Here is a 57,147-nt window from a genome sequence, read left to right on the forward strand (position 1 = left end):
CTCTCCCGCCCGCACGGCGTCCGCGGATGCACCAGTACCTCCTCGGCCCCGGCGGCGACGGCCGCGCGTGCCGACTCCGCCAGCGCCTCCGGCGACAGCGGTACGGCCGGGCCGTCCGCGGCACTCCGCGACCCGTTCAACGACACGGACAGCGACACGGAGCGTGGTACTGGCGACGACACGGGCGGCGGCCCCGGCACCTTCACGCGGCTCCCGCAGCCGGCGTGTCCAACATCATCGGGGTGTCCACCAGGGCCGGTCTGGGCACCACGATCCCGCAGCCCGCGCACACCGGCCCGTCCCAGGCCAGGGCACCCGCCCAGGGGCCGACCGGACCCACCTCCGGCCAGTGCAGCTCGGTGTCCCCGCACACCGGGCACGCCGTCCCCGGCGCCGACTCCAGCGCCCGTACCAGCCGCCGCAGCACCTCGCCGAGCGCTCCTTCCGGCCGAACCCCCGGATCGGCGCACCGCACCACCGCGTCCCCGCTGCCGCCCCAGGCCCACTCCGGCCGGCGCAGCCCGTGATGCTTCTCCCGCCGCCGGCGTTCCGCGAACTGGCGCTCGTACTCCAGCCAGACCGCCCGCGCGTCCTCCAGCTCCTCCAGCGCGGCGACCAGCCGCAACGGATCGGCGCCCCGGTCCTCCGGGGCGATCCCGTGCCGGTCGCACAGATGCCACCATGTGGCCCGGTGCCCGTAGGGCGCGAAACGCTCCAGACAGCGGCGCAGGGAATGGCGCCGCAAGGCCCGGTCATTGCGCGCGTCGCGCACCTGGTACGCCAGACTCCGGAAACCCGCCATCACACCATCACCTCCGCCGATGTGCCCAACATGCCCGGTCGGAGGCGGGCGCATGCGGGGGCGGTCGGGGCGTGTGGGTGGCACATGGCCAGAACTCAGCGCCCCATGCGCCCCGCGTCCACCACCAGCCGGGCCAGTTCCTCGTGGCAGATGTCGCTGTGCGCCCCCGACGGGGCACCACCGCGCCGCACCACGGAGCCCGCGTCCACACTGACGCAACCGGTCGTGGGGACCCCCTCGCGCAGGGCCGTGTCGAGGGTCAGCCGGGGCGCGCCCGGAACCGCCTGGATACCGTCGTGCCCGATGGCGCCCCAGCGCTCGTCGAAACCCAGAAGTCCGGCCGAATCCCCTGCCATCCGGGAGGCCAGCGGGTAGAAGATCTTGAGGGCGGAGTCGTGGGGGGAGTGACAGGCGACCACCGGCCCGTCGACCCGGCGCTGGAGGCCGCGCAGGGCGCCGCCGGTGCCCTTGTCGTGCGGCAGTCGGTCGGCGAACGCGTAGTGGGAGAAGGCTCCTTGGAGCAGGGTCACGGATTTCACGTAGCGGGCCCGGTCCGGCACCGCACGTAGGGAGAAGGAGACGACGCGCGCCCCGAAGCTGTGTCCGATCAGATGGAACCGCAGGGCCGGGCGCGCGGCCGCCAGCTGGGCCAGTACGGGGCCGAGGCCGCGCTCGCCCACCACACCCGCCCGCTTCTTCATCTTGTAGTACGCGGCCTGTCGTAGCAGTTCCTTGGCGCCGCCCCACAGGTCGCGCATTCCGCCGCCGACCGTGAGCCCCAAACCCTCGGGGCCTCCCGCGACCGCGGGCACGCCCGTATCCGGCGAGCCCGTACCAGGCGCGCCCGCCCTGGCCAGAGCGACGGAGAGGGCGCGGCACACCTCCAGCACATCGTCCGTGAAGATCGCGGGTACCGACGGCGCGACCGGCTCGGGGACCGCGTCCACGCCCGCCAACTCGCGGATCAGGGCGCCGAACTCGATGAATGCGGCCGCCGACTCCGGTCGCTCCGCCAGCAGTTCCGCCACCCGGTCCAGCTCCGCCCGTCGCTCCGGCCAGAACTCCCCGAGCGCCCGGCGGGTGAGCGGGTCCAGGGCGCCGCCGAGGTCCGGTTCCGCGAGGGCGGCGAGGGTGTCGAAGTCCGGTATCGGCTCGTCGGAGAACCGCATCGAGGGCCATACGACACCCACGTAGCCCAGCCGCACCCCTGACCCCACCAGCCCCTCGAAGGGCGCGAAGAACCGGTCGTAGAGGCGCGTCGCCGTGGACCGGTCGCTGTTCCAGCCATGGGCGAAGACCAGCAGGTCGGTCGCCTCCATCCGGGACACCGTGCCCTGCGTGACCCGGTCGACGTCCCCTTCGGAGTCGAAGGTCAGCTCCGCGTACGGCCGGACCCCGACCCCGATCCCGCCCACGACCCCGGTCCCGAATCCGAATCCGCCACCGACATTCGCCATGACGCCCCCCTTCACGCCGTGCCTCCGGTGCAGTCAGCATCCTGCTGCGGCGCCCGCCCGGCCAGCCCCCCGACGCGGTCGGATCACGGATACAGCAGGTACTTCTCGCGCACCGCCCCGAAACGCGCCAGCCCCGCCGCCCAGTCGCCCACGACCTCGTCCACGTCCGCCCCCGCGTCCACCAGCGTCCGCACCCGGTCCGAGCCGGTCAGTCGGTCGATCCAGTGGTCCGCGCGCCAGCCGAAGCCGCTCCACACCCGGCGCGCCGTGATCAACAGTCCGATCCCGGCCCGTACCGGGTCGAAGGCCTGGCGGTCGTGCACGATCAGCCGGACCCCGCCGCACACCTTCCCCACGTGCTTGGAGAAGGTCGGAGTGAAGTAGGCCTCCCGGAACCACACCCCCGGCAGCCCCAGCCGGTTCGCCGCCTCCGCCCACCGTCGGTCGATCCCCTCCGCGCCGATCACCTCGAAGGGGGTGGTCGTCCCGCGCCCCTCCGAGAGGTTCGTCCCCTCGAACAGGCAGGTACCGGCGTACGCGAGGGCCGTGTCCGGGGTCGGCATGTTCGGGCTCGGCGGCACCCAGGGCAGCCCGGTCTCCCCGAAGAACGACTCCCGGCTCCACCCGGACATCGCCACCGTCCGCAGCTCGACCGGTCGGTCCGTCAGGAACTCGCCGTTGAAGAGCCGGGCCAGTTCGGCCGCCGTCATCCCGTGCGCCAGGGCGATCGGCTCCCGGCCGACGAAGCTCGCGTACGGCCGCTCCAGCACGGGCCCCGCGGCCCGCCGGCCACCCACCGGATTGGGCCGGTCCAGCACCACCACCGCCTTGCCGGCGAGCGCGGCCGCGCGCATGCAGTCGTAGAGGGTCCAGATGTAGGTGTAGAAGCGCGCCCCGACGTCCTGGATGTCGAAGACGACGGTGTCGATCCCGGCCGTCGTGAACACGTCCGCGAGCTTCTGCCCGCTCTTGTCGTACGTGTCGTACACCGGCAGCCCGGTCGCCGGGTCCCGGGAGACCCCCTCCGAGTCACCGGCCTGGGCGGTCCCTCGGAAGCCGTGCTCGGGGCCGAACACCGCCACCAGATCGACCCGTTCGTCCGCGTGCAGCACGTCGACCAGGTGCCGGGCGTCGGCGGTGATCCCGGTCGGGTTGGTGACCACGCCGACCTTCCGTCCGGCCAGGCCGGCGTACCCGTCCGCGGCGAGCCGCTCGAATCCGGTACGCACCCGACCGCCCACCGCGGTGGCCGCGCCCGCGGCGGTGACCCCGCCCGTCGCGGTGGCCGCGCCCGCTCCGCCCGCCCCGCCCGCCCCCAGCGCGCCGGCCGATCCGATGGCCCCCGCCAGCCCCAGCACCCCGCGTCGCGACAGTGTCATCCGACCACGCTAGAGCTCACGCCCCTTTCCTCCTGACATACCGACCGGTTAGTCTGCCCGCCATCCGGCATCCGGCCGCACGAGAGGTGGACCCCGTGAGCGCGTACCAGGACCAGCGAGTCGTCGTCACCGGCGCGGGCGGCGGCATCGGCGCCGCCCTCGCCCACCGCTTCGCGGCCGAGGGCGCCACGGTCGTCGTCAACGACCTCGACCCGGCCAAGGCCGCGGCGGTGGCGGCCGCCATCGGCGACCGCGCGATCCCCGTGCCGGGCGACGCCTCGGCGATCGTGGCCGAGGCCCGCGAGGCCCTCGGGGGGACGGTCGACATCTACTGCGCCAACGCCGGACTCGCCTCGGGCGGCGACGCCTTCGCCGACGAATCCGTCTGGGAAGCGGCCTGGGACACCAACGTCATGGCCCACGTCCGCGCCGCCAGGGCGCTGCTGCCGGACTGGCTGGAGCGGGAGAGCGGCCGCTTCGTGTCCACCGTCTCGGCCGCCGGGCTCCTGACCATGATCGGAGCGGCCCCGTACAGTGTCACCAAGCACGGTGCGCTCGCCTTCGCCGAATGGCTCTCACTGACCTACCGCCACCGCGGGGTCCAGGTCCACGCCATCTGCCCGCAAGGGGTGCGCACCGACATGCTGACCGCCGCGGGCTCGGCGGGCGAACTCGTCCTCGCGCCGACCGCGATCGAGCCGGAAGCGGTCGCGGACGCGCTGTTCGACGGCATGGAGAAAGGCCGGTTCTTGATCCTCCCGCACCGCGAGGTCGCCGATTTCTACGCCGCTCGCGCCACCGAGCCGGACCGCTGGCTGAGCGGCATGAACCACCTCCAGCAGAAATGGGAGACCCGGTGACCGCATCCCGGTACGCCGCCAAGCCGTGGCTCGGGCTGCTCTCCGCGGCCCAGCGGGCGCCCGTCGCACCACCGCCCACGGTGCTCCACGCCTTCCGCGAGGCCGTCGCCCGGGCCCCCGAGCGCACCGCCGTCGCCTACTTCGACGGCCGGATCGGCTACGCGGAGGCCGACGCGCTCTCCGACGCCGTCGCCGGCCACCTCGCGGCGCGCGGCGTCCGCCGCGGGGACCGGGTCGCGGTCATGCTGCAGAACACCCCGCACTTCGTGCTCGCCGTCCTTGCGGCGTGGAAGGCCGGGGCCGTCGTCGTCCCGCTCAACCCCATGTACAAGTCCGGCGAGGTCGGGCACATCCTGCGCGACTCGGGTACCGCCGCACTGGTCTGCGACGGCGGCGCCTGGTCCGCGTACCTGCGCGAGGCGGCGCGGGACAGTGCCGTGCGGACCGTGCTGACCTCCTCGGACCGTGACTTCCAGACGCGCGACGACCCACGCGTCCTCGGCCGGGCACCGGCCCCGACACCGGCTTCGGCCGCAGCGTCCGTCCGGCCCTTCGTGCCCGCCCAGGCGCACGCGCCGGACCGGGAGTCCGAGGCCGGCCCGGGCACCGGCGGTCCCGCCGCTGGGCCCACCGTCGCCGACCTCCTCACCGTGGCCCGCGGCAGGCGCCCCGCGCCGGACGGCCCACCCCTCACCGCCGCCGACACCGCCCTCATCAGCTACACCTCCGGCACCAGCGGCATCCCCAAGGGCGCGATGAACCCGCACGGCGCGCTCACCTACAACGCCGTCCGGCAGGTCACCTCCCACCCCCTGCCCGAGGGCGCCACGTACTTCGCCCTCGCGCCCCTCTTCCACATCACCGGCATGGTCTGCGAGCTCGCCGCCTGCTTCGCCAACGCCGGCACCCTGGTCCTCGCCCACCGCTTCGACGCCGGCGCCGTCCTCGACGCCTTCCTCGAACACCGCCCGGCCTACACCGTCGGCCCGGCCACCGCCTTCATGGCCCTCGCCGCCCACCCCGGTGTCACCCCGGACCACTTCGCCTCGTTCCAGGTGATCTCCTCCGGCGGCGCCCCGCTCCCGCCCGCGCTCGTCGAGCGCCTGCGCACCGCCTTCGGCTTCTACCTCCGCAACGGCTACGGCCTCACCGAGTGCACCGCCCCCTGCGCCAGCGTGCCCGCGCACCTCGAAGCCCCGGTCGACCCCGCCTCCGGCACCCTCTCCGTGGGCCTGCCCGGCGCCGACACCGTGGTCCGCATCCTCGACGAGCGGGGAGCCGAGGTGCCCTTCGGCGAGACCGGCGAGATAGCCGTCCGCGGGCCCCAGGTGGTACCCGGCTACTGGGGGCTGCCCGCGGAGTCCGCCCAGGCCTTCCCCGGCGGCGAACTACGCACCGGCGACGTCGGATTCATGGACCCCGACGGCTGGCTCTACGTCGTCGACCGCAAGAAGGACATGATCAACGCCTCCGGCTTCAAGGTCTGGCCACGGGAGGTCGAGGACGTGCTCTACACCCACCCCGCCGTCCGCGAGGCCGCGGTGGTCGGCGTCCCCGACGCCTACCGCGGGGAGAGCGTGAAGGCGTACGTGAGCCTGCGCCCCGGCACCTCGGTGGAGCCGGCGGAGCTCGCCGCCTACTGCGCCGAGCGCATCGCCGCGTACAAATACCCGCGCCAGGTCGAGATCCTGCCTGTTCTTCCGAAGACGACCAGTGGCAAGATCCTGCGACGGGAACTGCGCGATCGCGGCTGAAAACAGTCGGACGGTCGTACAGCTGGTCGCGGTGACCAGGCAGGAACGAGGAAGGGAAGGTCAGCGCCATGGCGGCACGGACCACGGAACCCGCAGGCACGCACGAGGCCCCGGTACCGCAGCGGCTGCTGGCCGTCGCCACCCGGCTCTTCGCCGAGCGCGGCTACGACCGCACCTCGGTCCAGGAGATCGTCGAGGCGGCCGGTGTCACGAAGGGCGCGCTCTACCACTACTTCGGGTCCAAGGACGACCTGCTGCACGAGGTGTACGCGCGGATGCTGCGGCTCCAGCAGCAGCGCCTGGACGCGGTGGCCGATTCCGACGCGCCCGTCGAGGAACGGCTGCGTGCCGCGGCCGCCGACGTGGTCGTCACGACCATCGAGAACCTCGACGACGCGATGATCTTCTTCCGGTCGATGCACCAGCTCAGCCCGGAGAAGTCCAAGCAGGTACGGGCGGAGCGCCGGCGCTACCACGAGCGCTTCCGGGCGCTGGTCGAGGAGGGCCAGCGGACGGGTGTGTTCTCCGACGCGACCCCCGCCGACCTGGTGGTGGACTACCACTTCGGTTCCGTCCACCACCTGTCCACCTGGTACCGCGCGGACGGCCCGCTCACCCCGCAGCAGGTCGCCGGTCACCTCGCCGACCTCCTGATGCGCGCCCTGCGCCCCTAGAGGCCGTCCGGCCCCGGTGCGTGATCTCCTGCGGACCCGGAGAGAAGTCCGGCCACGCGACGAGGAGGTGGTCCCCCGGATCGAGGACCACCTCCCAGGCGAGCGGTTCGAACCACCCGCGCACCGTGCCCGGGGGTCCGCCCGCCGGCGGACCCCCGGGCACGTCGACTACTCGGCCAGCTTCAGCAGCTTGTTGGCCGTGCCCGCGGACGGGTTGGTGACCGCACCGGACGTGGCCGCCCCCGTCAGCGCCGCGGCCGTCTGCGCCGGAGTCGCGGACGGGTGCCCCGCCAGGTAGACCGCCGCCGCGCCGGCCGCGTGCGGGGCCGCCATGGACGTGCCGGAGATGGTCTTCGTACCCGTGTCGCTGTCGTTCCAGGTGGACGTGATGTCCGAGCCCGGCGCGTACAGGTCCACCACGGAGCCGAAGTTCGAGAACGAGGACTGCTCGTCGTCGATCGTGCTCGACGCCACCGTGATCGCCTCGGTCACCCGGGACGGCGAGCCCTGACCGGCGTCGGCCGACTCGTTGCCCGCCGCCACGGTGAAGGTGACGCCCGAGGCGACGGCCCGGCGCACCGCCTCGTCGAGGGCCTCGTCGGCGCCGCCGCCCAGGCTCATGTTGGCCACCGAAGCGCCCTTGTGGTTCTGCGTGACCCAGTCGATGCCCGCGACGACCTGCTCGGTGCTGCCGGAGCCGTTGTCGTCCAGCACCCGCACCGCGACGATCTTCGCCTTCTTGGCGACGCCGTGCGAGGTGCCCGCGATGGTGCCGGCCACGTGCGTGCCGTGGCCGTTGCCGTCGTCGGCGCTGTCGTCGTTGTCCACCGCGTCGAAGCCCGACGTCGCACGGCCGCCGAAGTCCTTGTGGGTGGTGCGCACGCCGGTGTCGATGACGTACGCCGTCACGCCCTCGCCGCCACCGTCGGGGTACGTGTACTTCTTGTCGCCCGCCTGAGCGGTCTGGTCGATCCGGTCCAACCCCCAGGAGGGCGGGTTGGTCTGGGTGGCGTTGATGGTGAACTTCTTGTTCTGCACGACCTTGCCGACGGCCGGGTCGGCGGCGAGCCGCTTCGCCTCCGTCTCGCTCATGCCCGTGGTCGAGAATCCGTTGACCCCGGAGCTGTAGGAGCGCTTCAGCTCACCCCCGTACTTGCGGGCGAGCTGTTCCTTGTTCGCGGATGCGTCGAGTATGACGACGTAACTTCCGCTGATCGCGCCGGGCGCGCCGAGGCCGTAGACCGTGCCTTCGGCCGGTGTCGCCGCTCCCGCGAGGGGGGTGGCGAGCAGGGCCACCGCGGCCGCCGTGGCCGCTCCGGTGCCGACTGCCGCGTACCGGAAACCGCGCGAGCGCTTGTGAGTTGCCATCTGGAGGGTTCTCCTCGTGTTGACGTTGGGGGCGTCAGACCTTCTGGAGAACCCTCTTCCGATTGACAGGCGCAAATCAAGAACGCTTTGGGGTTCCGGGGTTGTTCAACAAGGTTTCTTAAAGGGTCCCCCGCACCGCCTTCACCTCGCACACAGGTTCGCGGGAACTCCCGCACGATTTCCACACGTTCACGGGCGACCGGCCGCGTACCCCTTCAACTCCCGCCGCGCCAAAGACCGCTGGTGTACCTCGTCCGGTCCGTCGGCCAGTCGCAAAGTCCTTGCCGCCGCCCACAGTTCGGCCAACGGGAAGTCCTGGCTCACCCCACCCGCGCCGTGCAACTGCACCGCGTCGTCCAGGATCCGCACCACCGCCCGAGGCGTCGCGATCTTGATGGCCTGGATCTCGGTGTGCGCGCCCCGGTTGCCGACGGTGTCCATCAGCCAGGCCGTCTTCAGCACCAGCAGCCGCAGCTGCTCCACCGTCACCCGGGCGTCGGCGATCCAGTTCTGCACGACGCCCTGGGCGGCCAGCGGCTTGCCGAAGGCGGTACGTTCCACCGCGCGCCGGCACATCAGCTCGATGGCCCGCTCCGCCATGCCGATCAGCCGCATGCAGTGGTGGATGCGGCCCGGACCGAGCCGGGCCTGGGCGATGGCGAAGCCGGTGCCCTCCTCGCCGATCAGGTTCGCCGCCGGGACCCGGGCCCCGTCGAAGACCACTTCGGCGTGGCCGCCGTGGTCGTGGTCCTCGTACCCGTACACCGTCATCGCCCGGCGCACCTCGACCCCGGGGGTGTCGCGCGGCACCAGGATCATCGACTGCTGACGGCGCGGATCGGCGCCTTCCGGGTCGGTCTTGCCCATCACGATGAAGACCTTGCAGTCCGGGTTCATCGCCCCGGAGATGAACCACTTGCGGCCGGTGACCACGTACGCGTCGCCGCCCGCCGAGCGCTCGATCCGCGTCTCGACGTTCGTGGCGTCCGAGGAGGCCACCTCGGGCTCGGTCATCGCGAAGGCGGACCGGATCTCCCCGGCCAGCAGCGGTTCCAGCCACTGCTTGCGCTGCTCCTCGTTCCCGAACTGGGCGAGCAGCTCCATGTTCCCGGTGTCCGGGGCCGCGCAGTTGGTGGCCATCGGCGCCAGGTGCGGGCTGCGGCCGGTGATCTCGGCGAGCGGCGCGTACTGGAGGTTGGTGAGCCCCGCGCCGTGCTCGGCACTGGGGAGGAAGAGGTTCCACAGGCCTTGGCGGCGCGCCTCGGTCTTCAGTTCACCGAAGACGGCGGGGGTGTCCCAGGGCGAGGCCAGCCGTGCGCGCTGCTCGGCGGCGACGGGCTCCGCCGGGTAGACGTACTCCTCCATGAACGCGAGCAGCCGCTCGCGGAGTTCCTCGGTCCGGGCGTCGAATGCGAAATCCATGGGTGCGTGCCTCAGCCTTCCTGGCGGTCCTGGCGGTCCTGGAGAGTGGTCAGTCCGTGCTCGATGAAGACCGGGACCAGCTCGCCGATCCGGTCGAAGCCCTCCCCGACGGTCTGCCCCAGCGTGTAGCGGTAGTGGATGCCTTCGAGGATCACGGCGAGCTTGAACCAGGCGAAGGCCGTGTACCAGGCGATGGCCCCGGTGTCCCGGCCCGAGCGGGCGGCGTACCGCTCGACCAGCTCGGCCGGCGTCGGATGGCCCGGCGCCCCGCTCGTCGTGCTGACCGGCGACCCGGTCAGGCCCAGGTCCGAGCTGTACATCACCAGCAGCCCGAGGTCGGTCAGCGGATCCCCGAGCGTGGACATCTCCCAGTCCAGCACCGCCCGGACGGTGTCGACGCCGGACGGGGATCCGCCGATCAGGACGTTGTCGAGCCGGAAGTCCCCGTGCACCACGGTCGGGGCGGGGGAGACGGGGAGCGAGCGGCCGAGCGCGGCGTGCAGCTCGTCGATGCCCGCGAGCTCACGCCCCCGGGAGGCGTCGAGCTGCTTGCCCCAGCGGCGCAGCTGCCGGTCCAGGAAGCCCTCGGGCCGGCCGAAGTCACCCAGCCCCACCGCCTCCGGGTCCACCGCGTGCAGGTCCACCAGGGTGTCCACCAGGCCGAGTACCGCCCGCCGGGTCCGCTCCGGGCCGAGCGCGGCGAGCTGCTCGGCCGTCCGGTACGGCACCCCGTCCACGAACTCCATGACGTAGAACGGCGCCCCGAGCACGGTCTCGTCCTCGCACAGGAGCACCGGTTCGGGCACCGGCACGGCGGTGCCGTGCAGTGCCTCGATGACCCGGTGTTCGCGCCGCATGTCGTGCGCGGTGGCCAGTACGTGGCCCAGCGGCGGCCGGCGGACCACCCAGCGGGCGGTCCCGTCCGTGATCTCGTAGGTGAGATTGGACCGGCCGCCCTCGATGAGCCGGCCGCGCAGCGGGCCGGTCACGAGTCCGGGCCGGGCCCGGTCGAGATGACCGCGCAGCCGCTCCAGGTCCAGGCCGCGCGGGTCGGCCGGGGCTGAGGTCATGGTGCGCACCTCCGTGCGAGTCGACGAGGGATGGAGCGACGGCGCGTCGAGCACCGTCGCGAGCCATCATGCCGACCAGTCGGTATGTCGTCCAGAGCGCGGGCGGAAAGAAACTCTCCGCCCGGCGGGATCCGTCGGTGTCAGGCGTGACAGAGGATCGGTGTTCCGCCGTTCATCACGGTCATGTCCGTCAGGACCGCGAGGATGTCCAGCGGTGCGCCCTCCGGCCGGCCGGCCAGTTCCGCGTAGGCCCGGTGCACGTTCGCCACCAGTCGCTCGCTCTCCCGCCAGGCGCCGAACTCGCCGAGATCGGCCTGTCGGGCCACCTCCAGCGGGGACAGCCCCTTCGTCAGGCCCTCCCGGGCGAGCTCGTCCACGTACCGCAGGTAGCGCTCGGTGGCGTCGTAGGCGGACGGGTCGGTCAGGGGTCCGTGGCCCGGTACGACGGTCTCCGCGTCCAGCGACCGCAGCAGCTCCAGCGCCCGCAGCGAGCCGGCGAGGGAGCCCATCGCGAGGAACGGGGTCCCCCCGGCGAAGATCAGGTCGCCGGTGAACACCACCCGCTGCTCGGGCAGCCACACGACCGAGTCCCCTGTGGTGTGCGCGACGCCCGGGTGGATCACCCGCACCGGCGTATCGCCGACGTGCACGGTCGCCCGGTCGCTGTAGGTGAGATCCGGCGGGACGATGTCGATCGCGCCGAAGTCCGTGGCCGGCCAGATCAGCTCCAGCTGGTGCCCGGCCGCGAGCTGCTCGGACCGTGCGTGGTCGTGCCCGAGGACCAGCGCTTCGGGGGTGAAGACGCCGTTGCCGTACGTGTGGTCGCCGTGGTGGTGGGTGTTGACCACGGTGCGGGGGAGCGGTACCCCGGCCGCCACGATCGCGGCGCGCAGGGCGAGGGCGCGCCGCTCGGTGGCGGCGGTGTCGACGAGCAGGGTCCGACCCCCGTCGGTCACGAATCCGGCGTTGTTGAGGCACCAGCCGCCGTCCGGCTGGACGTAGGCGTACACCCCCGGCGCGGGCTGGACGAGGTACGGCTCTTCGACGGGCATCTGCGCTCTCCCCGGGTCGCTGTGACGAACGGTCGGCATCCTGCCGGCCGTCGCCGCCCCGGGGGAGGGTGGGTCCGCTCAGTGGTCGTCGTAGTGTCCGTCGTGCTTCGCGTGCCGGTGCCCGTCGTGCAGGTAGTCCACGTGATCGCCGTGCCGGACGGTCTCGTGTCCGCAGTCCGCGCCGTGCGCGTGGGTGTGGTCGTCATGCATGGTGTGTCCGTTGGGCTCGCATTCGTCCCAGTGCCCCGAGTGCTCCCGGTGCAGATGGCCGTCGTGGGCGTAGTCGACGTGGTCGCCGTGCGAGACCGCCTGGTGCCCGCAGTCCGCGCCGTGCGTGTGCTGGTGGGTGGGGTGTTCGTGGTGCAGGGTCGTCATGGCGCAGAGGCTAGTGCGCATTGTCGGATATCGCCCGTTGTGTCGCAGTGGCGCGGTGAAGCGCGATCATCACACCGGCCGGCGGCTCAGAGGATCACCGTCACCGCGAAGGCCGCCAGCGCCACCGTGCACGCCACCACCGCCAGGGCCGCCCGCGGCGCGAGCTGCCGTGGCCGGTCGGCCGCCAGGGCCCGGATCCGCCGGTGGGCCACCCCCAGGAACGCCAGCCAGATCAGCGCGATGGCCGCCGCCCCGGCCAGCTCCAGCGGCGCGCCCGAACCGCGCAACGTCTGCCGCAGCGCCAGCACCGCCACCACCGATGAGGCCAGCGTCGTACGCCGCCACGCGAGCCGGGTCCGCTCGGGCTGCAGCCCCGCGTCGCGGTCCGTGCCCGAGGTGCTCACCGCCCGGACGTCCAGCCCAGCAGCACGACCACCACCATCGCCACCGCCACCAGCCCCACGCCCAGGCTCAGCAGCACCGGGAAGCGCGACAGCGGCAGGTCCTCGCCCCGCCGCATCGCCCGCTCGCACCGCACCCAGTGGTTCACCGCCCGCAGCGCGCAGGCCGCACCCACCGCGAGCAGCGTGAGGGCCATCCCGACCCGCACTCCCCAGCGCAGGTCCGGCAGGAACTGGTCGACGGCGAAACCGCCGCCCACCAGGGCCAGAGAGGTCCGGATCCAGGCGAGGAAGGTCCGTTCGTTGGCCAGCGAGAAGCGGTAGTCCGGGGTCTCGCCCTCGTCCCTCAGCAGCGAGGGTGCGAACCAGAGGCGCACGTCCTTGACGAAGTCGATCACCCGACAAATCTACAAGCGGGATTCCCGATGCGCGCGCAGCCGCCGGTACGCCTCCAGGCCGTCCGGCACCCAGGCCCACGCCCCGTCGTCCACCCGCCGGTCCAGCTCCTCCTGCGTGAGGTACGTGTGCCAGTCGACCTCCGAGGCCTGCGGGGCCACGGGCAGCTCGCACCGCACCTCGTACACGTACGACCACCAGGCCCCGCCCGGACCCTCGTACAGGAACTTGAACAGCGGCGTCGGCTGCTCCAGACCCCGCACCCCCAGCTCCTCCTCGGCCTCGCGCAGCGCGGCCTGTCCGTAGCTCTCGCCGGTGCCCAGCACCCCGCCCACGAACATGTCGTAGTGCGAGGGAAAGACCAGCTTCGAGGCGGTCCGCCGGTGGACGAAGATCCGCCCCTGCGCGTCCCTGGCCTGCACGAACGCACAGCGGTGCAGCAGCCCCCGGGCATACACCTCGCCCCGCGGGGCCCGCCCCACGACCCGGTCCTCCCGGTCCACCACGTCCAGCACTTCCTCAGCGGCACTCATACAGGTCATCCAACCACCGCTGTTGACTGGTTACCGCTCCGTAGCCAAGGATCTGCCCCACCACCGACGGAGGACGGGTAACCGCATGACGTACGACGCAGACGTGATCGTGATCGGAGCCGGGCTCGCGGGTCTCGTGGCCACCGCCGAGCTCGTCGACGCGGGCCGCAAGGTCATCCTGCTCGACCAGGAGCCGGAGCGGTCCATCGGCGGCCAGGCGCACTGGTCCTTCGGCGGGCTGTTCTTCGTGGACTCGCCCGAGCAGCGCCGGATGCGGATCAAGGACAGCCACGCCCTCGCCCTCCAGGACTGGCTGGGCACCGCCGGGTTCGACCGCGAGGAGGACGCCTGGCCGCGCCGCTGGGCCGAGGCCTACGTCGACTTCGCGGCCGGCGAGAAGCGCTCCTGGCTGCACGCCCAGGGCGTCCGCTTCTTCCCGGTGGTCGGCTGGGCCGAGCGCGGCGGATACGACGCCAACGGTCACGGGAACTCCGTCCCCCGCTTCCACATCACCTGGGGCACCGGTCCCGGCCTGGTGGAGCCCTTCGAGCGCCGGGTCCGGGCCGGTGCGGCCCGCGGCCTGGTCCGGTTCGCGTTCCGCCACCGGGTCACCGGGCTCTCGGCCACGGCCGGCGCGGTGGACACCGTGACGGGCGAGATCCTGGAACCCTCCGACGCCGTACGGGGCTCCGCCAGCAGCCGCGAGGTCACCGGGACGTTCTCCCTGCGGGCCCAAGCCGTGATCGTCACCAGCGGCGGGATCGGCGGCAACCACGACCTCGTCCGCGCGCAGTGGCCCGCCCGGCTCGGCACCCCGCCGCAGCGGCTGCTCTCCGGGGTCCCGGCGCACGTCGACGGTCTGATGCTCGGCATCGCGGAGCGGGCGGGCGCCAGCCACATCAACAAGGACCGGATGTGGCACTACACCGAGGGCATCCAGAACTGGGACCCGATCTGGGCCAAGCACGGCATCCGCATCCTGCCCGGCCCCTCCCCGCTGTGGCTGGACGCGACGGGCAAGCGGCTGCCCGTGCCGCTCTTCCCGGGCTTCGACACCCTCGGCACCCTCGACCACATCATGAAGACCGGCCACGACCACACCTGGTTCGTGCTCAACGAGCGCATCATCGGCAAGGAGTTCGCCCTCTCCGGCTCCGAGCAGAACCCGGACCTCACGGGGAAGTCCGTCCGTGACGTCTTCACCCGCGCGCGCCAGGCCGTACCGGCCCCGGTCCGGGCCTTCATGGACAACGGCGCCGACTTCGTCGTCGAGCGGGACCTGTCCGCCCTGGTCCGCGGGATGAACGCGGTCACGAAGGAGGACCTCCTCGACGAGGCCACCGTCCGCGGCGAGATCGTGGCCCGCGACCGGGAGATCGCCAACCCCTTCACCAAGGACCTCCAGGTCACCGCCATCCACGGCGCCCGCAGGTACCTCGGCGACAAGCTGATCCGTACGGCCGCCCCGCACCGGATCCTGGACCCCAAGGCCGGGCCGCTGATCGCGGTACGGCTGTCGATCCTGACCCGCAAGTCCCTGGGCGGCCTGGAGACCGACCTCTCCTCGCGCGTCCTGACCGCTTCCGGCGAACCGCTCCCGGGCGTCTACGCGGCGGGCGAGGCGGCCGGATTCGGCGGCGGCGGTGTGCACGGCTACCGGGCCCTGGAAGGCACCTTCCTCGGCGGGTGCATCTTCTCGGGCCGGGCGGCGGGCCGCGCCGCGGCGCAGGCGGTCGGCTGAGTCCGGCTCCGGCCCGGGCCCCCGCCGAAGCCGCGCCGGGGGCCTCAGGCGAGCCGCTCGGTGACCCGGAACCGTTCCGCGATGACGAGGGTGTCGTCATCGACCGTGAACCCCGGGTCGCCGATCACCGTACGCACCGGTTCGCTGTGCCAGAACTCCTCGTGTGCCGTACGCCATTCGGCCACCGACGTGTACCCCTCGCCCTCGTCGAGCGCGTGCCCCAGTCCCACGTCGGCGAGCCTCAGCACCTCCACGGCCGTGACCTCCACCACGGCCACCCCGTGCTCGGCGGAGTCGACGAGCAGGGACCGCGCGCCGGGCTCCGGCAGCGGCTCCTGCTCGGCCTCGTACTCCGCGAGCAGGCCGGTGGTGCTGGTCTTCGCCCCGCTCAGCACGGCCGCGACCAGCTGGTCCCGCAGGGGGCCGGGGAACCCCAGCAGGTACGGCGGAAGATCGTCATATGCAGTCATAGGGGCACCCTATGGTGCCGACCGCGGCCTGCCGGAACGAATATCGACCACCCAACTGGCACGACCTCCACAGCAGTTGAAACCCGCCACGCAGTGGACCGGACCTTGACTCGGAGCTGCGCGTACCGCTTTGCTGTGCGTGATCACCAGAGTGCTCAACGGAGTTCCGACCGGATTCCGCACGTACGTCGCAGACCCGAACCGGCACCACCACCGTTGCTCGTCGTTCCACCGCAATGCTCCGGAGCCCCCACGGGGCTCCACCGGCACGATCTCCGGATCTCACGGCCCGACCGCGCGCGTGCGCCCTACGCGCGGGGGAGGCCGCCGCCGACCCGATCCCCGTCCACCCCGCGTCCTGGAGGGAAACCCGCGGATGTCCCCGCCTCCGCCGCCCCTCGGCCGCGCCCGCAAGCGGGACGCCCAGCTCTTCGACCCGGCCCTGTGCGACGCCGAACTCGTCGACGTACGGTCCCAGTTCACCCAGGGACGCTGGGCCCGGGCCCGTGCCCTCCTCGTCGGCACCGGCGACGACTGGGACCGCCGCGGCCACCGCGTCGTCGTCCTCGCGCAGACCCCGGCGGCCACCGCCTGGGCCCGCGAGTGGCTGCTCGCCGAACCGGAGAGCGCCGACGCCGCCACGCTCCTCGCCTGCGCCGCCGTCTTCGCCGCCCTGCGTCAGAAGGGCAGCCCGACCGCGGCCGAGGAGGCCTGCCGCCGGGCCGCCGCCCTGTTCCCGGCGGACCCGACCCCCTGGCTCGGGCTGCTCCTCCTCTCCCGCGCCTTCGGCGGCGACGAGGAGTTCAGCCGTCACTTCGACCAGGTCCGGGCCCGCCACCGTGAGCACCACCACGCCCACCACCTGATGGTCGCCAAACTGGCCGAGCGCGCCCTCGGCTCCGGCCAGGACCCGCTCCACGAGGTCTACGACTTCGCGTCCTGGGCCGCCGAGGAGTCCCCGGCCGACTCCCCGCTCGCCGTGCTCCCCGTCGTCGCGCACGCCGAGCGGTACCGGGTGCTGGCCGCCACGCACGGACACTCGCCCGAGTCGGCGGCCGCCCACTGGGCGGGCCGCCGCGCCCGCCAGGTGCTGCGCGCCGCCTTCGACTGGTGGCTGGAGTGGGAGCGCGACGACCACCCCCGCAACCGCGTCGACCTCAACTTCCTCGCCCACGCCAAACTCTGCGAGGGCCGCCCCGCCGAGGCCGCCGCCCTGTTCCACCGCATCGGCAGCCATGCCACCCGCGCCCCCTGGTCCTATCCGGACCGGGACCCGCAGAAGGCCTTCCTCGCCGCCCGCGGCATCGCCCTCGGCACCGCCTGACCGCGCCGCCCGAGAACGCCCCACGGACGCCCCCCCCGAGTACCCATCCCCGAGCACCACGCCCCCGAAAGGACGCCGCCATGCCGACGGGCAGATCCTCCACGCTCCAGGACCCGGCCGAGATCCGCACGTACAAGGGCCAGGACCGGGCCCTGCGCGCCGACCGCCTCGGTACCGCCGGTCTGCTCCTGTCCGTGCTCGCCGCCAGCGCGCCCCTGATGGTCGTCGCAGGTGTCATGCCCACGACCTTCGGGGTCATGGGCATCGTCGGCCAGCCCTTGCTCTTCGTCATCCTCGGCGCCGTCCTCGCGCTCTTCAGCGTCGGCTACGCCGAGATGAGCCGCCACGTCCACAACGCCGGCGCCTTCTACGCGTACATCGCCCGCGGCCTCGGCCCCACCGCCGGCGCGGGCGCCTCCCTCGTCGCCCTCGTCGCGTACAGCGCCATGCAGGTCGGCGTCTTCGGCATCCTCGGCTTCGAGATATCCGGCCTCTTCGCCACCTACCTCGACATCGAACTCGCCTGGTGGATACCGGCCCTGCTCGCCGTCGCCGTCACGGGCGCACTCGGCTGGCTCAAGATCGACCTGAACGCCAAGGTCCTCGGGGTCCTCCTCCTCGTCGAGTGCGTCCTCGTCGTCGTCTTCGACGTCGCCGCCATCGCCGAGCCGGCCGCCGAAGGCCTCTCGCTCCGCGCCTTCAACCCCGAGACCCTCGGCGGAGCCGGCTTCGGCACCGCCCTGTGCTTCTGCATCGCCGCCTTCGTCGGCTTCGAGCAGTCCCCGGTCTACGCCGAGGAGACCAGCAAGCCGCACATCGTCGTCTCCCGCGTGATGTTCCTCGCCGTCGGCTTCGTCGCCCTCTTCTTCGCCGTCAGCGCCTGGGCCCTCACCGTCGCCACCGGCCCCTCCGAGGTCGTCAAGACCTCCGCCGAGGCCGGCCCCACCCTGCTCTTCCAGCTCACCGAGAGCCGCCTGGGCACCACCTTCACCGACGTCCTGCACGTCCTCTTCGTGACCGGCATGTTCGCGGCCATGCTCAGCTTCCACAACGTGGTCGCCCGCTACGCCTTCGCCATGGGCCGCGAGGGCCTGCTCCCGGCCACCTTCGGGCGCACCAACGCCGGCACCGGCGCCCCCGCCACCGGCTCCCTGCTGCAGACCGGGGTCGCCGCCCTGGTCGTGATCGCCTTCGCGCTCACCGAGGACAAGGCACCCGCCGACCCCACCCTCGCGGTGCAGCCGCCCGACCCCACCACCCCCGTCCTGCACCTGTTCACCTGGATGGGCAGCGTCGGCGCCCTCGGCGTGACCCTTCTCATGGCCGCCGCCTCCTTCGCCGTCATCGCCTTCTTCGTCCGCCGCGGCACCGCGGGCGCCCAGGTCTGGCGCCTCGTCGCGGCCGGCACCGCCGGTCTCGCCCTGCTCGCCATCGCCGTCTACACCGTCAAGGACTTCGGCGTCCTGGTCGGCGCCGAGAAGGGCTCCGCGCTCAGCTGGGTGCTGCCCGGCATCATCGGCGCCGCCGTCGTGATCGGCCTGGCCTACGGAGCCGTGCTGCGCCGCACCCGACCCGAGACGCACGCCCGGATCGGCCTCGGGAACGAGGCCTTCCGCCTCGACCAGGCGGCCGAGGACACCCCGGGCGCCTGACCTCGGATTCCAGCCCCTGCGAAGCCCCCGACACCCGTTTCCATGGTCGTCGGGGGCTTCTGCGTGCAGGGGGTGCTTTTGGAGGGGAGTGGAGCCTCATGGTCTCCTGTTGCGACCAAACCACCCGGATCGCAGCACAGGGGACACCACCCAGCTCCCCTGCGCGGCGGCCCGGGTCTGCCTTGTCCCATCCACGAAGGCGAAGTCCCACATGAGTGACCTGAGTGACCGCACCTTGACCGAGGCACCCGCCCCGGCGCCGACCCGCCATGTCGACGCCGGTGACGAGGGCTACAGCAAGGACCTCAAGTCCCGCCACATCAACATGATCGCGATCGGCGGGGCCATAGGCACCGGCCTCTTCCTCGGCGCGGGCGGCCGCCTCGCCGGCGCCGGCCCCTCCCTCGCGATCGCCTACGCGGTCTGCGGAGTCTTCGCCTTCTTCGTCGTCCGGGCACTCGGCGAGCTCGTCCTCTACCGCCCCTCCTCCGGAGCCTTCGTCTCCTACGCCCGTGAATTCATGGGGGAGAAGGGCGCCTACACGGCCGGCTGGCTGTACTTCCTCAACTGGTCCACGACCACCGTCGCCGACATCACGGCCGCCGCGACCTACGCCCACTTCTGGTCGCTGTTCACCGACGTCCCCCAGTGGGTCCTCGCCTTCATCGCCCTCGCCATCGTCCTCACCGCCAACCTGATCTCGGTGAAGTACTTCGGCGAGATGGAGTTCTGGTTCTCGCTCGTCAAGGTCGCCGCCCTCGTCGTCTTCCTGATCGTCGGCATCTGGCTCGTCGCCACCAGCCACGACATCGGCGGCACCACCCCCGGCCTCGCCAACATCACCGACAACGGCGGCCTCTTCCCCTCCGGCGTCCTCCCGATGCTCCTGGTGATCCAGGGCGTCGTCTTCGCGTACGCCTCCGTCGAGCTCTGCGGCGTCGCCGCCGGCGAGACCGAGAACCCCGAGAAGATCATGCCGAAGGCGATCAACTCGATCATGTGGCGCGTGGGCCTCTTCTACGTCGGCTCCGTCGTCCTCCTCGCCCTCCTCCTGCCCTACACGGCCTACAGCTCCGACCAGAGCCCCTTCGTCACCGTCTTCGACAAGCTCGGCGTCCCCGGCGCCGCGGGCATCATGAACCTCGTCGTCCTGACGGCAGCCCTCTCCAGCCTGAACTCCGGCCTCTACTCCACCGGCCGCATCCTGCGCTCGATGTCCCTGTCCGGCTCCGCCCCGAAGTTCACCGGCGTCATGAACAAGGGCAAGGTCCCCTACGGCGGCGTCCTGTTCACCGCCGCGTTCGGCCTCGCCGGCGTCGGGCTGAACGCCTTCATGCCCAAGGACGCCTTCGAGCTCGTCCTGAACTTCGCCTCGCTGGGCATCCTCGGCACCTGGGCGATGGTCATGATCTGCTCGCTGTTCTTCTGGCGCCGCGCCCAGCAGGGCCTCGTGGAGCGCCCCTCCTACCGCCTGCCCTGGGCCCCGTACACGCAGATCGTCACCCTGGTCTTCCTGCTCACCGTGCTGGTGCTGATGTGGTGCGACGGCGGCGTCGGCCGCACCACGGTCCTGTTCGTCCCGGTCATCGGCGCCGCCCTGGTCGGCGGCTGGTACCTGGTCCGCGGTCGCGTGGCCGAACTCGCCACCACCCGCCGCTGATCCCACGACCGCCCTACGAGGCCCCCCGCGCCGGACGCCGTTCCGCGCGGGGGCCTCGCACCGTTTCACCCCGGTGCTCCCGTCACCGGCTCCCCGCACTGCGCGCGGCGAGGACCGTGACGTCGTCCTCGGCGTCGGTGACCCCCAGCACCGCCAGCACGGTGTCGATGACCTCGTCCAGGGCCCGATCGACCGGCAGCGGGATGCCCGTGAGCCGGCGCAGCGAGGCGTCGATGTCCTCGCCCCGGCGTTCGACCAGCCCGTCGGTGAACAGCATCAGGACACACCCCGGCCGGAGCGCGAAGGACGCGGACTCGTACCGGCCGTAGCCGGTGCCCAGCGGCGGTCCCACCGGGACCGGCGCCAGGAACGGACCCTCCCCGCGACCGATGACCATGGCGGGCAGATGCCCGGCGCTCGCGTGCACACAGGTCCCCGCGGCGTGGTCGACCAGGACCAGCAGACAGGTCGCGACCCGGTCCAGACCGCCCGCGAAGACCACCTGGTCCGCCTCGCACAGGAGGTCCGCCGGCGGATGCCCGGACGCGGCCAGCGCGCGGACGAGGGAGCGGTAGTGGCTCATGGCCACCGCGGCCTCCACCCCGTGGCCCATGACGTCGCCCATCACCAGCAGCGTCCGCCCGCCGGGCAGCGCCAGGCAGTCGAACCAGTCCCCGCCCACCAGCACCCCCGTCCCGGACGGCAGGTAACGGGAGGCCACTTCGAGATCACCGTGCGGGAAGGTGGGCTCCGACAGCAACGCCTGCTGCAGTTCGAGGGCCATCCCCTGCTCCCGGGCGAACCGTTCCGCCTTGGCCAGACTGGTGGCCGCCCGCTCGGCCAGCGTCCGGGCCACGACGACGTCCTCCCGCCCGAACGCCGGCGAATCCCCGGCCCGCACCAGGGTGAGCGTGCCGATCGGACGGTCCTGGGCGATCAGGGGGACCACGACACCCGAGTGGATCCCCGCCTCCCGGTACGCGGAGACCCGGTCCGCGCTCGGCGCCGCCCGGCTGAAGGCCTCGTCGGAGGAGAAGTTCCCCAGCCACGGCTCGCCGCTCTCCAGACACTGCCGGACCGCCGATCCGGGCTGGTAGCGCAGGTACTCCCCGGCCGCGCCGAGCGCCCGCACCCGCGCCGACAGCTCCCGTACCGAGCTCACCGCGACCCGCCGCAGCCGCAGCGACCCGCCCTCGGGCAGCCTCTCGTCCGGCCCGTCCCGCGGGATGAGTTCCACGCTCGCGGCATCGGCCAGCTCGGGCACCAGGAACCCGGTCAGCTCACGACACGTGGTGTCCACGTCGAGGGTGGTGCCGACCCGCACCGCGGCCGTGTCCAGCAGGAGCAGGCGCCGGTTGGTGCGCGACAGCTCCCGCTGCCGCTCCCTGGGGGCGCTGACCTCCAGGCCGATCCCCACCAGCCCCAGGACCCGCCCGTCCTCCTCCAGCCGGTGGTAGGTCCCCCGCCACACCCGTGACTCGTACGGGGAATCGGCCAGGGTGCGGCCCTCCAGGACCAGCTCCCGGGGGCGCCCGTCCCGCAGCACCGCGTGGAGCACCTCATCGGGACGCTCGACGTCCGGCAGCACCTCGTTCAGCGTCCGCCCCAGCAGCGCCTCGGCGGGCAGGCCGTTCATCACGGCCATGTGCGGGCTGACGTACAGATAGCGCAGGTCGGTGTCGAGCAGGGCGATCCCCGCCCGGGCCCCGTCGACGATCTGCCGCAGCAGCCGGTACTCGCGCACCAGCCGGTCCACATCGGACGGATCGCCCACGAGGGCGGCGGCCACCACCTCGTCCGCGTCCTCGCCGAACAGCGGACGCGGGCCGGCACCCTCAGCCCACATCACGGGACCTCCCTCGGCCGGTCTGCCCCTCCGATGTGGTCCCAACATAACAACAGGGCAGGTCAGGGCGATATCGCGCCGCTCTGACCTGCCCTGTTGCCGTGATCAGGACCGGTGGGCCGACGGCCTGCGGCTCAGGGCCAGCAGGCTCAGGGCAAACATCAGGACACCCAGGGGGACATGGACCGAAGGGACGCGCGCGATGCCCAGGACCACCTGTACCGAGGCGAGCACCAGGAAGCCCGACGAGTACAGGATCGGCCGCGGCGACCCGCCGCCCGGCCGCCACGCCAGGACCGCGGCGATCACGTACAGCATCGTCGCCCCGTACATCACGCGTGCCCCGATGCCGTGCAGCAGCTCGCCGTGGGTCGAGGACAGCAGCATCCCGGCGGTGACCGCCTGGAAGAAGATGCCCAAGGTCTGCAGTGCGACGGCGACCTGCAGGAACGTGAAGGTACGCGGCTTCTCCGTCGTCAGTGTGGCCATGGTGGCGGTCCCCTCTTCTGCCTCACGGCGTTGATCGATAAGGTCTCGGTAGTCCGACGACGTGGGCCCGCGAAATGTGAGGCGAGGCGTCGAGGGACGGACCAGGGGGAGTGGTCGTGAGCATCAGTACGTCGTCCACGCGGGGCGGTGACCGGTCCGATCCGGACCTGGACGTGATCGTCGGGGAGCGCGGACACCTGACCAACCTCGCCTACCGGCTGCTCGGTTCGCTGGCCGAGGCCGAGGACGCGGTCCAGGAGACCTACGCGCGCTGGTACGCGATGCCGAGGGGCAAGCAGGAGGCCGTCGAGTCCCCCGGCGCCTGGCTGACGACGGTCGCCGGCCGCATCTGCCTGGACCTGCTCGGCTCGGCGCGGGCCCGTCGCGAGCGCTACGTCGGCGAATGGGTCCCCGAGCCGCTGCCCGACCGCGCGGAGTGGATCAGCGGCCCGACGGGCGGCGGGTCCGGGACGGTCGACCCGGCCGACCGGGTCACCCTGGACGAGTCGGTCAACATGGCCTTCCTCGTCGTACTGGAGTCGATGACACCGGCCGAACGCGTCGCCTTCGTCCTCCACGACGTCTTCCGCTACCCCTTCGCCGAGATCGCCCAGATCGTCGGCCGCACGCCCGCCGCGTGCCGTCAGCTGGCCACATCGGCCCGCCGACGCGTGAGCGCCGCCCGGGTCCCGACGGCCCCGACGGCCGGACAGGCCCCGCTCGTCCGGGACTTCAAGCAGGCCTGGGAGGCCAGGGACATCAAGGCCCTCGTCGGTCTGCTGGCCCCCGATGCCGCGATGATCGCCGACGGCGGCGGACTGGTCGGCGCCGCCCTGCGCCCGATCGAAGGCAGCGCGCGCATCGCCGAGTACCTGATCCAGATCGCCGACCGGGCACCCGGACTGCGGCTCCTGGAACGCTCGGTCAACGGCCGGCCCGGCCTGGTCGCCCAGCACACCGGGGTCACCGTCACCGTGGCGGCGTTCGAGCTGAGCGGCGATCGCGTCACCCGCATCTGGGCGGTCCGCAATCCGGAGAAGCTCCGCCCCTGGCTGGAGGACGGCCAGGGCTGAACCGCCCACCCCCGCGCGCCCCCGGTACCGGACCGGAACCATCGGCCCCACCGGGGACCCCGAGCACGTCACCTCCGGCCCCCGGTCCCCTTCCGCTCAGGCAGCGGCCCTGGGCGAGCGGCGCGCTCGAACCTTGGCACCCCGTCGTGCGGCTTGCCCGGCGGGTACGCGGCGTGCCTGTTGCCCATCGGCGTGTACCAGGATGCGGGTGGCGTGCGGCGCCTGGAAGGCAACCCGATCGATGGCCGCTCCAACCGCTTCACCAGCGGCGCCGCGGCCCTGACCGATACGCTCGCGGCCGCGCTGCCCTCGGGCACCCTCCAGCTCGGCACTCCGGTCACCGCGATCCGCGCCACTCCTACGGCCGGCCAGAGCGTAGCCCTCGGGCCCGCCGCCGAACACGAGCAGAGTGTCCCGGTCTGGCATCCCACGCTGGACGGACATGCACAGTGCCGCTTCGTGCGCCCTGACAGCGAGGGCGTCTGGGCCTGCCGCCGCACGGACCTCGGCCACGGCCTCCGGCTCAGCAGCAGACCGAGCTGTTCGCCGCCGTCGCCGAGTACGCCTGGAATCTCCGCGACGAGTTCGGGCTGGACGGACAGGTACCGCGACGGCACGGAAGGCGGCTCCACCGCGTTGATCGGTGGAGCCGCCTTACTGCTGCCGGATGCGCCGCGTCCCTGGCGCCGGCGTTTCCCGGTCCGCCCGTTGATCCCGACGATCCGGCACGCTTCCGTGTTGCTCACGCCCTGCTGCATGAGCCGGAACTATGCCGCCCGCTCGGCGGTGAGCTTCTTCCGTCCCTGCGGCTGCCGGTTCTCACGGATCTCGAAGTCCATGCCACCCCTTGCGCTGGGGTGTGTTGCAACGACTCCCAGAACCTATTGAAGTCTCCGGGGCCTTCCGCTGTTCCGCGGGGCCGGAAGGGCCGCACGGCGGTCGTGCGTGGGCGCTCAGTGCGGCCCGAGCACACCTACTTCAGAGATGTGAATTCGTGTTTCTCCGGGCTCGTCTCCCGCCACAGTACGGTCACACCGTCGATCGTTCCGACCCAGAGCGAGCCGAAGCATCCAGCTCCGTATTTGAGAGAAATCCTCGTCACCCCCTGGCCCGTGTCGAACGAGGACCAGGTACCGGCCCCTGGATCCGGAACCCCTTCACGGCATTCAATCTTGTCGAAGTCGATACCCTTGGATTCGAATGATCCGTCCGCCTTCAGGGTGACTTCGGTTCCATTACCGTTCCACGAGCGAACCAATGAGTCACGCCCGGCCAGGACTCCGTTCGGATATCCCATCCCACCGGCCTCGAGGGCCGAACATGAGGATAGGACGGGAACGGAGAGGGACAGGAAGAGCGCGGCCACTCGAATCGAACTGCGGATTCTCACTGTTTCGGTATCCCATAGTTGTAGTTTCGCGGAATGACCACCCTGAAGACGACTGTCATGGCCTGGCCCTTCCCGTAGCCCATGACACCGCGATGGTCTACATGATTCTGCAGGAACCTGTCCGAAGGAGTCCCGTAGCCCGTCTTGGCGTGGGCGAAGGACGAGACCGTCATCGGATTGGTGATGCTGATGCGCGCCTGAACACCGTTTCGACCTTCGCGGAGTATCTCATAATTGGCGGTGTACGACCCCAGGACGGCCGTGGCCAGCTTCGCTTCGTCGTGTGTGGCAATCGCGGTGAGGTCCTCCCGAAGCTGGCTCGTCTGACCATCCGAATCCTTGCTGCCGATGGAGTTGGAAGTCAACGGACCGGACCTCTGCCCTTCCTCGTAGAAGAGCCTTCCGATTTCATTTCGGTGTCCTGCGGTGAGATCACTCTTCATCACGTCTCGCGCAACCCCGCTGTCCTCCCCGTAGGTCATTTCAGGGTCCAGCATCCCGAGCGCCCAGAGCGCTGCCACTCCGAGGATGGGGCCGTTCTTCTCCCCTCCGTGGACGGCGTCCTCAGGATTGCAGGACAGGACCGGATCGAACTGGCACGCCCGCTCCTTCGCGTACTCGGGGGCCGCGATGGTGGGAGGGATGTAGGGGAGTGGTGTGATGACGCTGACGAAGGGGCCGGGCTTGCTGCCGGAACCTCCGTTGCCCCACTGCTTGCCACCGCCGCCGCCACCACCGCCACCGCCGCCGCCACCACCGCCGCCGCCACCACCGCCGCCGCCGCCGCCACCGACGTCCTCGATGTGATCACCGTTGGTCAAGCCGCCGCCACCGCAGTAGCCGTAGCTGCCGCAGCTCTCGAGGCCCGTCGGGTCGCTGAAGGTGAGCGGGCTGTTGTTCGCGTAGCTGTAGCCGTTGAGGGACTGGTGCTGGTCGAGGCTCAGTACGGGGTCGACGCTGATGAACTGGCCGAGGGCCGCGTCGTACTCGCGTGCGCCGATGTGGGTCAGGTTCGTGCCGGTGTCCTCCGGCTTGTCGAGGAACCGCTTGTCCTCGGGCCAGTTGGCCGGCGCCGGTCCGCGTGCGGAGCCGAAGGGGGTGGTGTAGCGCTTGGACACCGCCTGGGTGTCGTCGGCGGAGACGGCCAGGGACGAGGTGCCGTGTGCGTCGGTCGCGACGAAGGACAGCTTGGCGGTGCCGGATTCGTTGGTCAGGATCGCGACCTTGGTTCCCGCGATCGTGTAGGAGCGGACGGCCCACTTCTTGGCACCCTTGAGGTGTACCTCGTTGGATCCCGCGTAGAGGACGGTCTCGCCCGCCGGGTCGCGGCGGATCAGGAGTTCGCCCTCCGCGTCGTACACGTAGTCGGTGGCGGTGGCGCCCTCCGTGGTCTTGGTGAGCTTGCCCTCCGGACCCCAGTTCAGGGTCTGGGAGGTGGAGCTGCCGGGCGATTCGGCGCGCTTGGTGGTGTTGCCGGTCGCGTCGTAGGTGTACTGCGGGGTGACGCCGGCGCAGGTGCCGCCGGTGGTGGTGGCCGCCACGGCGTGCGGACGGGCCGGGTCGTAGCAGTAGGTGCGGGTCTGCGCGGTGCCGGTGTTGGTCTTCTCCGTGGCCCGCTGCCCGGACGCGGTGTAGGTGTAGCTGTTCCAGTACGGGGCCGCGCCGTCGAGGTTGGCGGCGGTTCGACCGGTGGTGGCGCAGTCCGCGGTCCTCGGGGTCCAGGCCTCGGTCAGACGACGCTGGGCGTCGTAGGCGAAGCACTGGTTGTCGGCTTTGGTGAAGCCGCTGAGCGGGGCCGAGTCGAAGATCGACAGGACGTTGCCGGCGTGGTCGTACTTGTAGGTCAGTTCCTGCAGCATGCCGTTGTGGGTCTGGTCGTTGACCGTGGACTTCAGCAGACGGCGGGTGCCCTCCTCGTAGGTGTTGCCGATGAACGTCTTGCGGACACCGGCGGCCGCGGAACGGGCCAGGGTCAGCTGCTCGAGCTCACCGATCGGGGAGTACGCCACGTCCTGCACGTAGTCCGTGGTGCCGGAAAGCCCCTTCGGCAAGCCGAAGTTGTTGTAGTTGACCTGGAGGGTCTCTGCGGGCAGACCGGCGGCCGCCGGTGCTGCCACTGTGTTCGACGTCCCGTCGAGCCGGTAGGTCAACGTCGTGTCGGTGGTGGCCGCGATGGCGCCCGAGGTGACGAGCGGGTCGTCGGAGGGCAGGGTCAGCCGGGTCGTCGTGGGACGGCCCAGGGTGTCGTAGGCGATGACGGAGTTGGTGTACGCCTTGCCCGTGAGGCCGCCCTCGTAACGGGTGGAGGCCGTGGGAGCCCCCTTGCGGACACTGTCGTAGGTCCACGCCGAGAGCTGGTTGGCGTCGGATTTCGGCGACTTCCACAGACCGGTCTTGCGACCGAGCTCGTCGTAGGCGTACTCCAGGACCGTGTTGCGCGCGTCCTTCGTGGTCGCGATCTGGTCGAGCGCGGTGTAGGTGGTGGTACCAGTGCCCTTGTCGGGGTCCGTCGCGCTGGTGGTCCTGCCGAAGAGGTCGTAGGCGTAAGTCCACTTGGCGTTGTCCGGGCCGGTGGTCGTGGCCTGCTTGCCGTCGACCGTGTACGTCTGCTTCACGCTGGTGTACGGGGTACCGGGCGCGGTTCCGCCGTAGGCGGGGTCGTTCGGCGTGATCCCCGAGTAGGTCCGGGTCTCGACGGTCCGTCCCAGTGCGTCGGTGATCGTGCGGGTCGCGGTGCCGCCCTGGAGGGCCGTGGTGGCGGTCGAGTCACCGGTGTAGCTGGTGGTGGTGGACTGCTTCTGCACTCCGTGGACGAGGAGCGAGGAAGTGACCGGTCGGCCGAGGCCGTCGAAGACGGTCGCCGTCTGCGACGGCGTGCTGCCGTACTCGGCGCGGGCGTAGACGCCCTCCGGCCCCTTGTCCTTGTCCCAGATGTCCGCGTACGACTCGTAGGCCAGGCCGCGGGAGTCGTAGCGGGTGTCGGTCAGGATCCGGCCGCCGTTCGGCGACGGGGTCTGCGTCTGCAGCGGACGGAGCAGTGCGTCGGCGATCGTGTAGGCCGTCTTGTAGGTCGTCCCGTCGGCCGTCAGCGTGCTGACCGAGGTCCACGGCTGCTTGCCACGCTCCAGCAGGTAGCCGTACTTGGCGTTCGGGGACTGCGACTGGCCGCGGTTGGGCAGCCAGGTGGCGGTCACACGGCCGAGGCCGTCGTAGGTGTGGAAGGTCGAGGCCATGTTGGCGTCGATGGATCGCACGGTCGAGCCGCGCAGGTCCGTGTAGTTGTAGCTCCTGTGCTGCTGCCCGTTCGAGGCGAGCTTCGGCTCGGTGACCACTGTGACTTCCAGCGGGCCCGCGGCTGCGGGTGTGTAGCTGGTCGTCGTCGTGTTCCCGGCTGTGTCGCTGACGGTCAGCGGACGTCCGAGCTTGGCGGCGGCCGTGTCGTAGGTGGTCTTGGTGACGGTCTGCCAACCGGCTGCGCCGGCCGGGTTGCGGTCCGCGGCACCGGCCGCCGCCGGGTAGGCCTGGGCCCGCCCGGTCCACGTCGCCAGTCCCAGGGTCGGGGTCTGGTTCGCCGTCCAACCGGTTGCGGCGTTGTCGTCGTACACGGTGGCTTGGTCCGACAGCACGTCGCCGCGGGTCGCCGAGTTGGCGGGCAGGGTCAGCTTGTCGTCGGTGAGAGAGCACTCCGCGCCGACCGTGCGGACGCGGGAAGGCAGGCCGGAGATGCCCTTGGCGTCGTTGCGGGCGTACCAGGTACGGGTGCAGGTCTCGTCGCCGGTCTTCGCGGTGTCACCGGCCGACGAGATCGACGTCGGCAGGCCGTAGGCGTCGTAGGCGGTATCGGTACGGGTGGTCCGCCAGGTGTTGGAGCCCGTCAGGAACGTGTGCTTGTACGCGCTCTGCGGGCGGACGAAGAAGGCCTTGGTGTTGGCGTACGACTTCTGCTGGCTCGCGGTCTCCTTGCTCCACGGGTCCGTGACGGACACCGATAGCGGGGTGTTCCCGTCGTAGGTGATCTGCTGGCGCTGGAAGCCGGCGTACTGGTCGTCGTCGTTGATGTCGGGGATGGTCAGGCCCGGCACGGGTACGGCCGCGACCGTGGTGGTGCGGGTGGCGGTCGTGCCCTTGCGGGCGTCGCCGCGCATGCCCTGCATGAAGACCTTCACGGTCTTCGAGCGGGTCTTGCCGACGGCTCCGGTGTAGGCGGTGACCTTGCCGTAGCCGCGCCAGTCGGACCAGGTGCGCTCGTCCTCGGGGGTCAGCGGGTCGTCGTTGTGGTGCCAGCCCGGGTTCGCGTACTCGTAGGCGTTCTCGACGAGGTCGTTCTGCCCGGCCGGGTCGGCGATGGTGACCGCCGTGACGTTGTACTTGTGGAACCAGTCGAGCTTGGGGTCACCGCCGTTGATCGGCCAGTACACCGGGTAGCAGGACAGCGAGTTGTCATCCTCCGCCACCGGCATCTTGGAGCCGCGCACGCACTGCGGGTCGGAGAGAGTGACCGTGGTGATGGCGCCCGTCTCGGACGTGATCGTATTGATGCGGGGGCGGTTGAGCGGGACGATGTTGTCCCCGTCGATGTCCACCCGGTTCGGCTTCATGTGGTAGGTGAAGTCGACCGGCGGGACGTCGACCGTACCGCCGTTCTTGCCCGTGCGCTTGATGGACTTCAGGACCAGGGACTGGTCGCTGGTGTCACCGAGGTCGCCCGGGTCCAGGTACTCCTGTGTCAGGTCGAAGGTGTCCACCGGGGCGTAGTTGTCCGGCTCCAGGGCCGTGGACCACGCGAAGGTGTTGATCGCCGTCATTCGCTTGCGGGTGAAGAAGGCGGGTCCGGACGCCCGGCAGTCGGTTTCGCTCGCCGAGCAGATCGCGTCGAAGGGGACGTCGGGCCAGTTGTCCGAGGTGTCCTTCGTCAGGTTGGTGCAGCTCGCTGCGAAGCAGCGCTCCTTGTAGTCGAAGGTGACCTTGTGGGAGGGCCTGCCGGTGAAGAGTGAGTCCGCGCGCTGGCCGTATCGGATCTCGGAGAGAGTGCCGCCGCGCGTGTAGGGCAGCAGTTTGGTCTTGTCGCCGTTCTTCGCGTAGTCGTTCGTCTCCGCGGCGTACCAGTAGGTGGCGGCGTTGCCGTGAACGTCCTGCACCATGTCCACGTTCCAGCGCCAGGCCTGGGTCTCGTGGCGGCCGGCGAAGGTCGAGCCCTTGCCGTAGCCGGGCTCGCCGGAATCGTCGCCGAAGACCGGGACGCTCCAGGTGGAGTTGGTGCGCTCGGAGCCCGCACCTGGGAGCTTGTTCAGGCCGAAGGTGTAGGTCGTACCGTCACCGGTGACCACCTTCCAGTACTCGCCGTCGTTGTCGCCGTTGTCCGCGCCCGTCCCCCAGGTCACCTGGGAGGCGTCGTCGTCCTTCAGACGCCACTTGCCCGTCGCGTCGTCCTTGACCAGCTCGCTGGACTTGCCGTTCAGGACGAGCGAGGCATTCTCGTACTTCCAGCACAGGTCGAACTTGTCATCCTGTCCGTCGTCGTCGCACGAGGCGTACTTGCGCTCGATGTACGAGGAGGTCAGGTCGAAGCCCTCGCCGACCTGCGAGCCCTGGTTGTTGGAGTTCGCGGTCCGGCCGTCGACGTTCCCCGAACTGTACGAGAGCGACAGCGAAGGCGTGGGACCCGCCACGGCGGCCGGAACCGTCAACGGATAGGACCAGGCGAACGCCCCGGACGCGGCTCCCGACTCCCAGCTGGAGGAGGCCGAGAGCGGGGTTGCCGCGAAGTCGCCCCCGCCCTGGGGCGAGGCCGTTTCCGTCGCCATCACGGCGAAGACCGCCGGAGCCTCGGCCGCCGGGGACTTGGTCTTGCCGGTGGTCTTGGTGGTGGTCGTGGTTCCGGCGGGGAGCGAGGTGACGTCGGCCGTCACCGTGCGGTTCTTGATGTCGTTGGCCGAGGGCAGCGGGGTGGTCTTTCGGCACTCCGCCTTCTCGGGCGTCGTCAGCGCACAGGCGGGCAGGCTGACCAGCCCCAGGCGGGTGGACCAGCTGCCACCGACCGCCGAGGCGAAGGAGCCGTAATCGACGGTCAGCTGCGCCGGCCCGTTGGCGGGACCGGTGGCCGAGAAGAGCACACCGGTGATCCCGGCCTTCTCGGCCGCCTTCTGGTCGAGGACCTTGACGGTCGACTTCCCGACCGCTCCCTCCGGAACCGCGGCGGGCGCCGCCGGCCCCTTGGGCACGGACGGATTGAGCAGCGGGCTCTTGACCCGAGCCGTGGACCGTACGTCGACCAGCGGGCGCGAGCCCGACCGTACGGCCGAACCCTCCAGCGTGGCCGCCTTGGGCCAGTCGGCCTTGGCTTCGGCGCGGGCCCGGTCCGCCTGGACCTTGTTCTCGGCCTGGTTCCTGGCCACCAACTCCCGGGCTTCCTTGGCGCCCTGCGTGTTGACGGCCCGGACCTTGGCGTCCTTGTGCTTCGCGATCTTCGGGGCACCCGGAAGGTCCGCGGCCTCCGCTATCGGGGTGATGACCCCCGGCACCGTGAGGGCCAAGGCCAGTGCGACCGCCAGCGGCAGCCGGCGGCGGATTGTTCCGCCTGGTGGTCGGATGGACACGAATGCTCCATGTGGATAGGGGTTTTGGGTACGGGTGAGGCCGTGGCCGCCCCTGTGCGGGGCGGCCACGGCAAATCGGTGGTGGAGTCGGAGGGTCAGCTACCGGAGCCGAAGACGGTGTCCGTGACCTGCTGGGCGTCCTTCATCGCGCCGGACCACAGGCGCATGTCCTTGATCTGGCCGGGCAGGAAGTTGCCCCAGGTGCTGTTGGTGAAGCCCTTGCCCACGGCGAGCTCGCCGCTGCCGACGCCGGCCGTGTAGGCCTTGGGCTGGGCCTGGCCGGCCGCGCCCACGTAGAGGGTGATGGTGCCGTCCTGAGCGTTGTGGACACCGGTCACCTGGACGCCCGCGTTGAGCGCGGCCGGGCTGTCGCTGGCCACCGAGGTCCCGGTGCCGTCGGCCGTCAGGCGGCCGAAGTGCCAGCTGCCCTCGACGAAGTCCAGCATCTTGGCCGGGTCCTGCTCGTCCGGCTCCTGGCGGATGCCGGTCTTCTCGAACCACAGGCTCCAGGAGGAACCGGTGGCCGTGCGCTGGCCGATGACCTGGGCCTTGTAGCCGTTCGGTTTGGCGAGGAGGGCGGTGTTGTCGAGCTTCGCCTCTGCCGTCACCGTGAACGAACCCGTGTCGTCGACGACCGGACCCGCGACGGTGGCCGCCTGGGTGGAGCCGTTCAGGACCAGGGCGCCGCCCGTGACGGGCGTACCGGTGGTCGCGGTCAGGGCGCGGCCGTTGCCGGACTTGTCGGCGAAGGCGGGGCCGGCCGTGGTGAGGTCCCAGGCTCCGGCCAGGTCGACGGCGGGCTTGCCGGTCGCCGGGTCGAAGAGCGAGGAGTCCTGATCGACCTCGACGGCGCTCTTCTCGTCCTGCCAGACCTTGACCTCGTCGATCCGGCCCGGAAGCTGCTCCGTCCAGGCGGCGGACTGCTTGGCGGCGCCGATTGCCATGACTCCGGTGGAGGCGATGGGGTTGGTGACGGTCATCTGGCCTTGGAGCCGCCCGTTGACGTACAGCTTCGCGAGGTCGGTGGACTCGCTGTACGTGGCGGCGACGTGGGTCCACACCCCGGCCTGCGCCGGGTTCGGACCGCTGAGCCGGCTGATCGCGCCGGTGCCTCCGGCCGTGTCGTCCGTGGCCATCTGCATCGACCACGGCTGGCCGGCGGCGGCGGTGATGGCGACACCGCTGAAGTTCTTGCCGCCCTGGGCCAGCATGGAGAAGGTGCCGTCCGTGCGGTCCAGGCGGACCCAGCCGGCCACGGTGAAGGAGCTACGGGTGTCGAACACCGGCTTGTCGCTGTTCGCGTACTGGCCGTTCGTCAGCTGGAGCGCGCGGTCCTCGTGCGGGGTGGGCGTCTGCACCCAGCCCCGTCGGCCGGTTGCGGGGCGCTGGGCTCCGGCGGCGAGGTACATGTTGTTCCTGAGCGCCGGGTCGGTGGTCGACGTGTCGATGGCCTGGCCGGAGGCCTCGTCGAAGGTCCAGTAGCCGATCGGGTCGGGGCCCTCCTTGACCACGAAGTCGACGACCTTCGTCGCTCCCCAGCGGCCCACGGCGTCCTTGGCCTTCACGCTCAGCTTCAGCGTCCCCGACAGCGGCGGAGTGATCGAGACGGTCGGGTTCGAGCCGGCGATCTCGGTCCACGTGGTGTCCGTGGACAGCTTGTACTGGAAGGCCGTGACTGTGTCGCCGGCGGCCGGAGCGAAGGTGAACCGACCCGCCTGGCCGGGCTTGCCGGCCGCCGTGCACGCGGTGTTGGTGCACTGGCTGTACGGAGCTCCGAAGGTGACCGTCGGGGCCTTGGGGGCACTGGAGTCGACCTTGAAGTAGCAGTCCGCACTGGGAGCGCTGGTTCGTTCGTTGCCGTCCGCGTACGACCGGGTCCAGGTCCGGAAGCGGTACTGGGCGCCGTCCGTCAGCGTGGCGGGCGGGTCACTGGTGACCTTGACGTTGTCCCCCACGAATCCCGAGGACGGCCGACTGACGTAGTCGGCGTCGGCCGCCGTGGCCTTGACCGGGGTCCAGGTGCCGTTGGTCTCCTTCTTCTCGGTCTGCATGAGGATCCGCAGCTGGGCGCCGGACTCGCCGCCCCACACCGTCTCGGTGATCGCTGTCATGGCAGGAGTCGGGTCGGAGACGATCGACGGCTTGGCCGGGTCGTTCGAGCAGATCTCCCCCGTGCCCGTGACCAGGCCGACGTAGATGGGGGTGTTGGGCTTGCCGATGTAGTCGACGGACAGGACCGCGTCGTTGCGGAAGCGCTTCCACGCGGCGGTGTCCGACTCGTCCTCGGCCCTCAGCTCCAGGTTCAGACGGTTGTAGCGGCCGTTGGCGAAGTCGCGGACGGTGGGGGTGAGGTTCTCGTCCGGCTCCTCAGGAAGGTTGTCCGAGAATTCGACGGGTGCGGCGGGCGAGTTGGGATCGCATGCGGAGCCGCGGCCGGCCGACAGCCAACGGTCGCCCATGAGGTCGGCGTAGTTGGGCTTGTTGCCCCAGGTCGTCGAGGGGGAGATCTCCCCGTCCATGCGGACCAGCCAGACATTGCGCAGGTCGCATTGGAAGGCCCACGGCTCGGTGACGCGGAAGCGGGCGTTCAGTACTTCCTTGCCGACGAGCTTGTTCGGCGAGAACTCGAAGTACAGGCGCTGTACGTAGCCCGGGCCGCAGTAGTAGCCGTTCCAGGAGCCGCACTTGCCCATGCCTTTGCCTTGGCCGTCGCTGCCGTTGTCCCAGTTCCAGAAGGAGACGCCGTCGTTGCGGAGCGCGGTGTGCTCGGTGCCGTCGTCGAGGGCGACGGAGGGGTCGATGTAGAGAGGGAAGGCCGCGGGGTCCTTCTGCTTCAGCAGCGAGGAGTCCGGTACGACGGCCAGCGAGTCGGCATCGACCTCGACGGGCATGTTCGCGGCCCCGGAGCCGAGGGCCGGACCGTCGGCGGGACGGCTGCCGGGCTCCGTGCCGAGAGGCGCCTTGGGTAGTGCGCCGCCCTCGCTCTTGACCGCGGCCATCTTCGCCTTCGGAGACATGGCCGGCGAGGTGGCCACGCCCTTCGAGTCCCACATCAGGGCCGGGGGCGCCTTGAACACCGGCTTGCCGTCGGCGTCCGTGGCGGACAGCCCGCCGTCCTTGGTGGAGTTGAGGCGAACGTCCTTGGCATCGAGGTCGAACTCGACACGCTGGAGCTTCGGGTTCGTCGCCGCCTCCGGCGTCTTGACCACGAGGACCTCGCGGAACCCCTTCAAGGTCGCGGTCATCCGCAGGTCGACCCCGGGCAGCACCTCCTGGTACACGGCGCTGTCACCGTCGAGCACGGGCTTGGGCAGCTTTCCCCCCTGCCAGCCCAGGGACATCGTCCGTCCGCCGTGCCCGATGGTGACCAGACTCGAATCGCCGCCGCCTGAGAACCCGACCGAGGCCAGGGTGGCCTTCGGGCCCACGGTGCCGTCCGGGCGGACCTGCAGCATGGCGTCGGGAGCGACCCAGCCGGCGCCGTCCTTCGCCTTGACCCGGACCGGAACGGCCGAGGTGTCGAGGCGGAAGGACTTGCCGTCCGGATTCGCGTACGTCGTCGTGGACTCGGTCCGTTCGCCGAGCACCTCGACGGGCTTGCCCGATGCGGCTGCCGCTTTGAGCGCCTTCTCGCCCTCGTTCACCGGCAGCGCATCTGCAACGGCGACTACCGGCGTGTACACCGAAGCGACACTCATCAGCATGGCCAGGCCGAGCGTGGTCGCCACGGCATGGCAAAGCCGCCGACCAAGGGTTGCAGACATTTTCTCCCATTTCATATGACGCGGAGATCTCCCCGGGCGCCGCGCCATGCCCTCACCAGCTATGGCGGTTGAACGTGAAAACGCATGGTGCTCGATCCGAACCTGTCCTCTTGGTTTCGGCAGGCGATCGACCGGTTTTCCCTGACGGAATACCGGAGTGCTCAGCGAGTGCCCGGCCCGTCGCCGGCAGCGCCGTCCGACAGACGCCAGGCGATGAGCTCGGGTGCGCGCTCAAGGGCGCGCAGACATGCTGCGCGAGCGGTGAGCATGGCCTCGGCTTCCGAGTCGGCGAGGGAGAAGAGAACCAGATCGATGCGGTCGTCTCCCGGATCCGCCGTTGCGGTCACGTGCTCGATGCCGTCCGCAGGAGCAAAGTGGGCCGTAAGAAGGTCCCTGACATCGTTCGGGGCTGTGACTGATCCACAGGAGCCGATCAATTTGAATGTGATCATATACATGGCGAATTCCGGCGGGTTTGCCTTTCTCGCTCTGTATCGAAAGCGGAGCTACGGGTGGGCGATACCGTCTCGCGGCGCGCTCCATCCGTAGCCGTCTCCGGCCAGCACTTGGTGCGTGCTGCTCCACCCGAAACCATCGCCCGCAGTCGTGTGCCGCGTTTCCGAGAGGCCGAGAACGAACACACCGGATCCGATGGCGGCGAGGAGTGCGGTGGGCACGAGCAGGCGTGCGGCGACGTAGGACATGAAGAATTCAACCCCAATAGGCGTGCTGGCCGACGGATTCATCTCATCTCCCCATTCAGGGAAATGCCGTGTGCGATGGAGCAAGCCTGTCCGCGCCGTGGGCCGGTGTCACTAGCAAGCGAGTGGCGTCAAGGCGCCTGGCGCCTTGACGCCACCTGGGTCCTGTCCGCAGCCGGACCACGCCAGGCTCGAGCGTCAGGAGCGGAAGCGGTCGCCGGACGAAGCGGCGGGCGGCGGGCGGCGGGCGGCGGGGAGGTGCTTAGGCGGGTCAAGCGGTTCGCGTCATGGCGTCGGTGCGGCAGTACGCAGCCACCCGTACCGATACGCACCGCTCCCCCCCCCCCGAACAGTGGGTATGCATCGCAAATCGGTCGATCCGCCGGCCCGCGATTTTCTCCACCCACACCGCCTCAGCCCGCAAAACTCCACCTTTCAGGAAAAACCGCCTCCGAAAATTGCCTGCAACATCCTTTACGATCAAGGCTTCGTATCTGGGGGGATCTCATGTTGCAGTGGCTGGGCTTGTCTGCCCACGCAGAAGCTGTTTATCGGGCGATGCTCGAACGACCTGACCACGGGGTGGCCGCCCTCGTCGCGGACACCGGACTGGACGAGCAGGCGACACGGAGCGCCCTCGACGAACTCGCCCGCCTCGCCCTGCTCAAACCGTCGGGCCAGACGGGGGCCGGCCTCCGCCCGGTCAGCCCCGAAATCGGACTCGCCACCCTGCTGGCCTCCGCCGAGGCGGAGATCGCTGAACGCCAGGCCCAGGTGGAAAGCGCCCGGGCGGAGATAGCGGCCATCGCCGCCGCCCACCTCGGCACGAGACTGTCCGACAGCGCCACCCGGCTTGAAGGCCTCGACGCGATCCGCACAAGACTGGAACAACTCCAGCGGACCACCCACTTCGAATGCCTGTCGCTGAACCCCGGCGGCGCCCACCGCCCGGACGCCCGCAGCGCCGCCACTCCGCTCAACGAAGAGGCCCTGCGCCGCGGAGTCGTCATCCGAGCCGTGTGCCGCGACAGCTTCCGCAATGACCCCGACACCCTCGCGTACGCCCGATGGCTGACGGAGCACGGTGGTCAGATGCGCACCGTACCCACCGTGCCCGTACAAATGATCATCATTGACCGCCGTGTCTCCATCATTCCCGTCGATCCCGAGAACCCCCGCGCGGGCGCACTCGAAATCCTCAGCCCGGGCATCGTCACCGCCCTCCGTGCGCTGTTCGAGCAGTGCTGGTCCGCAGGTACACCCTTCGGGGCGCCTCCTCGCCCCGACTCCAACGGCTGCACCCCCACGGAACGAGCGCTCCTGGCCCTCGCCGCCGCAGGTGACACGGATGAAGCCGCGGCCCGCACGCTCTCCGTCTCCCCCCGCACCGTCAGCCGCATGATGTCCAACCTGATGGAGAGACTCGAGGCGGTCAGCAGATTCCAGGCAGGGGTGAACGCCACGAGGCGCGGATGGCTGTAGCACCGGATAGCACGCGAGGTGGCAACGAGACCCGTTGACGGTGGTGGCGGAGTTCCCGTCGGAAGCGTCCACGGGTCGCCCACGCCAACCAGCGCAAGCTCACCAGCTGGCTCGACACCCTCCGGGGGGCCGGACTACGTTCGCTACAAAAAACAGAGCCGGTCAAAGCGACATCACGTCGCTTTGACCGGCTCCATCTGGTCGGTTGACCATGGTGTCCGAGGGGGGACTTGAACCCCCACGCCCGATAAAGGGCACTAGCACCTCAAGCTAGCGCGTCTGCCATTCCGCCACCCGGACAAGGTGTCTGTCTCGCGTCCCTCGCGGGCCGTTCCGACGTGGAAAACATTACCAAACATTCCGGGGTCCTCGATCACACCCCCGACGACCGGGGATCGCCCTTGGGCAGAGCGGCCAGGAGCGGGAGGATGGGGGTTCGGTACTGATCAGTGGGAGGAAGCAGCGTGAGCGAGTCGAGCACGGGCAGGACCGTCTCCGGCGAGGACGAGGTGGTCGACCTCTGCCGGGACCTCATCCGGATCGACACCAGCAACTACGGGGACCACTCGGGCCCCGGGGAGCGCAAGGCGGCGGAATGGGTCGCCGAGAAGCTCGCCGAGGTCGGGCTGGAGCCGCAGATCTTCGAATCGCACAAGGGGCGCGCCTCGACCGTGGCGCGGATCGAGGGGGAGGACCCCTCGCGGCCGGCGCTGCTGATCCACGGGCACACCGACGTGGTTCCGGCCAACGCCGCCGACTGGACGTACGACCCCTTCGCGGGCGAGATCGCCGACGGTTGCGTGTGGGGCCGCGGCGCCGTCGACATGAAGGACATGGACGCGATGACGCTGGCCGTCGTACGCGACCGGATGCGCAGCGGACGCAAGCCCCCGCGGGACATCGTGCTGGCCTTCCTCGCCGACGAGGAGGCCGGCGGCATCTACGGCGCCCGGCACCTCGTGGACAAGCACCCGGGCCTGTTCGAGGGCGTCACCGAGGCGATCGGCGAGGTCGGCGGGTTCTCCTTCACCGTGAACGAGAACCTGCGGCTCTACCTCGTGGAGACCGCCCAGAAGGGCATGCACTGGATGCGGCTCACGGTGGAGGGCACCGCGGGCCACGGCTCCATGACCAACAGCGACAACGCCATCACGGAACTGTGCGAGGCCGTCGGCCGGCTCGGCCGCCACCAGTGGCCGGTCCGCGTCACCAAGACGGTACGCAGCTTCCTGGACGAGCTCTCCGACGCGCTCGGGACCCCCCTGGACCCGGACAACATGGACGCGACGCTCGCCAAGCTCGGCGGCATCGCCAAGATGGTCGGCGCGACGCTGCGCAATTCGGCGGCCCCGACGATGCTCGGCGCCGGCTACAAGGTCAACGTCATCCCCGGTCAGGCGACGGCTCACGTCGACGGCCGCTTCCTGCCCGGTTACGAGGACGAGTTCTTCGCCGACCTGGACCGGATCCTCGGTCCGCGCGTGAAGCGGGAGGACGTGCACGGCGACAAGGCGCTGGAGACGGACTTCGACGGCCGGCTGGTGGACGCCATGCAGGGCGCCCTGAAGGCCGAGGACCCGATCGCGCGGGCCGTCCCGTACATGCTCTCGGGCGGTACGGACGCCAAGTCCTTCGACGACCTCGGCATCCGCTGCTTCGGCTTCGCGCCGCTGCAGCTGCCGCCGGAGCTGGACTTCGCCGGGATGTTCCACGGTGTGGACGAGCGGGTGCCGGTCGACGGGCTGAAGTTCGGCGTGCGGGTGCTCGACCGATTCATCGACAACGCCTGAGATTCGAGAAGGTGTGCGCATTCCACTGAGAAGAGTGAATGCACTCATACGCTCGTAGCCCCGGTGATCCCTCCTCGTTACAGGTGTTGCGGTCCGCGGCTGGGACCGCAATTGCCTACTAGGAGGAACAATGATCAAGAAGGTTGTCGCCGCTGCGGCTGCCACTGGTGGCCTGGTTCTCGCGGGTGCGGGTCTGGCCCACGCCGATGCGGGTGCGCAGGGTGCGGCCATCGGTTCGCCCGGTGTCCTGTCCGGCAACGTGCTGCAGGTTCCCGTGCACGTCCCCGTGAACGTCTGCGGTAACACGGTCTCCGTGATCGGCCTGCTGAACCCGGCCTTCGGCAACACCTGCGTCAACGCCTGACGCGTCTGAAGTCTTCGGCCCCGGAGCGCATCCCAGCGCTCCGGGGCCACCGGGCTTTTCGGCCCGGATTTCTCTCACTTCCGGCGTACCAGGCGGGGGAGCCAGGACGGCCGGGCCGTCGAACGACGGCCGAAACGTACACACCAGGGGACGAGTACAGATGCGACGACCGGCACAGGTCACCAGGAAGACCCTGATCACCATGGCGGCCGCGGGGGGTGTCCTCGCGATGGGCGGGGGTTACGCACACGCGGACTCCGGGGCCTCGGGGCACGCCACGAACTCACCGGGCCTGCTGTCCGGGAACAACCTGCAGGTGCCCGTGGACGCACCGGTGAACGCCTGCGGGAACACGATCACCGTGGTGGGGGCTCTCAACCCGGCCTTCGGCAACAGCTGCGCGAACGGCTCGGGCCACACCAAGCCCAAGCCGCCGAAGCCCCCGAAGCCGGAGCACCCGGGCGACGACGAACCGTGCGACGACCACCCGGGCGGTCCGGGTAACCCCGGTGGTCCGGGCAACCCGGGCGGTCCCGGTAACCCGGGCGGGCCGGGCAACCCCGGTGGTCCCGGTAACCCCGGTGGTCCGGGCAACCCGGGCGGGCCGGGCAACCCCGGTGGTCCGGGCACTCCGGGCAACCCCGGTGGTCCGGGCACCCCCGGTAACCCCGGCGGTCCGGGCACGCCCGGCAACCCGGGTGGCCCCGGCAACCCGGGTGGCCCCGGCAACCCGGGTGGCCCCGGCAACCCGGGTACGCCGACCAACCCCGGCGGCGGTCCCGGCACCCCGGTCACGCACCCCGGTCCGGGGACCGGGAACACCCCGGGTCAGGCCGGCGGTCTCGCCGCCACTGGATCCGGCGACGTCCTTACCGCCGGGCTGCCGCTCGCCGGCGGCCTGCTGCTCGCCGGCACCGTGCTCTACCGGCGGGCCCGCAACGCCGCCTGACGGATGCTCACGACACGGGCCCCGCCCCCGGGGCCCGCGTCACCAGGTCGCGCGGACCTGACGGATGATCCGGCGGCGCAGTCGCACACGACGACTGCCGTCCCGGTACAGGCTCAGCCGGTCGAGTTCCCAGTTCCCGTACTCGGCATGGTCGGTCAGCAGGCGGGTCGCCTCCTTGCGAGGAACACCGCGGGGCACGTACACGTCGACAAATTCGTATTCCGGCATCGCATCTATTGTGCGGGCAGAGCCCTGCTACGGATAGCGTCTGCTCTATGTCTGATGCCGATCTGCCCACTGTTGCCGAGGTACGTGCCGCCGCCGAGGCGGTCAAGGCCGCGCTCGACCGTCACCTCGCCGCGGTCGAGCGCAGGATCGGGGACGAGGATCCGGACGTCTACGCCGCGTTCAACGAACTCGCCGCCGCGGCCGAGGTGTACGACGAACTCCTCTACGACCGGTACGACGAGGTCACCCCCTTCGAGATCCCCACGCCCGAGGACGGCGTCCCGTACACCGGGCCCGCCGAGCCCGCCGCTTTCAGCGTGCTCATCCGCCGCGACTACGCCGTGGTCGAACCGGCCCGACTGATCGCCCAGGCCGAGCGGGTCGCCGCGCACGACCGGGACGCCGACTTCGTCCAGGACGGCGGCAGCGCCGACGCGCTGGGCGTCCTCTTCGGGGAGTACGAGCCCGACGAGATCGCCTCCCGCTCCAAGGACTTCGGGCTGGAGGAGGGCGACTCCACGCTCTGGATCGCGGCCTCCGAGGAGGTGGCGGAACCGGGGGAGTGGCTGGGCTCCCCCTTCGGGCACATCGATCCGCAGGACGTGCTGCACCGGTTCGACGTCAGCTCCGTCTTCGACGAGGAGGTCGACGAGTTCGACGAGGACGGGGCCGCGGAACCGGGCCTGACCCCGGCCTGACCCCGACCCCGTAGATCCCGGACACCGTGGCCCCCGCCCCTCCGGACGGGGGCCACGGTGTCGGTTCAGCCAGGCTGCGCGCCCGCCGTCGCGAGCGCCGTCAGCAGGCCCGTCAAGCGCGTCGTACGCGGCTTCGCGGGGACCTCGGCCACCGCGTGCGGCAGCGCCTGGTCGACCCCGTGCACCACGGACAGGTGCCGCTCGCCCCGCCCGAACGCCGTGTAGACCCAGTCCCGCGACAGCGCCTGCGCGGCGTCACCCGGCAGGACGACGACCACCGCCGGCCAGCGCGTACCCACGGCCTGGTGCGCGGTCATCGCCCAGCCGTGCCGCACCTGGGACTCGACGAGCTCCTTCGCCACGACGATCCGCGCCCCCGCCCGCTCCAGGTGCAGGCCCTCGGCGTCGGCCGACACCACCCGGGCCGGCAACGCCCGCCCGGCGGACGGCACGTGGACGACCCGGTCACCGGGATCGAAGCCGCCGAAGCGGCCCGGACCGGGGTTCAGCCGCTCCTTCAGGGCGGTGTTCAGCGCCCGGGTCCCCGCCGAGCCGCCGTGGCCCGGGGTGATCACCTGCACGCTGTCCGCCGGAATCCCGAACGCCCGCGGCACCGACTCCGCCACCAGCTGCACGGCCCGGTGCACGGCCTCCCCGGCATCCTTCACCGGGACGATGACGACCTCCTTGCCGGGGGCGTCGACCTGGTTCAGCTCACCGATGCCGACCCCGGAGACGAGCTCGCCGAGAGGGCCCGGGTCGGGGGTCCGGGAGACCAGCTGCGGGCAGGTACGGGCCGCCAGCACATCGGCGAACACCCGCCCGGCCCCGGCGGACCCGAGCACGCCCGGGTCACCGGACAGCACCAGCCGGGCCCCGTCCGGAATGGACTCCACCAGCGCGGCCGCGGTCTCCACGTCCAGCTGCGGGGCGTCCAGCACCACCAGCAGATCCAGCGCGAACTGGCCGTCGGTGTCCCGCCCGGGCCCCTCGGCCCCGGACAGCAGCCCCGCCACGGTCACCCGGTCCGGGCCGCCGCCCGGGGCGTGCGCGGCCAGACAGACCCGCAGGCCCAGCTCCCGGGCCGCGGCGGCCAGGGCCACCGGTTCGGCGCGGGCGGCCTCGCCGCCGGTGTGGGTGACCAGGCCGTGGCCCGCGACCGCGCGGATCAGCTCGGAGGCGGAGGGGCTCGGCGCGGACCCGGCGGCCCGTTCCCAGTCCTCGGACACGTCGAAGGTACCGGCGGCCAGCCGGGCCAGGCCGTCGGCCAGGCTCTCCTCGGCCATGGCGGCACCCTCCAGGCCCACGAGCACCCGTACCGGCTGCTCCACCTCCTCCTCGGCGTCCCCGGCATCCGCGGCGACCGGCGGACCCAGCGGCTCGTGGAAGACCAGCACCGAGCCCTCGGCGATGGCCACTTCCAGCGCCTCGGCCGGATCCGGCACGCCGTACTGGGCCAAGGCCTTCTCCAGGACCGGGGCCTCCAGAGCGGTGTGCCCCTTCAGCCCCGCCTGGGCCAGCAGCCAGCCCACCAGGACGGTGGTGCGGCGCTCGTCCCCGGGACCCGCCTCGGCGCCCAGCAGGGCCCGGGCGAAGCCGTCGGCCTGGGTCGGGCGTACGGCCGGGAGCGACAGCAGCCGCCAAGGGTTCTCGGTGAGCTGCCCGGCGGCGTCCTCGCCCAGCGCCGCGGCGGCCGGACCGGCCAGGGCCTCGGGGGCGCCACCACGGGCCAGTACGGCCCGTACGCCCTCGACGGTGTCGGCGGAGGGCGCGGGGACGGCCACCGCGGCCGGGGCGGCGGGACGCGGGGCCGGGGGCGCGACCGGCGCCTTGCGGGGGGCGGCCGGAGCATCGTCGAAGTACACGGAAGGGGGCTTCGCACCGCCCTCCACGGCCCGTACGGCGGCCAGCAGGTCGGCGGCCTTCCCGCTGAGCTTCGCCCCGGCCTCGACGGGCGCCTCCCGCTCGGCCTTGCGCCGGGCGATCCGCTCCCGCTCGATCCGCTGGGCGGCCAACTCGGCCTGGGCCTCGGAGAGCGCGGGCGTCGCCGGGGCCTCGGCGGCCGGCTCGGCGGTGCCCTCGGGACCGGCCCCGGCCACGGTGTCCGCGTCCGCGTCGGCCCCGGCCTCGGTGTCCGCGTCGGCCCCGGCGTCCGCGTCGGCCCTGGTTTCAGCCCCTGCGGGGCCTTCCCCCACCCCGCCCCTTCCCGGAACCGGGGGTTCCGCCCCCGGACCCCCGTCCTCGGCCCCGGCCGGTTCGGCGGTCCCTGACCCGTCCGGCTCCGCCTCGGGTTCCGTTCCGTCGGAGCCGGGATCGGGGGAGCCTTCCGCGGCTGCGGACGGCTCGGCCTCCGGGGTGGCCGGGTTCTCCGCGGCAGCGGTATCGGCCTGAGGGTCCGTACTCACAGCGTGCTCCAGTCCTGATCGGGGTAGCGGTGCACCGGAGCCGAAACATCGTCCAGCGCCCGGCAGATCTCCTCCGGAAGACTAAGGGCCTCCACCGACAGCGCCGCCCCGAGCTGCGCGGACGTCCGCGCGCCGACGATCGGCGCCACCACCCCCGGCCGGTCCCGGATCCACGCCAGGGCCACCTGGAGCGGGGTCACGGCCAGCCCCTGGGCCGCCGTCACCACCGCGTCCACGATCCGCCCCGCCGCCTCGTCCAGGTACGGGTCCACCAGGGCGGCCAGCGACTCCGAGGCGCCCCGGGAGTCGGCCGGAGTGCCGTCCCGGTACTTGCCCGTCAGCACCCCGCGGCCCAGCGGCGAGGACGGCAGCAGGCCGATCCCGAGGTCCAGCGCGGCCGGCAGCACCTCGCGCTCCACCCCGCGCTGGAGCAGGGAGTACTCCATCTGCGTCGAGGCGATCCGGGTGCGCACCCCGGGAGCCGCGAGCTGCCAGGTCGCCGCCTTCGCCAGCTGCCAGCCGCAGAAGCCCGCCAGCCCCGCGTACCGGGCCCGGCCGCTGCTCACCGCCAGGTCCAGCGCCTGCAGGGTCTCCTCCAGCGGGGTCGCGGGATCGAAGGCGTGCACCTGCCACAGGTCGACGTGGTCGGTACCCAGCCGGTCCAGCGAGGCGTCGAGGGCGGCGAGCAGGTGGCCGCGCGAGCCGTCGAACCTCCGGTCGGGGTCGGGCACGCTGCCCGCCTTGGTCGCGATCACCAGGTCCCGGCGCGGGACCAGCCCGCCCACCAGCCGCCCGAGGAGGTACTCCGCCTCACCGCCGCCGTACACGTCGGCGGTGTCGACGAGCGTGCCGCCCGCCTCCCAGAACGTCTTCACCTGCTCGGCGGCCGCTTCCTCGCCGGTGTCGCGGCCCCAGGTGAGGGTGCCGAGGCCGATCCGGGAAACGCGCAGTCCGGTGCGGCCGAGATGCCTCTGCTCCATGAGCGCTGAGACTACTGGGGCGCTGACGCGGAGCACCTTGGCGCGCTACAGTCCCCGCACACCAACGTTACTGATCGGTAAACCGGTAAGGGGACGAACACATGCGGCTCGGCATCAATCTTGGTTACTGGGGCGCGGGCATGGACGCCGACAACCTCGCCGTCGCCCAGGAGGCCGACCGCCTGGGTTACGACGTCTGCTGGGCCGCCGAGGCCTACGGCTCCGACGCCCCGACCGTGCTCGCCTGGGTCGCCGCCCAGACCGAACGCATCGACGTCGGTTCGGCGATCCTGCAGATCCCGGCCCGCCAGCCCGCGATGACCGCCATGACGGCGGCCACCCTCGACTCGCTGACCAAGGGCCGCTTCCGGCTCGGCCTCGGCGTCTCGGGCCCGCAGGTCTCCGAGGGCTGGTACGGCGTCAAGTTCGACAAGCCGCTGGCCCGCACCCGTGAGTACGTGGAGATCGTCCGCAAGGCGATGACCCGCGAGCGGCTCTCCTACGAGGGTGAGCACTGGACCCTGCCGCTCCCGGGCGGCCCGGGCAAGCCGCTCAAGCTGACCGTGCACCCCGAGCGCGAGCACATCCCGCTCTACATCGCCGCCATCGGGCCGAAGAACCTGGAGCAGACCGGCGAGATCGCCGACGGCGCGCTGCTGATCTTCCCGGCCGCCGAGCACCTGGAGGCCACCGCGCTCACCCACATCCGGGCGGGCCGCGAGAAGGCCGGGCTCACGATGGACGGCTTCGACGTCTGCCCGACCGTGCCGCTGGCCCTCGGCGAGGACGTGAACGCGCTCGCGGACATGTTCCGCCCCTACACCGCCCTGTACGTGGGTGGCATGGGAAGCCGGAAGCAGAACTTCTACAACCAGCTGGCGCAGCGCATGGGCTACGAGAAGGAGGCCGCCGAGATCCAGGACAAGTACCTGGCGGGCGACAAGAACGGCGCGGCCGAGGCGGTTCCGCACTCGCTGATCGATTCGACCACGCTGCTCGGCCCGGTCGAGCGGATCGCCGACGGGATGCGGGCCTATGCGGAGGCCGGGGTCACCACCCTCACGCTGGCCCCGGCCGGATTCACCCTGGACGAGCGGATCGCCGCCCTGCGCGCCGGCACCGAGGCCATGGAGCGGGCGGGTCTCGCCTGATCGCCCGATCGGTCGATCAGGACGCCGGCGGGTGACGTCGGCACCGGTGAACGCTTCTGCGGCCGTGGTGGGGGCTCGGGGGGTCTTCCCCGCCACGGCCGACACAGGGAACAACGCCGGGAACGCCCGCCGGGTTACGCGTGGCGGCCCACCCCGCGATTTCGTTCATTCGGACGAGTAGTGCGACCTATCGGTTGCCCGCCACGGCCACCGGCGTTTGACTCGTTCCATGCTCTCTGCTCGCAGCCTGTTCCAGGAGATCGTCGACAACGACGACTCCTTCCAGCTGTTCTGCTCCATCGCCGCCAGCGGGGAGACCCAGGGCGGCTGGGAGAACGCCCGCATCGCGGCCCTGGTGCCGGACGGCATGCGCCACCTCGCGCCCAAGATCACCCGACACGGCGCCGACGAGGACAAGCACGGCCGGATCTTCCACGCCCTGCTCCGCAAGCGCGGCCTGCCCGCCGTCCCGGTACCCCCCGAGACCGACTACACGATGCTGCTGGAGCGCCGCGGCATCGGCCTCGCGCACGAGAAGCTGCGCCGGGAGGTGGCCCTGACCGAGGAGGACATCGTCGTCTACCTCGCGCACAGCCGCGTCACCGAACAGCGCGCCGCCGACCAGATGGACATGCTCGTCCGGTACTTCGGCGACCACGCCGAGGTGGGCAAGGCCATCCACATGATCAGCCACGACGAGGACAACCACCTCGCCTACTGCCACGAGGAACTGCTGCGCCTGGCCCGGTCCGGCTACGGTCGGACCATCCAGCGGGTGCTCCGCGAGAGCGCGCTCGCCGAGATCTCCGTCTACCGCGACGTGAGCCTCGCCGTCATGAGCCACATGGGACGGCTGCTGCACTGGCCCGCCCCGAAGGCGGCCGCCCTCGCCGCCGGCATCCGCGCGATGTACGCCTACGAGCGGTTCAGCGGCTGGCACCGGATGGTCGACCTGCGACTGCCCGAGCGCCTGGACGCCCTCGGCGGCGCACCGGCCGCCGCGCCCGGCCTCTCCCACCTCGCGCGCGAGTGGGAACTCAGAGCCAGCCCCGGCGCTTGAACATGCGGTGCAGGCCCAGACACGCACCCGCCATCACCACGAGCACCGCCGGATAGCCCCAGGTGTGCCGGAGCTCCGGCATGTGGTCGAAGTTCATCCCGTAGATCCCCGCCACCATGGTGGGGACGGCCGCCATCGCCGCCCAGGCCGAGATCTTGCGCATGTCGTCGTTCTGCCGCAGACCCATCTGCGCGAGGTGCGCGGCCAGCGCGTCCGACAGCAGCCGGTCCAGGCCCTCGATGTACTCGTTCGCCTTGGTCAGGTGGTCGGCGACATCGCGGAAGAACGGCTGGGCGTGCTCGTGGACGAAGGGGACCTCCCCGAAGGCGAGGCGGTCCATCGGCTGGAGCAGCGGGCTCGTCGCCCGCCGGAACTCCAGCACCTGCCGCTTGAACCCGTAGATCCGGGCGGCGGTGTTCTTGGTGTCCGAGGCGTTCGGGGCGAAGACCTCGGCCTCCAGCTCCTCCAGGTCCGCCTGCAGCTCGGCCGCCACCTCGATGTAGTGGTCGACCACCGCGTCGGACACCGCGTACAGCACCGCCGTCGGACCGTGCCGCAGCACGTCCGGCTCCTGCTCCAGCCGGTGGCGCACGGCGGCCAGCGGGGCCCCCTCGCCGTGCCGGACCGTGACGACGAACGAATCCCCTATGAAGACCATCAGCTCGCCCGCGGTCACGGTGTCCGTGTCCTCGTCGTACAGCACCGGCTTGAGGACGACGAACAGCGAATCGTCGTACACCTCCAGCTTCGGGCGCTGGTGCGCGGTCAGCGCGTCCTCGACCGCCAGCGGGTGCAGCCCGAACTCCTGTCTGACGTGGTCGAATTCCTTCGCCGTCGGCTCGTGCATGCCGACCCACAGGAAGGCGTCACCGGTCGCCCGGGCCTGGTCGAGGGCGTCCGAGAAATCGTCCGGTCCCTCGGTACGGCGGCCGTCCCGGTAAATCGCGCAGTCCACAATCACGCGGGGCATTCTTCCCTGCCCACCGCCCGCCCGCACACCCGCGGCAGCGCATACGCTGGCCCCATGGCCACGCTGATCCTCGTACGACACGGGCGGTCCACCGCCAACACCGCTGGGCTGCTCGCCGGATGGACCCCCGGTGTGGCCCTCGACGAGCGCGGTGCGGAACAGGCCGCCGCGCTGCCCGGCCGACTGACGGGCGTACCGCTCGCCGCCGCCGTCACCAGCCCGCTGCAACGCTGCCGGGAGACCCTGGCGCCGCTGCTGGCCGCCCGGCCGGAGCTGGAACTGCACACCGACGAGCGGATCGGTGAGTGCCACTACGGCGAATGGTCGGGCCGCAAACTGTCCGAGCTCTCCGACGAACCGCTGATGAAGATCGTCCAGCAGCACCCGTCGGCCGCCGCCTTCCCCGGCGGCGAGTCCATGCGCGCCATGCAGGCGCGCGCCGTGGAGGCCGTACGCGACTGGGACGCGCGGATCGAGCAGGAGCACGGCGGCGACGCGGTCTTCCTGATGTGCTCGCACGGCGACATCATCAAGTCCCTTGTCGCGGACGCCCTGGGCATGCACCTGGACCTCTTCCAGCGCATCCACGTCGACCCCTGCTCGGTGACCGCCATCCGGTACACCACCACCCGACCCTTCGTGTTCCGGCTCGGTGACACCGGGGACTTCGGCTCGCTCGTGCGCCGCCCCGCCGCCCCGGAGACCGTCGCGTCGGACAAAGACACCGAAGACGCCGGGAACGCCGTCGTGGGAGGCGGCGCGGGCGCGGCTTGATCGCCCGGCGCAGTAGGGTGGACGGGCCAACACAAGGGCGCAGACCTGCCCCTGCCGCCGAGACTTGGAGACTGGACGTGCCCCGTCAGGTGTTCCTCTACGACCCCCCGGACCGCTTCGTGGCCGGCACGGTCGGCCTTCCGGGACGCCGTACGTTCTTCCTGCAGGCCTCCTCCGGCCCCCGTGTCACCAGCGTCTCCCTGGAGAAGACCCAGGTGGCGGCGCTGGCCGAGCGGATGGACGAGCTGCTGGACGAGGTCGTACGGCGGACCGGCGGCAACGCCCCCGTCCCGGCCGTGGCCCCCGCCGAGGCCGCCGACACCGCGCCGCTCGACGTCCCGGTCGACGAGGAGTTCCGCGTCGGCACCATGGCCCTGGCCTGGGACGGCGAGGAACAGCGCATGATCGTCGAGGCCCAGGCGCTGGTCGAACTCGACGCCGACTCCGACGAGGACCTCGCCGAGGCCGAGGAGCGGCTGCTGCAGGACGAGGAGAACGGCCCGCCCATGCTGCGGGTCCGCCTCACCGGCGCCCAGGCCCGGGCCTTCGCCAAGCGCGCCCTGGACGTCGTCAACGCCGGCCGCCCGCCGTGCCCGCTGTGCAGCCTCCCGCTGGACCCGGAGGGTCACGTGTGCCCGCGCCAGAACGGCTACCGGCGCCAGGCGTGAGCGACACGGGGGAGAAGATGGAGGAACTGCTCGCCGAGGGCGAGCTCACCGTCATAGGCCGGATCCGCGACGCCTCCAACGCCGTCCTGCTGTGCAGCGTCACGTACGGGGGCGTGAGCGCCGACTGCGTGTACAAACCGGTCAAGGGCGAGCGGCCGCTGTGGGACTTCCCCGACGGGAACCTCGCCCGCCGCGAGGTCGCCGCGTACCTGATCTCCGAGGCCACCGGATGGGGCCTGGTCCCCGCCACCGTGCTGCGCGACGGCCCGTACGGCGAGGGCATGGTCCAGCGGTGGATCGAGGCGGAGCCGCCGGACGAGGACGCCCCGCTCGGCGCGCTCCTCGGGCTCGTCGACGGCGAGGAGGCGGGGGAGGGCTGGAAGGCCGTCGCCCTCGCCGAGGTCGGTGAGGGCCGCACCGCGCTGCTGGTGCACGCCGACGACCCCCGACTGCGCCGGCTCGCCGTACTCGACGCAGTGATCAACAACGGCGACCGCAAGGGCGGCCACCTGCTGCCCGCGCCCGACGGACGGCTCTACGGCATCGACCACGGTGTGACCTTCCACGCCGAGGACAAGCTGCGCACCCTCCTGTGGGGCTGGGCGGGCGAGCCGCTGACCGACGAGGCCCGCGAGGTACTGGCCGCGCTGGCCGCCGGCCTGGCCGAGGGGGCCCCGCTCGCCGCCCGGCTGGCCGAACTGATCACACCGGTCGAGCTGGCCGCCGTACGGGACCGGGTGGCGCACCTGCTGCGCACCGGGACCCATCCGCGGCCGTCCGGGCAGTGGCCGTCGATCCCCTGGCCACCGGTCTGAATCAGCCACCGGCCATACGCACAGAACCGGCCAGACCGCAAGAGTGCCGATCAAGACAACACCGCAGGTCCAGTTCGTTTCCGGAACATCCGTCCGGTTAGGCTCGACACATGCATGCCTGGCCCGCTTCTGAGGTCCCCGCCCTTCCTGGCAAGGGCCGCGACCTCCAGATCCACGACACCGCGACCCAGGGGACGATCACCCTCGCCCCCGGTCCCGTCGCCCGTATCTACGTCTGCGGCATCACTCCGTACGACGCGACCCACATCGGTCACGCGGCGACCTACAACGCGTTCGACCTCGTACAACGCGTGTGGCTCGACACCAAGCGGCAGGTCCACTACGTCCAGAACGTCACGGACGTGGACGACCCGCTGCTGGAGCGGGCGCTGCGCGACAACCAGGACTGGACCGAGCTGGCGGAGCGCGAGACCGCACTCTTCCGCGAGGACATGACGGCCCTGCGGATGCTGCCCCCGCAGCACTACATCGGAGCCGTCGAGGCCATACCGGGCATCGTGCCGCTGGTCGAGCGGCTGCGGGACGCCGGAGCCGCCTACGAGCTCGAAGGCGACACCTACTTCTCGGTCGAGGCCGACCCGCACTTCGGCGGGGTCTCGAACCTCGACGCCGAGGCGATGCGGCTGCTCTCGGCGGAGCGGGGCGGCGACCCCGACCGGCCGGGGAAGAAGAACCCGCTGGACCCGATGCTGTGGATGGCCGCACGTCCGGGCGAGCCGAGCTGGGACGGCGGCTCGCTGGGCCGCGGCCGGCCCGGCTGGCACATCGAGTGCGTGGCGATCGCCCTCGACCACCTGGGCATGGGCTTCGACATCCAGGGCGGCGGCTCCGACCTGGCCTTCCCGCACCACGAGATGGGCGCCTCGCACGCGCAGGCCCTGACGGGCGAGTTCCCGATGGCCAAGGCGTACGTGCACGCGGGCATGGTGGCCCTGCACGGCGAGAAGATGTCGAAGTCGAAGGGCAACCTCGTCTTCGTCTCCGCGCTGCGCCGCGCCGGGGTGGACCCGGCGGCGATCCGCCTCGCCCTGCTCTCGCACCACTACCGGGCCGACTGGGAGTGGACGGACGCCGTCCTCGACGAGGCCGTGGCCCGGCTGGAGCGCTGGCGCGCGGCCGTGTCCCGGCCGGACGGCATCCCCGCCGACGCCCTGGTCGAGGAGGTCCGCGAGGCCCTGGCGAACGACCTGGACGCGCCTGCCGCCCTGGCGGCCGTGGACCGCTGGGTCGAGCGGCAGATCGCCACGGACGGCGACGACGAGTCGGCCCCCGGCCTGGTCTCCCGCACGGTCGACGCCCTCCTGGGCGTGGCGCTGTAACGCCACCTGCGGGCCGTCTTCCGGGGGCTCCGCCCCCGGACCCCCGCGCCTCAAACGCCGGCGGGGCTGGATTTTCCGGCCCCGCCGGCGTTTTACGTCGAAGCCCTGTACACGGCGGACGGGCCGGCCGAAAGACAGCCCCGCCGGCGTTTGAGGCGCGGGGTGTGGGGCGGAGCCCCACGAGGCCCCGGCCCCGGCCCCGCCCCGCTACGCGCCCGGGGTGTCCTCGCCCGGCTCCTCCGGCGGGGACTCCGGCTGCGGCGGGGTCACCGGCGGCTGTGGCTTCGGAGGGCGGGGGAGGCCCCCGCTCGTGTCCCGCAGGTACGAGCCGTCGCCCGGCTCCGCCGCCGGGCCCGCCGCCGGGTCACGCCGCCGCAGGTACCGTTCGAACTCGCGGGCGATGGCGTCGCCCGACGCCTCCGGCAGGTCGGCCGTGTCCCGCGCCTCCTCCAGCGTCTGGACGTACTCCGCCACCTCGCTGTCCTCGGCGGCCAGTTGGTCCACCCCCAGCTGCCACGCCCGCGCGTCCTCCGGCAGCTCGCCCAGCGGGATCCGGATGTCGATCAGATCCTCCAGCCGGTTCAGCAGGGCGAGCGTCGCCTTCGGATTCGGCGGCTGGGAGACGTAGTGCGGCACCGCCGCCCACAGGGACACCGCCGGGACACCCGCGTGCGTACAGGCCTCCTGCAGGATGCCCACGATGCCCGTCGGGCCCTCGTACTTCGTCTCCTCCAGGTCCATCGTCCGCGCCAGGTCCGCGTCCGAGGTGACCCCGCTCACCGGCACCGGCCTGGTGTGCGGGGTGTCCCCGAGCAGCGCGCCCAGGATGACCACCATCTCCACGCCCAGCTCGTGGGCGAAGCCCAGGATCTCGTTGCAGAACGACCGCCACCGCATGGACGGTTCGATGCCCCGGACCAGCACCAGGTCGCGCGGCTTGGCACCGCCGATCCGGACCACCGACAGCCGGGTCGTCGGCCACGTGATCTTCCGTACCCCGTTGTCCAGCCACACCGTCGGCCGGTTGACCTGGAAGTCGTAGTAGTCCTCGGCGTCGAGTGCCGCGAAGACCTCGCCCTTCCACTCCCGGTCCAGGTGTGCGACCGCACCGGAGGCCGCGTCACCCGCGTCGTTCCAGCCCTCGAACGCGGCCACCATGACCGGGTCGATCAGCTCGGGCACGCCCTCAAGCTCGATCACCCAGGTCTCCTTCCGAAGTTCCCTTGCGTACGTGGTCAGCCTAAGCCTTGATGAGGCACCGGCCACAGCCCACGACAGAGGGGCGGTTCCCCTCGGAACCGCCCCTCTTCCCCACCTGCGTGGGACCTATGCCTTACGGCCCAGCATCTCCTCGACACGGGACCGGACGGACTCGTCGTCCAGACCGCGGATCGTCACCGTCGTGCGGCGGCGCAGCACGTCGTCGACCGTCTCGGCCCACTCGTTGTCACGGGCGTAGGCGACCTGCGCCCAGATCTCCGGACCGTCCGGGTGGATCCGCTCGGCCAGCGCCGGGTCCTCGTTCGCGAGGCGCGCGATGTCGAAGGCCAGCGAGCCGTAGTGGGAAGCCAGGTGACGGGCCGTCAGCGGGTCCATCCGCGTGCCCGGCTCCCGGTCCACCAGCAGGCGGTGCGCGACCGCGTTGGGGTTGGCGACACCGGGCAGCGCGATCCGGCGCACGAGCGACTTCACCGGCTCCATGTCCTCGGTCAGCGGGCTGCCCGGGAGCTTCGCCAGCTTGTCCATGACCACACGGCCGATGTGACGGTACGTCGTCCACTTGCCGCCGGCCACCGACAGCATGCCGCCGGCGCCCTCGGAGACGACCGTCTCGCGCTTGGCCTTCTCGACGCCGCCGGGGCCGCCGGGCAGCACCCGCAGGCCCGCGAAGGCGTACGTCATCAGCGAGCGGTCCAGGTCCGCGTCCTTCACCGAGAAGGCCGCCTCGTCCAGGATCTGGGCGATGTCGGACTCGGTGGCGCGCACGTCCGCCGGGTCGCCCTCGTACACCTCGTCGGTGGTGCCGAGCAGCAGCTGGTCCTCCCACGGGAGGGCGAAGGTGATGCGGTACTTGTCGATCGGGGTGGCCATGGCGGCCTTCCACGGCGACTTGCGCTTCATGACGATGTGCGCGCCCTTGGAGAGGCGGATCGACGGCATCGAGTGCTTGTCTTCCATGCGCCGCAGGTGGTCCACCCACGGGCCGGTGGCGTTGAGCACGACGCGCGCGTCGACCCCGAACTCGGTGCCGTCGAGACGGTCCTTGAGCTCGGCGCCGGTGACCCGGCCGCGCGTCTTGCGCAGGCCGGTGACCTCGGCGTGGTTGAGGACGACCGCGCCCGACTCGACGGCCGCGCGGACCGTCATGACGGCGACGCGGGAGTCGTTCATCTGGTGGTCGTAGTAGACCGCGACGGCCTTGAGGTTGTCCGTCTTCAGACCCGGGTTGTCGGCGACGGCACGGGCCGGGGATATGACCTTGCCCATGCCGTCGCCGAAGGCCGAGAGGGCGGAGTAGGCGAAGACGCCCGCGCCCAGCTTGGCCGCACCCACCGGACCGCCCTTGTAGACCGGCAGGTAGAAGGTGAGCGGGTTGACCAGGTGCGGGGCCACGTCCTTGGCCAGCACCCGACGCTCGTGGTGGTTCTCCGCGACCAGCTTGACCGCGCCGGTCTGCAGGTAGCGCAGACCACCGTGGACGAGCTTGGAGGAGGCCGAGGAGGTGGCGCCGGCGAAGTCGCCGGCGTCCACCATGGCAACCCGCAGGCCCGACTGCGCGGCGTGCCACGCCACGGAGGTACCCAGGATTCCACCACCGATGACCAGCAGGTCGTACGTGGCCTTCGACAGCTGCTCACGGGTCTGGGCGCGGCTGACGTTGGCACCGGCGGTCGGGTGCGTGCCCAGTGCGGGAACGCTCTGCAGGCTGCTCATATCTCTCTTAGCTCCTCGTCGATTGACTCAGCTGAGTGCGGTCAGCTGGCGTCTTCGTCGTCGACCCAGCCCATGGAACGCTCCACGGCCTTGAGCCAGCTCTTGTACTCGCGGTCCCGCTGCTCGGCGGGCATCCGCGGGGTCCACTCCGCCGCGCGGCGCCAGTTGGCGCGCAGGGCGTCGGTGTCGGGCCAGAAGCCGACGGCCAGGCCGGCGGCGTAGGCGGCACCGAGGCAGGTGGTCTCGGCGACCATCGGGCGCACCACGGGGGCGTCCAGGAAGTCCGAGAGCGTCTGCATCAGGAGGTTGTTGGAGGTCATGCCGCCGTCGACCTTGAGGGCGGCGAGCTCGACGCCCGAGTCCTTGGTCATGGCGTCGGTGATCTCGCGGGTCTGCCAGGCGGTGGCCTCCAGGACGGCACGGGCGATGTGCGCCTTGGTGACGTACCGGGTGAGGCCGGCGATCACACCGCGGGCGTCGGAGCGCCAGTACGGGGCGAACAGGCCGGAGAAGGCCGGCACGAAGTAGGCGCCGCCGTTGTCCTCCACGGAGGAGGCCAGGGTCTCGATCTCGGCCGCGGACTTGATCAGGCCCATCTGGTCGCGCATCCACTGGACGAGCGAGCCGGTGACGGCGATGGAGCCCTCCAGGGCGTAGACCGGCTTCTGGTCGCCGATCTGGTAGCCGACCGTGGTCAGCAGGCCGCTGTAGGAGTTGATGATCTTGTCGCCGGTGTTCATGAGCATGAACGTTCCGGTGCCGTACGTGGACTTGGCCTCGCCCTCGGCGAAACAGGTCTGGCCGAACAGCGCGGCCTGCTGGTCGCCGAGCGCCGAGGCGACCGGGACGCCGGCGAGGACGCCGTCCTTGACGTGGCCGTAGACCTCGGCGGAGGACTTGATCTCGGGGAGCACGTTGAGCGGGACGCCCATCGACTCGGCGATCTTCTCGTCCCACGCCAGGGTGTGCAGGTTCATCAGCATGGTGCGCGAGGCGTTGGTGACGTCCGTGACGTGCGCACCGCCCTGGGCGCCACCGGTGAGGTTCCAGATGACCCAGGAGTCCATGGTGCCGAAGAGGATGTCGCCGGCCTCGGCGCGCTCGCGCAGGCCCTCGACGTTGTCGAGCAGCCAGCGGACCTTCGGGCCCGCGAAGTAGCTCGCCAGCGGCAGGCCGGTCTCGCGGCGGAAGCGGTCCTGGCCGACGTTGCGGCCGAGCTCCTTGCACAGGGCGTCGGTGCGGGTGTCCTGCCACACGAGCGCGTTGTGGACCGGCTCGCCGGTGTGGCGGTCCCACAGCAGGGTGGTCTCGCGCTGGTTGGTGATGCCGATCGCCTTGACGTCGGCGGCGGTGATCTCGGCCTTGGCGATGGCGCCGGCGACGACCTCCTGGACGTTGGTCCAGATCTCGGTGGCGTCGTGCTCCACCCAGCCCGGCTTCGGGAAGATCTGCTCGTGCTCCTTCTGGTCGACGGCGACGATGCGGCCGTCGCGGTCGAAGACGATGCAGCGGGAGGAGGTGGTGCCCTGGTCGATCGCGGCGATGAAGGGGCCGGTGCTGGTGGTCATGGTGGCTGCTCCTGGCAGGTCGGGTGAGTAGGCGGAATCAGGAGGGCGGTGCGGATCTTACGATCTTGCCGGTACTGCTGATCAGGCGAACGCGATGTTGTACAGACCGCCGGCGAGCGCGGCACCGACGAGCGGGCCGACCACCGGGATCCAGGAGTAACCCCAGTCGGAGCCGCCCTTGTTGGGCAGCGGCAGCAGGGCGTGCACGATACGCGGACCGAGGTCGCGCACCGGGTTGATGGCGTAGCCGGTCGGGCCACCGAGCGAGAGGCCGATGCCGACGACCACGAACGAGGTGATCAGGACGCCGATGACACCGAGGCCCTTGCCGTCGTCCTGGAGGCCCTGGGTCAGGATCGCCAGGACCAGGACGGCGGTACCGATGATCTCGGTCGCCAGGTTCTGCACGACGTTACGGATCTCGGGGCCCGTGGAGAAGATGCCGAGCACCGGGCCGGCCACATCGTGCGGGTGCGGGTCCTCGGGACCTAGCTTGGCGTCGCGGATGTGCTCCGGGTCGGCCAGGTGGACGCGGAACTGCCCGTAGTAGGTCACCCACATCAGCACGGCGCCGAGCATCGCGCCCAGCAGCTGGCCGGCGAAGTAGACCGGGGTGTCGCCCCACTCGCCGGTCTTGACGGCGAGGCCGACGGTGACCGCCGGGTTGAGGTGCGCACCGGAGAGCGGTGCGGAGACGTAGGCGGCGATCAGTACGGCGAAAC

Annotated in this window: 46 protein-coding genes, 1 tRNA gene and 1 pseudogene (2 of these 48 only partly in view); 19 read left to right on the forward strand and 29 right to left on the reverse strand. The window is 71.3% G+C overall.

Annotation, left to right across the window (positions count from 1 at the left end):
- The 4 genes from ACWG52_RS29195 to ACWG52_RS29210 all read right to left on the reverse strand — a co-directional run.
- Window positions 1-146, reverse strand: partial view of a 3-keto-5-aminohexanoate cleavage protein gene (locus ACWG52_RS29195; protein ID WP_389814451.1) — the 5' end (the start) only. It extends 577 nt beyond the left edge of the window; only the first 146 of its 723 coding nucleotides appear in the window; it begins with the start codon at window positions 144-146; the stop codon falls past the left edge of the window.
- 56 nt (window positions 147-202) lie between these two features.
- A complete protein-coding gene (locus ACWG52_RS29200) occupies window positions 203-802 on the reverse strand; it encodes a hypothetical protein (RefSeq protein WP_033223886.1) in 600 nt (199 codons plus the stop codon).
- 95 nt (window positions 803-897) lie between these two features.
- Window positions 898-2,259 carry a serine-threonine protein kinase gene (locus ACWG52_RS29205; RefSeq protein ID WP_389814454.1) on the reverse strand — a complete coding sequence of 454 codons (1,362 nt, stop codon included), beginning with the start codon at window positions 2,257-2,259 and terminating at the stop codon, window positions 898-900.
- A gap of 83 nt (window positions 2,260-2,342) precedes the next feature.
- Entirely contained in the window at window positions 2,343-3,638 is a 1,296-nt protein-coding gene (locus ACWG52_RS29210) for an exo-beta-N-acetylmuramidase NamZ family protein (protein ID WP_453126381.1), read from the reverse strand.
- 95 nt (window positions 3,639-3,733) lie between these two features.
- Here ACWG52_RS29210 and ACWG52_RS29215 point away from each other — a divergent pair, with 95 nt between their 5' ends.
- The 3 genes from ACWG52_RS29215 (at window position 3,734) to ACWG52_RS29225 (ending at window position 6,926) form a co-directional block, all read left to right on the forward strand.
- Complete coding sequence (locus ACWG52_RS29215; protein ID WP_390140944.1) at window positions 3,734-4,498, forward strand: SDR family oxidoreductase; 765 nt, start codon at window positions 3,734-3,736, stop codon at window positions 4,496-4,498.
- Entirely contained in the window at window positions 4,483-6,252 is a 1,770-nt protein-coding gene (locus tag ACWG52_RS29220; protein ID WP_389814463.1) for a class I adenylate-forming enzyme family protein, read from the forward strand. Before ACWG52_RS29215 ends, ACWG52_RS29220 begins: the two co-directional genes overlap by 16 nt.
- A gap of 68 nt (window positions 6,253-6,320) precedes the next feature.
- On the forward strand, window positions 6,321-6,926 hold the full coding sequence (locus ACWG52_RS29225; RefSeq protein WP_389814466.1) for a TetR/AcrR family transcriptional regulator: 606 nt from the start codon (window positions 6,321-6,323) through the stop codon (window positions 6,924-6,926).
- Between the two features lie 168 nt (window positions 6,927-7,094).
- Here ACWG52_RS29225 and ACWG52_RS29230 read toward each other — a convergent pair whose 3' ends face one another.
- The 8 genes from ACWG52_RS29230 to ACWG52_RS29265 all read right to left on the reverse strand — a co-directional run bounded on the left by ACWG52_RS29230 (window position 7,095) and on the right by ACWG52_RS29265 (window position 13,543).
- Window positions 7,095-8,294: a S8 family peptidase gene (locus tag ACWG52_RS29230; RefSeq protein WP_390140950.1), complete on the reverse strand. Its 1,200-nt coding sequence runs from the start codon at window positions 8,292-8,294 to the stop codon at window positions 7,095-7,097.
- Window positions 8,295-8,483: 189 nt separating this feature from the next.
- On the reverse strand, window positions 8,484-9,716 hold the full coding sequence (locus ACWG52_RS29235; protein ID WP_389814472.1) for an acyl-CoA dehydrogenase family protein: 1,233 nt from the start codon (window positions 9,714-9,716) through the stop codon (window positions 8,484-8,486).
- Window positions 9,717-9,727: 11 nt separating this feature from the next.
- Complete coding sequence (locus tag ACWG52_RS29240) at window positions 9,728-10,786, reverse strand: phosphotransferase family protein (RefSeq protein WP_389814475.1); 1,059 nt, start codon at window positions 10,784-10,786, stop codon at window positions 9,728-9,730.
- Window positions 10,787-10,926: 140 nt separating this feature from the next.
- Window positions 10,927-11,838 (reverse strand): MBL fold metallo-hydrolase, encoded by a 912-nt coding sequence (locus ACWG52_RS29245; RefSeq protein WP_390140952.1) that lies wholly within the window; start codon window positions 11,836-11,838, stop codon window positions 10,927-10,929.
- Between the two features lie 78 nt (window positions 11,839-11,916).
- A complete protein-coding gene (locus ACWG52_RS29250; protein WP_389814481.1) occupies window positions 11,917-12,213 on the reverse strand; it encodes a hypothetical protein in 297 nt (98 codons plus the stop codon).
- An 86-nt stretch (window positions 12,214-12,299) separates the two neighbouring features.
- Window positions 12,300-12,617 carry a DUF202 domain-containing protein gene (locus tag ACWG52_RS29255; RefSeq protein WP_389814484.1) on the reverse strand — a complete coding sequence of 106 codons (318 nt, stop codon included), beginning with the start codon at window positions 12,615-12,617 and terminating at the stop codon, window positions 12,300-12,302.
- Window positions 12,614-13,012, reverse strand: coding sequence for a YidH family protein (locus ACWG52_RS29260; RefSeq protein ID WP_389814487.1), 399 nt, complete (start codon window positions 13,010-13,012; stop codon window positions 12,614-12,616). The genes ACWG52_RS29255 and ACWG52_RS29260 overlap by 4 nt, the downstream gene beginning before the upstream one ends.
- Window positions 13,013-13,021: 9 nt before the next feature.
- Window positions 13,022-13,543 carry an NUDIX hydrolase gene (locus ACWG52_RS29265; RefSeq protein ID WP_389814490.1) on the reverse strand — a complete coding sequence of 174 codons (522 nt, stop codon included), beginning with the start codon at window positions 13,541-13,543 and terminating at the stop codon, window positions 13,022-13,024.
- Between the two features lie 85 nt (window positions 13,544-13,628).
- On the opposite strand from ACWG52_RS29265, the gene ACWG52_RS29270 reads away from it, so the two are divergent.
- Window positions 13,629-15,284 (forward strand): FAD-binding dehydrogenase, encoded by a 1,656-nt coding sequence (locus ACWG52_RS29270; RefSeq protein ID WP_390140955.1) that lies wholly within the window; start codon window positions 13,629-13,631, stop codon window positions 15,282-15,284.
- 44 nt (window positions 15,285-15,328) lie between these two features.
- Here ACWG52_RS29270 and ACWG52_RS29275 read toward each other — a convergent pair whose 3' ends face one another.
- On the reverse strand, window positions 15,329-15,754 hold the full coding sequence (locus tag ACWG52_RS29275) for an ASCH domain-containing protein (protein ID WP_389814496.1): 426 nt from the start codon (window positions 15,752-15,754) through the stop codon (window positions 15,329-15,331).
- A gap of 376 nt (window positions 15,755-16,130) precedes the next feature.
- Here ACWG52_RS29275 and ACWG52_RS29280 point away from each other — a divergent pair, with 376 nt between their 5' ends.
- The 3 genes from ACWG52_RS29280 to ACWG52_RS29290 all read left to right on the forward strand — a co-directional run bounded on the left by ACWG52_RS29280 (window position 16,131) and on the right by ACWG52_RS29290 (window position 20,390).
- The gene (locus ACWG52_RS29280) at window positions 16,131-17,078 is read left to right on the forward strand and encodes a hypothetical protein (RefSeq protein WP_390140957.1); all 948 of its coding nucleotides are present in this window, start codon (window positions 16,131-16,133) and stop codon (window positions 17,076-17,078) included.
- Between the two features lie 80 nt (window positions 17,079-17,158).
- A complete protein-coding gene (locus ACWG52_RS29285) occupies window positions 17,159-18,730 on the forward strand; it encodes an APC family permease (RefSeq protein WP_389814502.1) in 1,572 nt (523 codons plus the stop codon).
- A gap of 220 nt (window positions 18,731-18,950) precedes the next feature.
- Window positions 18,951-20,390 (forward strand): amino acid permease, encoded by a 1,440-nt coding sequence (locus ACWG52_RS29290; protein ID WP_389814585.1) that lies wholly within the window; start codon window positions 18,951-18,953, stop codon window positions 20,388-20,390.
- Window positions 20,391-20,472: 82 nt separating this feature from the next.
- On the opposite strand, the gene ACWG52_RS29295 is transcribed toward ACWG52_RS29290, so the two are convergent.
- Entirely contained in the window at window positions 20,473-22,236 is a 1,764-nt protein-coding gene (locus tag ACWG52_RS29295; RefSeq protein ID WP_389814505.1) for a SpoIIE family protein phosphatase, read from the reverse strand.
- Window positions 22,237-22,341: 105 nt separating this feature from the next.
- A complete protein-coding gene (locus ACWG52_RS29300; RefSeq protein WP_033223901.1) occupies window positions 22,342-22,725 on the reverse strand; it encodes a hypothetical protein in 384 nt (127 codons plus the stop codon).
- A 122-nt stretch (window positions 22,726-22,847) separates the two neighbouring features.
- Here ACWG52_RS29300 and sigJ point away from each other — a divergent pair, with 122 nt between their 5' ends.
- Window positions 22,848-23,798 carry an RNA polymerase sigma factor SigJ gene (sigJ, locus tag ACWG52_RS29305; RefSeq protein WP_389814588.1) on the forward strand — a complete coding sequence of 317 codons (951 nt, stop codon included), beginning with the start codon at window positions 22,848-22,850 and terminating at the stop codon, window positions 23,796-23,798.
- A 599-nt stretch (window positions 23,799-24,397) separates the two neighbouring features.
- Here sigJ and ACWG52_RS29310 read toward each other — a convergent pair.
- The 5 genes and pseudogenes from ACWG52_RS29310 to ACWG52_RS29330 form a co-directional block, all read right to left on the reverse strand.
- Window positions 24,398-24,637, reverse strand: a pseudogene (locus ACWG52_RS29310) (IS30 family transposase); the annotation flags it as partial.
- A gap of 547 nt (window positions 24,638-25,184) precedes the next feature.
- Window positions 25,185-31,784 (reverse strand): RHS repeat-associated core domain-containing protein, encoded by a 6,600-nt coding sequence (locus ACWG52_RS29315; RefSeq protein WP_453126390.1) that lies wholly within the window; start codon window positions 31,782-31,784, stop codon window positions 25,185-25,187.
- 95 nt (window positions 31,785-31,879) lie between these two features.
- A complete protein-coding gene (locus tag ACWG52_RS29320) occupies window positions 31,880-35,467 on the reverse strand; it encodes a LamG-like jellyroll fold domain-containing protein (protein ID WP_453126392.1) in 3,588 nt (1,195 codons plus the stop codon).
- Window positions 35,468-35,709: 242 nt separating this feature from the next.
- Window positions 35,710-36,006, reverse strand: a complete 297-nt coding sequence (locus ACWG52_RS29325; protein WP_390140964.1) for a hypothetical protein — start codon at window positions 36,004-36,006, stop codon at window positions 35,710-35,712.
- Between the two features lie 48 nt (window positions 36,007-36,054).
- On the reverse strand, window positions 36,055-36,294 hold the full coding sequence (locus tag ACWG52_RS29330; protein ID WP_033223904.1) for a hypothetical protein: 240 nt from the start codon (window positions 36,292-36,294) through the stop codon (window positions 36,055-36,057).
- A 513-nt stretch (window positions 36,295-36,807) separates the two neighbouring features.
- Here ACWG52_RS29330 and ACWG52_RS29335 point away from each other — a divergent pair.
- Window positions 36,808-37,731, forward strand: coding sequence for a LuxR C-terminal-related transcriptional regulator (locus tag ACWG52_RS29335; RefSeq protein WP_389814518.1), 924 nt, complete (start codon window positions 36,808-36,810; stop codon window positions 37,729-37,731).
- 212 nt (window positions 37,732-37,943) lie between these two features.
- On the opposite strand, the gene ACWG52_RS29340 is transcribed toward ACWG52_RS29335, so the two are convergent.
- Window positions 37,944-38,031: transfer RNA gene (locus ACWG52_RS29340), tRNA-Leu, on the reverse strand.
- A gap of 164 nt (window positions 38,032-38,195) precedes the next feature.
- On the opposite strand from ACWG52_RS29340, the gene ACWG52_RS29345 reads away from it, so the two are divergent.
- The 3 genes from ACWG52_RS29345 to ACWG52_RS29355 all read left to right on the forward strand — a co-directional run bounded on the left by ACWG52_RS29345 (window position 38,196) and on the right by ACWG52_RS29355 (window position 40,834).
- Window positions 38,196-39,521: a M20/M25/M40 family metallo-hydrolase gene (locus ACWG52_RS29345; protein WP_030009121.1), complete on the forward strand. Its 1,326-nt coding sequence runs from the start codon at window positions 38,196-38,198 to the stop codon at window positions 39,519-39,521.
- Between the two features lie 130 nt (window positions 39,522-39,651).
- Window positions 39,652-39,885, forward strand: coding sequence for a chaplin ChpH (gene chpH, locus ACWG52_RS29350; RefSeq protein ID WP_033223906.1), 234 nt, complete (start codon window positions 39,652-39,654; stop codon window positions 39,883-39,885).
- Window positions 39,886-40,045: 160 nt separating this feature from the next.
- Window positions 40,046-40,834: a chaplin gene (locus tag ACWG52_RS29355; protein WP_390166417.1), complete on the forward strand. Its 789-nt coding sequence runs from the start codon at window positions 40,046-40,048 to the stop codon at window positions 40,832-40,834.
- Between the two features lie 39 nt (window positions 40,835-40,873).
- On the opposite strand, the gene ACWG52_RS29360 is transcribed toward ACWG52_RS29355, so the two are convergent.
- Window positions 40,874-41,062 (reverse strand): DUF5703 family protein, encoded by a 189-nt coding sequence (locus ACWG52_RS29360; RefSeq protein WP_030009118.1) that lies wholly within the window; start codon window positions 41,060-41,062, stop codon window positions 40,874-40,876.
- Window positions 41,063-41,109: 47 nt separating this feature from the next.
- Between ACWG52_RS29360 and ACWG52_RS29365 the strand changes: the two genes are divergently transcribed.
- Window positions 41,110-41,760, forward strand: coding sequence for a hypothetical protein (locus tag ACWG52_RS29365; RefSeq protein ID WP_033223908.1), 651 nt, complete (start codon window positions 41,110-41,112; stop codon window positions 41,758-41,760).
- Between the two features lie 65 nt (window positions 41,761-41,825).
- Here the strand turns inward: ACWG52_RS29365 and ACWG52_RS29370 are convergent, their stop codons facing one another.
- Both ACWG52_RS29370 and ACWG52_RS29375 read right to left on the reverse strand, forming a co-directional pair.
- Window positions 41,826-44,165 (reverse strand): ATP-binding domain-containing protein, encoded by a 2,340-nt coding sequence (locus ACWG52_RS29370; protein WP_389814527.1) that lies wholly within the window; start codon window positions 44,163-44,165, stop codon window positions 41,826-41,828.
- The gene (locus ACWG52_RS29375) at window positions 44,162-45,145 is read right to left on the reverse strand and encodes an aldo/keto reductase (protein ID WP_033223909.1); all 984 of its coding nucleotides are present in this window, start codon (window positions 45,143-45,145) and stop codon (window positions 44,162-44,164) included. Before ACWG52_RS29375 ends, ACWG52_RS29370 begins: the two co-directional genes overlap by 4 nt.
- 101 nt (window positions 45,146-45,246) lie before the next feature.
- On the opposite strand from ACWG52_RS29375, the gene ACWG52_RS29380 reads away from it, so the two are divergent.
- Window positions 45,247-46,296: an LLM class F420-dependent oxidoreductase gene (locus ACWG52_RS29380; RefSeq protein WP_389814530.1), complete on the forward strand. Its 1,050-nt coding sequence runs from the start codon at window positions 45,247-45,249 to the stop codon at window positions 46,294-46,296.
- A gap of 229 nt (window positions 46,297-46,525) precedes the next feature.
- Window positions 46,526-47,356, forward strand: a complete 831-nt coding sequence (locus ACWG52_RS29385; protein ID WP_389814533.1) for a ferritin-like domain-containing protein — start codon at window positions 46,526-46,528, stop codon at window positions 47,354-47,356.
- Here ACWG52_RS29385 and corA read toward each other — a convergent pair.
- Complete coding sequence (gene corA, locus ACWG52_RS29390) at window positions 47,334-48,326, reverse strand: magnesium/cobalt transporter CorA (protein ID WP_389814535.1); 993 nt, start codon at window positions 48,324-48,326, stop codon at window positions 47,334-47,336. The genes ACWG52_RS29385 and corA overlap by 23 nt on opposite strands.
- Window positions 48,327-48,380: 54 nt before the next feature.
- Between corA and ACWG52_RS29395 the strand changes: the two genes are divergently transcribed.
- From ACWG52_RS29395 to mshC, 4 genes are all read left to right on the forward strand, one after another.
- Window positions 48,381-49,100, forward strand: coding sequence for a histidine phosphatase family protein (locus tag ACWG52_RS29395; RefSeq protein WP_390140968.1), 720 nt, complete (start codon window positions 48,381-48,383; stop codon window positions 49,098-49,100).
- Window positions 49,101-49,177: 77 nt separating this feature from the next.
- Window positions 49,178-49,768 carry a DUF3090 domain-containing protein gene (locus ACWG52_RS29400; protein ID WP_030723320.1) on the forward strand — a complete coding sequence of 197 codons (591 nt, stop codon included), beginning with the start codon at window positions 49,178-49,180 and terminating at the stop codon, window positions 49,766-49,768.
- A complete protein-coding gene (locus ACWG52_RS29405; protein WP_390140970.1) occupies window positions 49,732-50,583 on the forward strand; it encodes an SCO1664 family protein in 852 nt (283 codons plus the stop codon). Before ACWG52_RS29400 ends, ACWG52_RS29405 begins: the two co-directional genes overlap by 37 nt.
- A gap of 110 nt (window positions 50,584-50,693) precedes the next feature.
- Complete coding sequence (mshC, locus tag ACWG52_RS29410) at window positions 50,694-51,923, forward strand: cysteine--1-D-myo-inosityl 2-amino-2-deoxy-alpha-D-glucopyranoside ligase (protein WP_033223915.1); 1,230 nt, start codon at window positions 50,694-50,696, stop codon at window positions 51,921-51,923.
- 207 nt (window positions 51,924-52,130) lie between these two features.
- Here the strand turns inward: mshC and ACWG52_RS29415 are convergent, their stop codons facing one another.
- The 4 genes from ACWG52_RS29415 to ACWG52_RS29430 all read right to left on the reverse strand — a co-directional run.
- Window positions 52,131-53,123 (reverse strand): PAC2 family protein, encoded by a 993-nt coding sequence (locus ACWG52_RS29415; protein WP_389814546.1) that lies wholly within the window; start codon window positions 53,121-53,123, stop codon window positions 52,131-52,133.
- Between the two features lie 126 nt (window positions 53,124-53,249).
- Window positions 53,250-54,857 (reverse strand): glycerol-3-phosphate dehydrogenase/oxidase, encoded by a 1,608-nt coding sequence (locus ACWG52_RS29420; RefSeq protein WP_030723334.1) that lies wholly within the window; start codon window positions 54,855-54,857, stop codon window positions 53,250-53,252.
- 41 nt (window positions 54,858-54,898) lie between these two features.
- Window positions 54,899-56,425: a glycerol kinase GlpK gene (gene glpK, locus ACWG52_RS29425; RefSeq protein ID WP_202202278.1), complete on the reverse strand. Its 1,527-nt coding sequence runs from the start codon at window positions 56,423-56,425 to the stop codon at window positions 54,899-54,901.
- 81 nt (window positions 56,426-56,506) lie between these two features.
- A protein-coding gene (locus ACWG52_RS29430; RefSeq protein ID WP_033223918.1) for an MIP/aquaporin family protein crosses the window boundary here: on the reverse strand, window positions 56,507-57,147 show its 3' portion. The gene runs 142 nt beyond the window's last position; 641 of the gene's 783 nt are visible here — the last part of the coding sequence; the start codon falls outside the window, past its right edge; it ends in the stop codon at window positions 56,507-56,509.

This window comes from Streptomyces sp. CLCI03, from assembly GCF_053615355.1.

Excerpts from the sequence above, each read along its gene's own strand:
- ACWG52_RS29200 (WP_033223886.1), bottom strand. The coding sequence starts at position 802 with ATGGCGGGTTTCCGGAGTCTGGCGTACCAGGTGCGCGACGCGCGCAAT.
- ACWG52_RS29205 (WP_389814454.1), bottom strand. The coding sequence starts at position 2,259 with ATGGCGAATGTCGGTGGCGGATTCGGATTCGGGACCGGGGTCGTGGGC.
- ACWG52_RS29210 (WP_453126381.1), bottom strand. The coding sequence starts at position 3,638 with ATGACACTGTCGCGACGCGGGGTGCTGGGGCTGGCGGGGGCCATCGGA.
- ACWG52_RS29220 (WP_389814463.1), top strand. The coding sequence starts at position 4,483 with ATGGGAGACCCGGTGACCGCATCCCGGTACGCCGCCAAGCCGTGGCTC.
- ACWG52_RS29225 (WP_389814466.1), top strand. The coding sequence starts at position 6,321 with ATGGCGGCACGGACCACGGAACCCGCAGGCACGCACGAGGCCCCGGTA.
- ACWG52_RS29230 (WP_390140950.1), bottom strand. The coding sequence starts at position 8,294 with ATGGCAACTCACAAGCGCTCGCGCGGTTTCCGGTACGCGGCAGTCGGC.
- ACWG52_RS29235 (WP_389814472.1), bottom strand. The coding sequence starts at position 9,716 with ATGGATTTCGCATTCGACGCCCGGACCGAGGAACTCCGCGAGCGGCTG.
- ACWG52_RS29240 (WP_389814475.1), bottom strand. The coding sequence starts at position 10,786 with ATGACCTCAGCCCCGGCCGACCCGCGCGGCCTGGACCTGGAGCGGCTG.
- ACWG52_RS29245 (WP_390140952.1), bottom strand. The coding sequence starts at position 11,838 with ATGCCCGTCGAAGAGCCGTACCTCGTCCAGCCCGCGCCGGGGGTGTAC.
- ACWG52_RS29250 (WP_389814481.1), bottom strand. The coding sequence starts at position 12,213 with ATGACGACCCTGCACCACGAACACCCCACCCACCAGCACACGCACGGC.
- ACWG52_RS29265 (WP_389814490.1), bottom strand. The coding sequence starts at position 13,543 with ATGAGTGCCGCTGAGGAAGTGCTGGACGTGGTGGACCGGGAGGACCGG.
- ACWG52_RS29270 (WP_390140955.1), top strand. The coding sequence starts at position 13,629 with ATGACGTACGACGCAGACGTGATCGTGATCGGAGCCGGGCTCGCGGGT.
- ACWG52_RS29275 (WP_389814496.1), bottom strand. The coding sequence starts at position 15,754 with ATGACTGCATATGACGATCTTCCGCCGTACCTGCTGGGGTTCCCCGGC.
- ACWG52_RS29280 (WP_390140957.1), top strand. The coding sequence starts at position 16,131 with ATGTCCCCGCCTCCGCCGCCCCTCGGCCGCGCCCGCAAGCGGGACGCC.
- ACWG52_RS29285 (WP_389814502.1), top strand. The coding sequence starts at position 17,159 with ATGCCGACGGGCAGATCCTCCACGCTCCAGGACCCGGCCGAGATCCGC.
- ACWG52_RS29295 (WP_389814505.1), bottom strand. The coding sequence starts at position 22,236 with ATGTGGGCTGAGGGTGCCGGCCCGCGTCCGCTGTTCGGCGAGGACGCG.
- ACWG52_RS29300 (WP_033223901.1), bottom strand. The coding sequence starts at position 22,725 with ATGGCCACACTGACGACGGAGAAGCCGCGTACCTTCACGTTCCTGCAG.
- ACWG52_RS29325 (WP_390140964.1), bottom strand. The coding sequence starts at position 36,006 with ATGTATATGATCACATTCAAATTGATCGGCTCCTGTGGATCAGTCACA.
- ACWG52_RS29330 (WP_033223904.1), bottom strand. The coding sequence starts at position 36,294 with ATGAATCCGTCGGCCAGCACGCCTATTGGGGTTGAATTCTTCATGTCC.
- ACWG52_RS29335 (WP_389814518.1), top strand. The coding sequence starts at position 36,808 with ATGCTCGAACGACCTGACCACGGGGTGGCCGCCCTCGTCGCGGACACC.
- chpH (WP_033223906.1), top strand. The coding sequence starts at position 39,652 with ATGATCAAGAAGGTTGTCGCCGCTGCGGCTGCCACTGGTGGCCTGGTT.
- ACWG52_RS29355 (WP_390166417.1), top strand. The coding sequence starts at position 40,046 with ATGCGACGACCGGCACAGGTCACCAGGAAGACCCTGATCACCATGGCG.
- ACWG52_RS29360 (WP_030009118.1), bottom strand. The coding sequence starts at position 41,062 with ATGCCGGAATACGAATTTGTCGACGTGTACGTGCCCCGCGGTGTTCCT.
- ACWG52_RS29365 (WP_033223908.1), top strand. The coding sequence starts at position 41,110 with ATGTCTGATGCCGATCTGCCCACTGTTGCCGAGGTACGTGCCGCCGCC.
- ACWG52_RS29375 (WP_033223909.1), bottom strand. The coding sequence starts at position 45,145 with ATGGAGCAGAGGCATCTCGGCCGCACCGGACTGCGCGTTTCCCGGATC.
- ACWG52_RS29380 (WP_389814530.1), top strand. The coding sequence starts at position 45,247 with ATGCGGCTCGGCATCAATCTTGGTTACTGGGGCGCGGGCATGGACGCC.
- ACWG52_RS29385 (WP_389814533.1), top strand. The coding sequence starts at position 46,526 with ATGCTCTCTGCTCGCAGCCTGTTCCAGGAGATCGTCGACAACGACGAC.
- corA (WP_389814535.1), bottom strand. The coding sequence starts at position 48,326 with ATGCCCCGCGTGATTGTGGACTGCGCGATTTACCGGGACGGCCGCCGT.
- ACWG52_RS29395 (WP_390140968.1), top strand. The coding sequence starts at position 48,381 with ATGGCCACGCTGATCCTCGTACGACACGGGCGGTCCACCGCCAACACC.
- mshC (WP_033223915.1), top strand. The coding sequence starts at position 50,694 with ATGCATGCCTGGCCCGCTTCTGAGGTCCCCGCCCTTCCTGGCAAGGGC.
- ACWG52_RS29420 (WP_030723334.1), bottom strand. The coding sequence starts at position 54,857 with ATGAGCAGCCTGCAGAGCGTTCCCGCACTGGGCACGCACCCGACCGCC.
- glpK (WP_202202278.1), bottom strand. The coding sequence starts at position 56,425 with ATGACCACCAGCACCGGCCCCTTCATCGCCGCGATCGACCAGGGCACC.